Source organism: Bradyrhizobium sp. CCBAU 45389, assembly GCF_028128625.1.
Taxonomy (GTDB): Bacteria; Pseudomonadota; Alphaproteobacteria; order Rhizobiales; family Xanthobacteraceae; genus Bradyrhizobium; species Bradyrhizobium liaoningense_B.
The window spans coordinates 628621-686291 of record NZ_LBIY01000002.1 but is presented as its reverse complement, the minus strand read 5'-3'; the positions used below and the strand labels follow the sequence as shown (position 1 = coordinate 686291).

General features: G+C 65.3%; 47 protein-coding genes and 2 pseudogenes (1 of these 49 running past the window's edge). 37 read left to right on the top strand and 12 right to left on the bottom strand.

Annotated features, from left to right (window positions below; genetic code table 11):
- Both XH79_RS02955 and XH79_RS02950 read left to right on the top strand, forming a co-directional pair.
- Positions 1–511, top strand: partial view of an ABC transporter ATP-binding protein gene (locus XH79_RS02955; RefSeq protein WP_271580587.1) — the 3' portion only. Its footprint begins 479 nt before the window's first position; only the last 511 of its 990 coding nucleotides appear in the window; its start codon lies beyond the left edge, outside the window; it ends in the stop codon at positions 509–511.
- Positions 508–1491, top strand: a complete 984-nt coding sequence (locus XH79_RS02950) for an ABC transporter ATP-binding protein (RefSeq protein ID WP_211410786.1) — start codon at positions 508–510, stop codon at positions 1489–1491. Before XH79_RS02955 ends, XH79_RS02950 begins: the two co-directional genes overlap by 4 nt.
- 15 nt (positions 1492–1506) lie before the next feature.
- Here XH79_RS02950 and XH79_RS02945 read toward each other — a convergent pair whose 3' ends face one another.
- Together XH79_RS02945 and XH79_RS02940 are read right to left on the bottom strand one after the other, a co-directional pair.
- The gene (locus XH79_RS02945; RefSeq protein ID WP_271580586.1) at positions 1507–2850 is read right to left on the bottom strand and encodes an aspartate aminotransferase family protein; all 1344 of its coding nucleotides are present in this window, start codon (positions 2848–2850) and stop codon (positions 1507–1509) included.
- 17 nt (positions 2851–2867) lie between these two features.
- A complete protein-coding gene (locus XH79_RS02940; protein ID WP_271580585.1) occupies positions 2868–3815 on the bottom strand; it encodes a GntR family transcriptional regulator in 948 nt (315 codons plus the stop codon).
- A gap of 67 nt (positions 3816–3882) precedes the next feature.
- Here XH79_RS02940 and XH79_RS02935 point away from each other — a divergent pair, with 67 nt between their 5' ends.
- From XH79_RS02935 to XH79_RS02855, 17 genes are all read left to right on the top strand, one after another.
- Positions 3883–5043 (top strand): C45 family autoproteolytic acyltransferase/hydolase, encoded by a 1161-nt coding sequence (locus XH79_RS02935; RefSeq protein ID WP_271580584.1) that lies wholly within the window; start codon positions 3883–3885, stop codon positions 5041–5043.
- Positions 5043–6608, top strand: coding sequence for an ABC transporter substrate-binding protein (locus XH79_RS02930; protein ID WP_271580583.1), 1566 nt, complete (start codon positions 5043–5045; stop codon positions 6606–6608). Before XH79_RS02935 ends, XH79_RS02930 begins: the two co-directional genes overlap by 1 nt.
- A 9-nt stretch (positions 6609–6617) precedes the next feature.
- On the top strand, positions 6618–7562 hold the full coding sequence (locus tag XH79_RS02925; RefSeq protein ID WP_271580582.1) for an ABC transporter permease: 945 nt from the start codon (positions 6618–6620) through the stop codon (positions 7560–7562).
- On the top strand, positions 7559–8371 hold the full coding sequence (locus XH79_RS02920; protein ID WP_212344505.1) for an ABC transporter permease: 813 nt from the start codon (positions 7559–7561) through the stop codon (positions 8369–8371). The genes XH79_RS02925 and XH79_RS02920 overlap by 4 nt, the downstream gene beginning before the upstream one ends.
- Positions 8368–9975 (top strand): dipeptide ABC transporter ATP-binding protein, encoded by a 1608-nt coding sequence (locus tag XH79_RS02915; RefSeq protein ID WP_271580581.1) that lies wholly within the window; start codon positions 8368–8370, stop codon positions 9973–9975. The genes XH79_RS02920 and XH79_RS02915 overlap by 4 nt, the downstream gene beginning before the upstream one ends.
- 14 nt (positions 9976–9989) lie before the next feature.
- Positions 9990–11531 carry an ABC transporter substrate-binding protein gene (locus XH79_RS02910; RefSeq protein WP_271580580.1) on the top strand — a complete coding sequence of 514 codons (1542 nt, stop codon included), beginning with the start codon at positions 9990–9992 and terminating at the stop codon, positions 11529–11531.
- Positions 11528–12373: a polysaccharide deacetylase family protein gene (locus XH79_RS02905; RefSeq protein WP_271580579.1), complete on the top strand. Its 846-nt coding sequence runs from the start codon at positions 11528–11530 to the stop codon at positions 12371–12373. The genes XH79_RS02910 and XH79_RS02905 overlap by 4 nt, the downstream gene beginning before the upstream one ends.
- Positions 12370–13140, top strand: coding sequence for a polysaccharide deacetylase family protein (locus XH79_RS02900; RefSeq protein WP_271580578.1), 771 nt, complete (start codon positions 12370–12372; stop codon positions 13138–13140). Before XH79_RS02905 ends, XH79_RS02900 begins: the two co-directional genes overlap by 4 nt.
- Before the next feature lie 270 nt (positions 13141–13410).
- Positions 13411–14511, top strand: coding sequence for a TRAP transporter substrate-binding protein DctP (gene dctP, locus XH79_RS02895; protein WP_271580577.1), 1101 nt, complete (start codon positions 13411–13413; stop codon positions 14509–14511).
- Between the two features lie 5 nt (positions 14512–14516).
- A complete protein-coding gene (locus tag XH79_RS02890) occupies positions 14517–15080 on the top strand; it encodes a TRAP transporter small permease (protein WP_271580576.1) in 564 nt (187 codons plus the stop codon).
- Positions 15077–16375 carry a TRAP transporter large permease gene (locus XH79_RS02885; protein ID WP_271580575.1) on the top strand — a complete coding sequence of 433 codons (1299 nt, stop codon included), beginning with the start codon at positions 15077–15079 and terminating at the stop codon, positions 16373–16375. The genes XH79_RS02890 and XH79_RS02885 overlap by 4 nt, the downstream gene beginning before the upstream one ends.
- 213 nt (positions 16376–16588) lie before the next feature.
- On the top strand, positions 16589–17764 hold the full coding sequence (locus XH79_RS02880) for an alpha-hydroxy acid oxidase (RefSeq protein WP_212344537.1): 1176 nt from the start codon (positions 16589–16591) through the stop codon (positions 17762–17764).
- A 43-nt stretch (positions 17765–17807) separates the two neighbouring features.
- Positions 17808–19115 (top strand): NtaA/DmoA family FMN-dependent monooxygenase, encoded by a 1308-nt coding sequence (locus XH79_RS02875; protein ID WP_271580574.1) that lies wholly within the window; start codon positions 17808–17810, stop codon positions 19113–19115.
- Positions 19116–19127: 12 nt separating this feature from the next.
- Entirely contained in the window at positions 19128–20006 is an 879-nt protein-coding gene (locus XH79_RS02870; protein WP_271580573.1) for an amidohydrolase family protein, read from the top strand.
- Between the two features lie 173 nt (positions 20007–20179).
- Positions 20180–21136, top strand: coding sequence for a LysR family transcriptional regulator (locus XH79_RS02865; protein WP_212344547.1), 957 nt, complete (start codon positions 20180–20182; stop codon positions 21134–21136).
- Positions 21137–21164: 28 nt separating this feature from the next.
- A complete protein-coding gene (locus tag XH79_RS02860; protein ID WP_271580572.1) occupies positions 21165–22148 on the top strand; it encodes a flavin reductase family protein in 984 nt (327 codons plus the stop codon).
- Between the two features lie 50 nt (positions 22149–22198).
- Positions 22199–22909 carry an RraA family protein gene (locus XH79_RS02855; RefSeq protein WP_271580571.1) on the top strand — a complete coding sequence of 237 codons (711 nt, stop codon included), beginning with the start codon at positions 22199–22201 and terminating at the stop codon, positions 22907–22909.
- A gap of 2 nt (positions 22910–22911) precedes the next feature.
- On the opposite strand, the gene XH79_RS02850 is transcribed toward XH79_RS02855, so the two are convergent.
- The 3 genes from XH79_RS02850 to XH79_RS02840 all read right to left on the bottom strand — a co-directional run bounded on the left by XH79_RS02850 (position 22912) and on the right by XH79_RS02840 (position 26020).
- On the bottom strand, positions 22912–23850 hold the full coding sequence (locus tag XH79_RS02850; protein WP_271580570.1) for an acetamidase/formamidase family protein: 939 nt from the start codon (positions 23848–23850) through the stop codon (positions 22912–22914).
- Between the two features lie 4 nt (positions 23851–23854).
- The gene (locus XH79_RS02845) at positions 23855–25273 is read right to left on the bottom strand and encodes a cytosine permease (RefSeq protein WP_271580569.1); all 1419 of its coding nucleotides are present in this window, start codon (positions 25271–25273) and stop codon (positions 23855–23857) included.
- 252 nt (positions 25274–25525) lie between these two features.
- Positions 25526–26020: a MarR family winged helix-turn-helix transcriptional regulator gene (locus tag XH79_RS02840; protein ID WP_245003949.1), complete on the bottom strand. Its 495-nt coding sequence runs from the start codon at positions 26018–26020 to the stop codon at positions 25526–25528.
- Positions 26021–26203: 183 nt separating this feature from the next.
- Between XH79_RS02840 and XH79_RS02835 the strand changes: the two genes are divergently transcribed.
- From XH79_RS02835 to XH79_RS02790, 10 genes are all read left to right on the top strand, one after another.
- Positions 26204–27481, top strand: a complete 1278-nt coding sequence (locus XH79_RS02835; protein ID WP_271580568.1) for an amidohydrolase/deacetylase family metallohydrolase — start codon at positions 26204–26206, stop codon at positions 27479–27481.
- A gap of 9 nt (positions 27482–27490) precedes the next feature.
- A complete protein-coding gene (locus XH79_RS02830; RefSeq protein ID WP_271580567.1) occupies positions 27491–29884 on the top strand; it encodes a xanthine dehydrogenase family protein molybdopterin-binding subunit in 2394 nt (797 codons plus the stop codon).
- Positions 29881–30717, top strand: a complete 837-nt coding sequence (locus XH79_RS02825) for an FAD binding domain-containing protein (protein ID WP_212344565.1) — start codon at positions 29881–29883, stop codon at positions 30715–30717. The genes XH79_RS02830 and XH79_RS02825 overlap by 4 nt, the downstream gene beginning before the upstream one ends.
- Positions 30714–31901, top strand: coding sequence for a xanthine dehydrogenase family Fe-S subunit (locus XH79_RS02820; protein WP_271580566.1), 1188 nt, complete (start codon positions 30714–30716; stop codon positions 31899–31901). The genes XH79_RS02825 and XH79_RS02820 overlap by 4 nt, the downstream gene beginning before the upstream one ends.
- Positions 31902–31977: 76 nt before the next feature.
- On the top strand, positions 31978–33132 hold the full coding sequence (locus tag XH79_RS02815; protein WP_212344569.1) for an ABC transporter substrate-binding protein: 1155 nt from the start codon (positions 31978–31980) through the stop codon (positions 33130–33132).
- 287 nt (positions 33133–33419) lie between these two features.
- A complete protein-coding gene (locus XH79_RS02810) occupies positions 33420–34292 on the top strand; it encodes a branched-chain amino acid ABC transporter permease (protein WP_271580565.1) in 873 nt (290 codons plus the stop codon).
- Positions 34289–35335, top strand: a complete 1047-nt coding sequence (locus XH79_RS02805; protein ID WP_271580564.1) for a branched-chain amino acid ABC transporter permease — start codon at positions 34289–34291, stop codon at positions 35333–35335. The genes XH79_RS02810 and XH79_RS02805 overlap by 4 nt, the downstream gene beginning before the upstream one ends.
- On the top strand, positions 35335–36117 hold the full coding sequence (locus XH79_RS02800) for an ABC transporter ATP-binding protein (protein WP_271580563.1): 783 nt from the start codon (positions 35335–35337) through the stop codon (positions 36115–36117). The genes XH79_RS02805 and XH79_RS02800 overlap by 1 nt, the downstream gene beginning before the upstream one ends.
- On the top strand, positions 36110–36814 hold the full coding sequence (locus XH79_RS02795; RefSeq protein WP_271580562.1) for an ABC transporter ATP-binding protein: 705 nt from the start codon (positions 36110–36112) through the stop codon (positions 36812–36814). Before XH79_RS02800 ends, XH79_RS02795 begins: the two co-directional genes overlap by 8 nt.
- On the top strand, positions 36807–37139 hold the full coding sequence (locus XH79_RS02790) for a Rieske (2Fe-2S) protein (RefSeq protein ID WP_333938755.1): 333 nt from the start codon (positions 36807–36809) through the stop codon (positions 37137–37139). The genes XH79_RS02795 and XH79_RS02790 overlap by 8 nt, the downstream gene beginning before the upstream one ends.
- Positions 37140–37246: 107 nt before the next feature.
- On the opposite strand, the gene XH79_RS02785 is transcribed toward XH79_RS02790, so the two are convergent.
- From XH79_RS02785 to XH79_RS02775, 3 genes are all read right to left on the bottom strand, one after another.
- The gene (locus tag XH79_RS02785; RefSeq protein ID WP_271580560.1) at positions 37247–38107 is read right to left on the bottom strand and encodes an alpha/beta hydrolase; all 861 of its coding nucleotides are present in this window, start codon (positions 38105–38107) and stop codon (positions 37247–37249) included.
- Positions 38108–38230: 123 nt separating this feature from the next.
- On the bottom strand, positions 38231–39766 hold the full coding sequence (locus tag XH79_RS02780; RefSeq protein WP_271580559.1) for a glucosamine inositolphosphorylceramide transferase family protein: 1536 nt from the start codon (positions 39764–39766) through the stop codon (positions 38231–38233).
- Positions 39767–39795: 29 nt separating this feature from the next.
- The gene (locus XH79_RS02775) at positions 39796–40986 is read right to left on the bottom strand and encodes a glycosyltransferase family 4 protein (protein ID WP_271580558.1); all 1191 of its coding nucleotides are present in this window, start codon (positions 40984–40986) and stop codon (positions 39796–39798) included.
- Positions 40987–41265: 279 nt separating this feature from the next.
- Between XH79_RS02775 and XH79_RS02770 the strand changes: the two genes are divergently transcribed.
- Complete coding sequence (locus XH79_RS02770; protein WP_271580557.1) at positions 41266–43362, top strand: GumC family protein; 2097 nt, start codon at positions 41266–41268, stop codon at positions 43360–43362.
- A gap of 7 nt (positions 43363–43369) precedes the next feature.
- Here XH79_RS02770 and XH79_RS02765 read toward each other — a convergent pair whose 3' ends face one another.
- Positions 43370–44716 (bottom strand): lipopolysaccharide biosynthesis protein, encoded by a 1347-nt coding sequence (locus XH79_RS02765; RefSeq protein WP_271580556.1) that lies wholly within the window; start codon positions 44714–44716, stop codon positions 43370–43372.
- Between the two features lie 434 nt (positions 44717–45150).
- Between XH79_RS02765 and XH79_RS02760 the strand changes: the two genes are divergently transcribed.
- On the top strand, positions 45151–46362 hold the full coding sequence (locus XH79_RS02760; RefSeq protein ID WP_271580555.1) for an FAD-dependent oxidoreductase: 1212 nt from the start codon (positions 45151–45153) through the stop codon (positions 46360–46362).
- 22 nt (positions 46363–46384) lie between these two features.
- On the opposite strand, the gene XH79_RS02755 is transcribed toward XH79_RS02760, so the two are convergent.
- Entirely contained in the window at positions 46385–47521 is a 1137-nt protein-coding gene (locus XH79_RS02755) for a GNAT family N-acetyltransferase (RefSeq protein ID WP_271580554.1), read from the bottom strand.
- A 227-nt stretch (positions 47522–47748) separates the two neighbouring features.
- Here XH79_RS02755 and XH79_RS02750 point away from each other — a divergent pair, with 227 nt between their 5' ends.
- Both XH79_RS02750 and XH79_RS02745 read left to right on the top strand, forming a co-directional pair.
- Positions 47749–49035, top strand: coding sequence for an O-antigen ligase family protein (locus XH79_RS02750; RefSeq protein ID WP_271580553.1), 1287 nt, complete (start codon positions 47749–47751; stop codon positions 49033–49035).
- An 18-nt stretch (positions 49036–49053) separates the two neighbouring features.
- Positions 49054–50079: a glycoside hydrolase family 5 protein gene (locus XH79_RS02745; protein WP_271580552.1), complete on the top strand. Its 1026-nt coding sequence runs from the start codon at positions 49054–49056 to the stop codon at positions 50077–50079.
- A 93-nt stretch (positions 50080–50172) separates the two neighbouring features.
- Here the strand turns inward: XH79_RS02745 and XH79_RS02740 are convergent, their stop codons facing one another.
- Entirely contained in the window at positions 50173–50790 is a 618-nt protein-coding gene (locus XH79_RS02740; protein ID WP_271580551.1) for a hypothetical protein, read from the bottom strand.
- 387 nt (positions 50791–51177) lie between these two features.
- Between XH79_RS02740 and XH79_RS02735 the strand changes: the two genes are divergently transcribed.
- Positions 51178–51453, top strand: coding sequence for a DUF3303 domain-containing protein (locus XH79_RS02735; RefSeq protein ID WP_212344627.1), 276 nt, complete (start codon positions 51178–51180; stop codon positions 51451–51453).
- Positions 51454–51624: 171 nt separating this feature from the next.
- On the opposite strand, the gene XH79_RS02730 is transcribed toward XH79_RS02735, so the two are convergent.
- A complete protein-coding gene (locus XH79_RS02730; RefSeq protein WP_271580550.1) occupies positions 51625–52146 on the bottom strand; it encodes a ParB N-terminal domain-containing protein in 522 nt (173 codons plus the stop codon).
- Positions 52147–53221: 1075 nt separating this feature from the next.
- Between XH79_RS02730 and XH79_RS02725 the strand changes: the two are divergent.
- The 3 genes and pseudogenes from XH79_RS02725 to XH79_RS02720 all read left to right on the top strand — a co-directional run.
- A pseudogene (locus XH79_RS02725) lies at positions 53222–56545 on the top strand (beta strand repeat-containing protein); the annotation flags it as partial.
- A 280-nt stretch (positions 56546–56825) separates the two neighbouring features.
- Positions 56826–56900: pseudogene (locus tag XH79_RS43195) on the top strand (hypothetical protein); the annotation flags it as partial.
- 45 nt (positions 56901–56945) lie between these two features.
- Positions 56946–57671: VCBS domain-containing protein (locus tag XH79_RS02720; protein ID WP_271580548.1), on the top strand; the 726-nt coding region annotated here is incomplete at its 3' end.

The following is a 57671-nucleotide window of genomic DNA, read 5'->3' as shown; positions in this document are numbered from 1 at the left end:
GCGCGTGATGATCGCCATCGCGCTCGCCTGCAATCCGAAGCTCCTGATCGCGGACGAACCGACCACGGCGCTCGACGTGACCATCCAGGCGCAGATCCTCAAGCTGATGCTGGACCTCAAGCACCGGGTGGGCGCCGCCATCATCCTGATCACCCACGATCTCGGCGTCGTCGCCGAGATCGCCGAGCGCGTCATGGTCATGTACGCCGGCCGCAAGGTCGAGGAAGCGCCGGTTGCGGAACTGTTCCGCTCGCCGCGTCATCCCTATACGCAAGGTCTGCTCGGCGCGGTGCCGAAGCTCGGTTCCTCGCTTGCGGGCACGGCGACGCGGCTCTCCGAGATTCCCGGGCAGGTGCCCGATCTGCGCAAGCCGATCACCGGCTGCGTCTTTGCCGGGCGCTGCGCGCTCGCCACCGATCTCTGCCGCCAACATGCGCCGGGGCTGGAGGAGAAGGGCCCGCGCCACATCGCGGCCTGTCACTACGCTGCCAAGGGAGCGATCGCGGCATGAGTCCTCCGCTGCTCCAGGTCAACGACCTCAAGAAGCATTTTCCGATCAACAAGGGCCTGTTCGGGCGACAAACCGAATTCGTCTATGCAGTCGACGGCGTGTCGTTCGAGATCGCGCGCGGCGAGACCTTGTCGCTGGTCGGCGAATCCGGCTGCGGCAAATCGACGGTCGGCCGCGCCATCCTGCGGCTGTTCGAGATCACTTCGGGCCAGGTCATCCTCGACGGCCAGAGGATCGACGACGCGCATCCGAGCACGATGCGCCAGATGCGCCGCCGTGTGCAGGTCGTGTTCCAGGACCCGTTCTCCAGCCTCAACCCGCGCATGCGCGTGCGCGACATCCTGGCTGAGCCGATCCGCAATTTCGGCCTCGCCAAATCCAAGGAGGATCTCGAGGTTCGCGTCACGGAGCTGATGGACACCGTACGCTTGCCGCGCGAGGCACTGAACCGCCGGCCGCACGAATTCTCCGGCGGCCAGCGCCAGCGCATCGGCATCGCGCGCGCGCTCGCCGCCGAGCCCGAGCTGATCGTGTGCGACGAGGCGGTCTCGGCGCTCGACGTCTCGGTCAAGGCGCAGGTCGTCAATCTGCTGCAGGACCTTCAGCAGAAATTCGGCCTCGCGCTGCTGTTCATCAGCCATGACCTCGCCATCGTCGAGCACATGACCCACCGCGTCGCGGTGATGTATCTCGGCAAGATCGTCGAGGTGGCGCCGCGCCGCGAGATCTTTGCCGCGCCGAGGCATCCCTACACCAAGGCGCTGCTCTCGGCGGTGCCGCTGCCCGAGCCCGGCGCCCAGCGCAATCCGATCATCCTCGGCGGCGACGTGCCGAGCCCGATCAATCCGCCGAAGGGATGCCGCTTCCACACCCGCTGCCCGTTCGTGTTCGACCGCTGCCGGACCGAGGAGCCGACGCTCCGCGCGGCCGGAGACGAGCAGTGGGTGGCGTGCCACCTCGATGCATTGCCGGCGGGGTGAGGCCCCGCGCCGCCGCTAGCTGATCGCAGTCAAGGCACGGCGGATGGAAGCAAAAATGTCGCCGATCTGTTCCTCGGTGATGATCAGGGGCGGCGAGATCAGCAGCGTGTCGCCGCTGCCGCGGATCAGGATGCCGTCCTCGTAGCAGCGATTGGCGCATTCGCTGCCGCGCGCGCCCGGTGTGCCCTCGCGCGGTTTCAGGTCGATTGCGGCGAGCAGCCCGATGTTGCGGATGTCGATGACATAAGGGAGGTCGCGCAAGCCGTGCGCATGGCTCTCCCACACCGGCGCGAGGCGGCGCGCCCGCTCGAACAGGCCGAGATCCTGATACACGTCGAGCGCGGCAAGGCCGGCCGCGCAGGCCAGCGGATGCGCCGAATAGGTGTAGCCGTGGAACAGCTCGATGGTGTTGTCCGGCCCCTGCATCAGCGCGTCATAGACCTTGCCGCTGACGATGACGCCGCCCATCGGCACGGCGGCATTGGTCATGCCCTTGGCGCAGGTGATGAGGTCAGGTGTCACGCCGAAGGCGTTGGCGCCGAACGCCGCGCCGAGGCGACCGAAGCCGGTGATGACCTCGTCGAAGATCAGGAGAATGCCGTGCTGGTCGCAGATCTGGCGCAGCCGCTCGAGATAGCCGACCGGTGGCGGCAGCACGCCGCCGGAGCCGGTGACAGGCTCGACGATGACGGCGGCGATGGTCGAGGGATCGTGGATTTGTAGCAGCTTTGAGAGCTCATCGGCGAGATGCGCGCCCCATTGCGGCTGGCCGCGCGAGAACGCGGCATGCTCGGGATCATGGGTGTGCGGGAGGTGGTCGACCTCCGGCAGCAGCGGGCCGAAATCCCTGCGGTGGCGGACGATGCCGCTGACCGAGAGGCCGCCCCAGCCCATGCCGTGATAGGCTTTTGCGCGCGAGATGAAACGGATGCGGCTGGCTTCGCCGCGGGCGCGGTGATAGCCGCGCGCGATCTTCAGGGCGGTATCGACCGATTCCGAGCCGGAATTGGTGAAGAAGACGTGGTCGAGGCCGGCGGGCGCGATCTCGGTGATGCGGCGGGCGAGCTCGAAGGCGGCCGGATGGCTCATCTGGAACGAGGAGACGAAGTCGAGCTTCGCAGCCTGGGCCTGGATCGCCTCGACGATGCGTCTTTGCGCATGTCCCGCGTTCACGCACCACAGCCCCGCCATGCCGTCGAGAATCCGCCGGTTGTCGTCGGTGAGGTAGTGCATGCCTTCGGCGCCGACGAAGATGCGCGGCTTCGACTTGAATTGCCGGTTCGGCGTCATCGGCAGCCAGAACGGCTCCATGGCCTCGCGGGTGAGGGGGCTGTTGGAAGCGAAGGCATTCATGGTCATGGCAACTCTTGCAAACGTCAGGAGGCTTTGGATGGCGTGTTGGAATTGGCGGGGCTGCGCTTGAGCTTTGCTGCGCCTTCGAGATGCCGGCGCAGTAGCGCAGCTGCGGCCTCGTTCTGGCCGGCTTCGAGCTGGTCGAGGATGGCGAGGTGCTCGCGGCAGTTCACGATCACGCGCTCATGGCCGAAGGTCCAGTCGTAGTTGCCGAAGCGCCGCAGCCGGTTCTGCTGTTGAACCGCGACCAGCAGATAGCGGTTGCCCGATGCAGCGGCGAGGCCTTCGTGAAAGGCCGCGTTCATCTCGTAGAGCGCGATGCTGGCGGTATCGCTCCACGGCATCGCCAGCATCTCCTGATGACGGCGGCGCATCTCGGCCGCCCAGGCCGGATCGAGCTTGAATCCCGGTTCGAGCAGAGCGGCCGGCTCGATCAGCAGACGGTATCGGTAACTCTCGTCGCGCGCCTGCGTATCGGCGAGCGTCGGCTGGAAGCGCCAGCCATGGCCGGGCTTGCGCTGGACCGCGGCGACCTCGGCAAGCTTGCTGAGCACGCGCTGCACGATCGGCCGCGTCGCATCGTAGCGCTGCATCAGGTCGCGCTCGGACACTTCCTCCGGCAGCCGGCCGGCGCGGCGGTCGCGCGCGATGGCGAGGAACAGCCGATCGGTATCGTCGGGACTGGGCTTCGGCGGCGCCTTGTGCGCGGCGGGAGCGGCCTCGGCAACGAAATAGCCGCGGCTGGCACCGGCATGCACGAGCTTGCGCCGCGCCAGCAGCTTCAGCGCAGCGCGCACCGGCGTGCGCGAGACATGGAGGCGCTCGGCGAGCGCGACTTCGGCAAGGCGCGTGCCCGGCGCGAGCCCTTCGCTCCGGATCAGGTCCATGATCCCGGCCGACAGTTCCCGCTGCAGACGGCTTGGCGACGCTTTTTCCACGGCAGATTTCGCGGTCGAAGATTTTTGTTTCATGTCATCACAAAATACATTAGGCTTCCTAGGAAAGCAAAAGGAACTTCAAGAAGGAATTTGGCGTCCCATGGTCGAGCCCTTTCCCCTGATCGAAATCTCCGGTTCTCCGCGCGAGCGTGGCCGTCAGTACGGGCAGAAGGCGGCGGGCCGCATCAAGAAGGGGACGACGCACTACTTCGCGCAGTTGAAGGAGCTCTCGCTCGATGCGAAGGGCGTGTCCGAGCTGGTGCGGGACTATCTGCCCGTCATCGAGGGCTTCGAGCCGACCTATATCGAGGAGATGCGCGGTATCGCCGAGGGCGCCGACGTCCCGTTCGAGGATGTCGTCTTGCTCAACGCCCGCACGGAGATCCTCAAGCTTGCCAATCCAAAGATCCGCGCGCGCCTGAAGACGCCCGACGAGCCCGATGGCTGCACCGGCGTCGTCGTGATGCCGCAGGCGACCGGCAACGGTCGCCTGATCCATGCCCAGAACTGGGACTGGAAGCGCGAGTGCGCGGAGACCGCGGTGGTGCTGAAGGTGCGTCGCGATGACGGTCCTGATCTCATGACCTTCACCGAGGCCGGCGCCCTCGGTCGCTGTGGCTTCAACGCGGTCGGCATCGCGATCACCGCGAACTATCTCCAAAGTGACCGTGACTATCGCCAGGTCGGCGTGCCGCTGGCACTGATCCGCCGCAAGGTGCTGGAGCAGGAGCATGTCGCGCTTGCCATGCGTGCGGTCTATTGCACGCAGAAATCCGCGGCCAACAACATGATCGTCAGCCATCGCGAGGGCGTGGCGATCGATTTCGAATGTGCGCCGGATGAGACCTTTCAGGTGCATCCGCAGAACGGCCTGCTGGTGCACGCCAATCACTTCGTGAGCCCGGTTGCGCTCGGCAAGCTCAAGGATGCCGGCATCCAGGATACGCCTGACAGTCTCTACCGCGACATTCGCGTTCGCGATCTGCTTCAGCCGCACATCGGCAGCATCACCTTCGACAACGTCAAGAATGCGCTGTTCGACGAGTTTGCCTATCCCTGGTCGGTGTGCCGCCCGCCGCGCCGCAATCTCAGCAACAATCTCAGCGCCACCGTGGCGATGATCCTGATGGAGCCGGCGAGCGGTTTGATGCAGGCGGCGCCGCTGCCGGCGCTCAATCGCGAGTTCACCACTTACCGGCTCGAGATCGACGAGATCGGGCGGGCCGCGTACGAGCGGTCTGCCGCCGCGGGGGCTGCGTGATGCGGCGGCGTCGGCCATCGCCGGCATGGGCGGTCGGTCTGGCCGCGCTCGCCCTGTGGGCCATGCTGGGAAAGGCCGGCGCCGAGACATTGTTGCGGACGCGGCTCAATGCCGACATCCGCTCCACCGATCCCGGCACCAATCGCGACGCCAACACCGATGGCGTGATCGCGCATGTGGTGGAGGGGCTGGTCGCCTTCCGTGACGACACGTCGATCGGCCCGATGCTGGCCGAGAGCTGGACCGTCTCGAACGAAGGCAAGACCTACACGTTCCGCCTGCGCCAGGGCGTCAAGTTCCACAATGGCGCCACCATGACCGCGGATGACGTGGTCTGGTCGCTGAAACGCTGGCTCGATCCGGCGACGCAATGGCGTTGCCTCTCCGAATTCAGCGCCACCGGCATCGCGCGGATCGAGAAGATCGAGGCGCTGGATCCGCTCACCGTCGCCATTGCGCTTGATCAGCCGAGCGCCTTGTTCCTGCCGACGCTGGCGCGGCCCGATTGCGGCCAGACCGCGATCATTCACCGCGACTCCGTCGGCGCCGACGACAAGTGGATCGCCCCTGTTGGCACCGGCCCGTTCAAGCTCGGCGAGTGGAAGCGGGGACAATATGTCGATGTCATCCGCTTCGACGGCTATGCCTCGCGCAGCGAGCCCCGCACCGGCTACACCGGCGCCAAGGACGCCAAGGTCGATCGCGTCCGCTTCAACGTGATCCCCGATAGTTCCGCGGCGAAGGCGGGACTGCTCAGCGGCTCGCTCGACGTCATCATGAGCCTGTCGATCCCCGATCTCGAAGAACTCAAATCGCGTCCCGAGGTGCAGCTCAGCATCACGCCCGCGCTCGGCCTCACCGGCATCCTGTTCCAGACCAAGGACCCGCTGCTGAAGGACGTGCGCATCCGTCGCGCCATTGCGCTGTCGATCGACACCGCGCAGATCGTCGATGCCGTGATGATGGGCACCGCGCGCCCCAACAATTCTGCGCTGCCGCTCGGCGGCCCCTTCTACAGCGAGGCACAGTCGCACGGCTACACGCAGAACATTGCGGAAGCCAAGAAGCTGCTGCTGGAGGCCGGCTACCGCGGCCAGTCGATCAAGATGATCACCAACAAGCGCTACAGCTTCGTGTTCGATTCCTCCGTTCTGGTGCAGGCGATGGCGCAGACCGTTGGGATCAATATCGAGCTGGAGGTGATGGACTGGGCGGCGCAGCTCGACCGCTACAACCGTGGCGACTACCAGTCGATGGCCTTTACCTATTCGGCGCGGCTCGATCCCTCCCTAAGCTTCGAGATGCTGACCGGACCGAAGGCGACGCAGCCGCGCAAGGTCTGGGACAATCCGGAGGCGCAGGACATGCTGCGCCAGTCGATGATGATCGACGCCGCCGCCAAGCGGCAGGCGCTGTTCGACGAGATGCACAAGCGCTTCATCGCCGACGTGCCGATGATCGTGCTGTTCAATGGCGCCGAGCTGACGGCGCTGCGCAAGGGCATCAAGGGCTATGCCGGTTGGCTTTATCCGCAGCCGCGGTTCTGGGGCGTCACGGTCGAGTAGGGCGGCGCCATGTTGAGTTACCTCGCCAGACGATTGGCAATGACGATCCCGACGCTGCTGCTCGTCGCCGTCGGCGTCTTTGCGCTGGTCCGGCTCATTCCCGGCGATCCGGTTCAGGTGATGCTCGGCGATGCCGCCGATCCCGCGCAGGCGGCGCAGCTCCGCGCCCAGCTGGGGCTCGACCAGCCGATCCCGGTCCAGTTCATGCACTGGATCGCCAGGCTTGCCGCCGGCGATTTCGGCCACTCCATCACCAACAACCTGGCGGTGCTGCCGCTGATCCTGGACCGCTTCCAGGTCAGCGCCGTCATCGTGCTGGTGGCGGTCGCGGCGGCGGCCTCGATCGCCGTTCCGGCCGGCCTCGTCGCCGCCTGGAAGCAGAACAGCCTGCTCGACCTCTCCGTCGTCGGCGGCGCCACGCTGCTGCTGTCGATCCCGAGCTTCTGGCTCGGCCTGCTGCTGCTACTGCTGTTCGGCCTCAAGCTGAAATGGCTGCCGGTGATCGGCTATGTGCCGTTCGCAGAAAGCTTCTGGCAGGCGGCGACCTTCATCGTGCTGCCGATCGCGACGCTGACCATGGTCGAGATCGGCGTCCTCACCCGCATGGCACGCGCCGCCTCGATCGAGGTGCTCAGGCTCGAATATGTCACTCACGCCCGCGCCAAGGGCGTGCCGGAATGGCGCGTGCTCGCCCGCCACGTGCTGCCGAACGCCTTCGCGCCGACCTGGACGCTGATCGGCCTCGTGCTTGGCCATCTCCTCGGCGGCATTGCCGTGATCGAGACCGTGTTCACGCTGCCGGGGCTCGGCCGGCTGCTCGTGGATTCGATCTTCGCGCGCGACTATCCCGTGGTGCAGGGCTGCCTGCTGTTTACGGCGGTGATCTACGTGGTGGTCAATCTGATCGTCGATCTCTGCTATCCCTTGTTCGATCCGAGGGTGACGGTGGCATGAGGATGCGCGCCAACACCGCGATCGGCGGCACCTTGATCGCGCTGCTGCTCGGCGCGGCGCTCACAGGCGCGTTCTGGACGCCGTTCGACCCGCTGCGGATCAATCTGCGCGCGCGCCTGCAGGCGCCGTCGCCGCTGCATTGGTTCGGGACGGATGAATTCGGCCGCGACGTGCTCAGCCGCATCATGGTCGGGGCCGGTGCGAGCGTCGTGATTGCCCTGATCACGGTGCTGCTGGCTGTGACCGCCGGCATGGTGATCGGCTGCGCGGCCGGTTACATCCGCGGTTGGGCCGATCGCATCATCATGGCGGTCAATGATGCACTTCTGGCGTTTCCCGGCATCCTGCTGGCTTTGGCGGTGATGATCGTGGTGGGCGCCAACAAGGCCGGACTGATCCTGGCGCTTGGGCTTGCCTACATCCCCTCGGTGGTTCGCGTCGTGCGCGGCACCGTGCTGTCGATCCGCGAGAAGGAATATGTCGAGGCCTCGCGCGTCATCGGCAATTCGGAAGCCTATTCGATGTTCCGCCACGTGATGCCGAACGCGATTGCGCCCGTTGCGGTGCTCGCGACCAGCATGTTCGGCTGGGTGCTGCTTGCCGAGAGCGCGTTGAGTTTCCTCGGCCTCGGCGTGCCGCCGCCGGCTCCGACCTGGGGCAACATGCTGGCGGCGAGCCGTCCGTTCATGGAGACCGCGGCCTGGCTCTCGATCGCGCCGGGCCTCTGCATCGCGCTGACGCTGCTCGGCATCAATCTGCTCGGCGATTCCTTGCGCGATCGCCTCGATCCCAGGATGGCGCACGGATGACGCTGCTGTCGGTCGAAAATCTGCGCATCGAGGTCGCCACCAGCAAGGCGGCGATCGTCGAAGGTGTTTCCTTCGCCGTCGAGCGCGGCGAGTTCCTGGCCGTCGTCGGCGAATCCGGCAGCGGCAAGACCGCCGCGGCACGCGCGGTGCTCGGCCTGCTGCCGCCAGGGCTGCGCAAGGCCGGCGGCCGCATCGTGCTCGACGGCGTCGATCTCGCGAACGTCTCGGCGCGGCGGATGCGGACGCTGCGCGGGCCTGTCGTCGGCATGGTGTTCCAGGAGCCAATGGTTTCGCTCAATCCCGCCATCAGCGTCGGAGCTCAGATGGCGGAGGGGCTCGGCTTGCACGAGCGGCTTGGCAGGCGCGAGATCCGGCGCCGCTGTCTCGACATGCTCGCGCGCGTGCAGATCCGCGATCCCGAGCGGACGTTCGATGCCTATCCGCACGAATTCTCCGGCGGCATGCGCCAGCGCATCATGCTGGCCTCGGTGATGCTGCTGAAGCCGAAGCTGCTGATCGCGGACGAGCCGACCACGGCGCTCGATACCCTGACCCAGCGCGAGGTGCTCGACCTCATGGTCGGGCTGGCCCGCGACCACGGCACGTCGGTGATGCTGATCACCCACAATCTCGGCCTCGTCTCGCGCTATGCGCAGCGCGCGCTGGTGCTGCGTCAAGGCAGGATGGTCGAAACCGGCACGAGCCGGCAGATCCTGTTCTCGCCGCGCGAGGCCTATACCAAACGGCTCGTCGAGGCCCTGCCGCGCCGGGGCGCCACCTCGAAAGCGCGAGAGGGCGGTGAGCCTCTCGTCAGCGTGCGCGGCCTCAAAGTCGGGTTTGCCGGACGGCAGCGGCTGTTCCGCCGCGATACCGGCGTCTCCGCCGTCAATGGTGTCGATCTCGACATCGCTGCGGGAGAGACCGTTGCCGTGGTCGGCGGCAGCGGCTCCGGCAAGACCACGCTCGGCCGCGCCATGCTGCGGCTGATCCCGACCTCGGGCGGCGAGATCAGGTTCCGGGGCAGGGACGTGACGGCGACGATCGATCGCGACTTCCGTCTGGCTTCGCAGCTCGTGTTCCAGGATCCGTACTCTTCGCTCGATCCGCGCATGCGCGTCGGCGAGATCGTCGCCGAGCCCTTGCGTCATGTGCCGCAACTCACGACAGCCGAGCGCGACAGGCGCGTCGAGGCGATGCTCGACGAGGTCGGGCTTGCCGGTCTCGGCAAGCGCTGGCCGCATGAATTGTCTGGCGGCCAGCGGCAGCGCATCGCGATTGCGCGCGCCATCGTGCGCGAGCCGGCTTTCGTGGTTGCCGACGAGCCGGTCTCCGCGCTCGACATGACCATCCAGGCGCAGGTGCTGAAACTGTTCGAGCGGCTGCAGGCGCAATACGGTTTTGCCTGCCTGTTCATCAGCCATGATCTCGCCGCGGTCGAGCAGGTCGCCGATCGCGTCGTGGTGATGCAGGGCGGCAAGATCGTCGAGCAGGGCTCGCGTGACGACATCTTTGATCGCCCCCGGCATGACTACACCAAGGCGCTGCTCGCGGCCGCGCCCGTCCTGGACTTCGCCGGTGCGACGGCGGAGCGTGCCTCGGGTTAATCAGGATCTTGCGTATGAGACGGTTTGTCGTTGCGTTGTGCCTGATGCTTGCGCCGTTATCCGCGGCCCAGGCCGAGAGTGTCCTGCGCAGCATGGTCACCACCGACATCCGCGGCCTGATGCCGGGCAACAGCCCTGATGACAACACCGGCCTCGTGCTGCAGCAGATCTACGAAGGCCTCGTCGCCTGGCGCGGCGACGGCACCGTCGCCCCGATGCTGGCGAAGGGCATCGAGACTTCTGCGGATGGCCGCACCTACACCTTTACGCTGCGCGAGGGCGTGACGTTCCACAACGGCGCGCCGCTGACCTCGCGGGAGGTGGCGTGGACCTGGGAGCGCTTCCTCGATCCGAAATCCGGCTGGCCATGCCGGACCAATTTCGACGGCACGCGCAAGATCAAGATTGTCGAGATCACCGCGCCATCGCCGGAGCAGGTCGTCTTCCGGCTCGCAGAGCCGAGCGGCGCGTTCCTCAGCACGATGGCGCGGGCCGATTGCGACGGCACCGGCATCGCGCATCCGGACTCGGTCGGTGCGGACGGGACGTGGCAGAAGGCGATCGGCACCGGCCCGTTTAGGCTTGCCGAATGGCGCCGCGGCCAGTTCATCGAGCTCGCGCGCAACGAGGCCTATGCAGCGCGCAGCGAGCCGGCTGACGGTCTCACCGGCGCCAAGCCGCCCAAGGTCGATCGCATCAAACTGTCGATCGTGCCCGATCCGGCGGCGGCGAAGGCGGCGATCCAGTCCGGCAATCTCGACCTCTGGCCGTCAGCCGATCCGAAATTCGCGGGTGAGCTGAAGTCCGCTGGCCTCGTGATCGCATCGGCACCGGTCGCCTCGCTGAATGCCATCGTGATGCAGACCAACGATCCGCTCTTGAAAGACAAGCGCATCCGCGAGGCCATTGCGGCCTCGCTCGACTATCCCGGCATGAGCGACAGTCTCACCGACGGCTACGCCAAGCCGAGCACCTCGCTGGTGCCGCTGTCGAGCCGCTATTATGGCGCGGTGGAGCAGGCCGGGCAAAACCTCGACATTGCGCGCGCAAAGAAGCTGCTGATTGAGGCGGGCTACAAGGGCGAGCCGATCAAGATCACCACCAATTCGCGCTTTCCGGTCATGAACGACGTCGCCGTGATGGCGCAGGCGATGGCGCAGCAGGCGGGCCTTAACCTCACGGTCGAGGTCGTCGAGTTCGCGGCCCAGCTCAGCCGCTACAACAAGGGCGACTACCAGCTCATGGTCTGGAACTACACGCCCTATCTCGATCCCGCTTTCGGCCTCGACCGCTTCATCGGCGACAAGGCCGCGCAGCCGGATCGCGTCTGGGGCAATCGCGATGCGATCGAGCTGCTGGCTAAGCTGATGGAAACGCCCGCGCCGGAGGCGCGCCAGCCGCTGTTCGATGCGCTCCACAGACTGTTCGTCGACGATGCGCCGATGATCGTGTGGAGCTCCGGCGTCAATGTGTCGGCGGTCTCGCCCAAAGTGCGCGGTTATGCGCCGTGGGCCGGCCGCAAACCCCGTTTCTGGAACGTCGAGGTTGTCAGATGATCTCCCTTGCGCAGCGCAGGCAACATGCCTGGCCGGACGGCGCCCGCTGCGTCGTCGGCCTCACGCTCGATTTCGACGGCACCTCGCTCGAACGCGGCCGCGGCCAGCTGCCGCTCGGAGCGCGCTCGCACGGACGCTATTCCGCCAAATGCGGCATCCCGCGCTTCGTCGACATGTTTTCGCGGCACAACGTGCCCTGGACCTTCTATGTCTCCGGCTATGATGCCGAGAAGAGCCCGGACCTCGTCCGCAACATCTCGCGCTCGGGCATCGAGATCGGCTCGCACGGATATTTTCACGAGGGCGTCGATCCTGGAGATGCCGAGCCGGAGCTCCTGGAACGGACGCACCGGCTGCTCACCGAGATCACCGGCATCGCGCCGCGGGGATGGCGCTCGCCGTCCGGACACAAGACGGCGCGCACGCTGCGCAAGCTCCGCGAGCTCGGCTATGTCTACGATTCCAGCGACAAGGATTTCGACCTGCCATATCTCGCCCGCTACGACGGCGAGGAGCGCAGCGATTATGTCTGCCTGCCCAACAACACCTCGAGCCTCGACGATTTCCCGTTCTACCGCGTCAGCTATACGCCGCCGTCGGAAGTGCTGACGCATTGGGAGCAGGAGTTCGACGCGATCTACGCCGAGGGCGGTTACTACAACCTGACCTTCCACCCGCGCGTCGGCTATGGCTCCGGCTCGCCCGCGCGCGTCGCGGCGGTCGAAGGGCTCATCAAACATGCCAAGCGCCACGAGGGCGTGCGCTTCGTCAGCATGCTCGAGCTCGCCGAATGGTGCCTGAAGCGTCCGACCGATTGGCGGCGGGACTGGAGCGGACAATGACGAAGCCGATCATTCCCGTCGTCGTCACCGTCAATCTCCAGGGCAAGACGGTGGAGCTGGCGCAAGCTCACGAGGACGCGCTGTTCGGCCGCGCTTCCTACGGAAAATACGCCTATGCGGTTGGCTGCGAACGGCTGTTCGGACTGCTCGATCGCCACGGCATCAAATCTACCGTGTTCGTGCCGGGTGCTGAAGCAGAAGCCAATCCCGCCTATGTCGCCGCGCTCGCCGGCCGCGGTCATGAGATCGCCGCGCATGGCTGGGCGATGGAAGAGATGGACGCGGCTGGCGTCGACGAGCGGGCGCTGCTGGAGCGCACGCATGCCACGCTGTCGCGGATCGTCGGCCGTGCGCCGCGCGGTTTCCGGGCCCCACACGGCCGACTGACGGAACGTACCCTCGGCCATCTCGCCGATCTCGGCTATCGCTATGATTCGAGCTTCCAGGATGACGACCATCCGTACCGGCTTGATGCCGATGGCGGCCGCGGCATGGTCGAGGTGCCGCATGCGGAGATCCTGATCGACGCGACGCTCTACGCCCAACGCCAGACCCATGATCGCGTCATCAAGATGTGGCGCGAGGAGATCGATGCGATGCATCGCGAGCGCTGCCTGATCACGCTGACGCTGCATCCGCGCAGCGACTACGGCAGCGCGCGGGCGAGCCGCGTCGCCGCGCTCGACGGCCTGCTGAGCTGGCTGCGCGGTCTCGATGGTGTCGCGTTCCTGACCTGCGAAGACGTCGCCGTCCAGACGCTCGCCTGACCGCGGGCGCATCCCCGCGAAGAGCTCGCCGCCGGTAGGGGGCGCCCAGCCCGCCGGGCGCGCTTGTGCCGTTTATCGGAATAAGCGGCAAATCGCCGCGCGATGCATCATTCCGGCCGATGGATGCCATCAGGAAAATGCCCAATCGGGCCGGAAAGCCATGTGCTAACAGAACGCAATCGCGTTTCGGCAAGATAGTTCTGCCGGGGCGAGGCCAGGGGCGGCACGTCCCGGCTTTACAAAAGAAGAACATCAACCTCAGGGGTGGAAATGGAACGAGAGGTCCTGTTGTCGGGGGATGGCGCCAGACCGAATCTGGCCTTCGCCGCGATCGTCGATGCACGGAACGGCATGGCTCGGACGGCGCGCGGTCGGGTGCCGCGGCGGCTCGCGGCATTCGCAGCAGCCGGCCTGCTGGCGCTCTCGGCCCTCGCGACACAGGCAACCCCTGTTACGGCCGGCCAGACCTGGAATGCCTACACCTACAATTCCGTCGCCACGGTCACGGCCGCCAAGGGCCTCGCCGAGCTGTTCGACGAGATCGGCAAGCGCACCAATGGCGAGCTGAAGATCAAGCTGCACCTCGGCGGTACGCTGCAGATCAAGGCGACCGACATCACCCAGGCCGTCGCCGACAACATCGTCCAGATGGGAGATGACGCGTTCTTCCTCGGCAGCGTGCCGGTCGGCGCGGTCGTGCGCCTGCCGATGCTGGTGCACGATCCCGTCGAATACCAGAAGGTCTCGGCCATCCTCGCGCCGGCGCTGAGCGAGGCCTACGCCAAGCGCGGCATCGTCGTGGTCGGCCAGTACGTGTTTCCGGAGCAGGTGATCTGGTCGCGCAAGGAGCTCAAGTCGCTCAAGGACATCCAGGGCCAGAAGATCAGGGTGATCTCGCCGGATCAAGGCGAGTTCATCAAGAAGATGGGCGGCTCGCCGGTGACGCTGGGCACGGCGGAAGTCCCGGCGGCGATCGACCGCGGCGTCGTCGACGGCGCGATCACCGCTAGCTCAGGCTACGGCTATGTCTGGCGCGACCTGTTCAAGTACAATTACCGGCTGAACCTCGGCTATGTCTCCTCGCTGCTGCTGGTGAACAAGAAGGCGTGGGACCGGCTGTCGCCCTCCGTGCAGACCGTCGTGCAGGACACCATCCGCGAGGTCGCCGACAAGACGACCAGGGCGATGGCGGCCGAGGATCAGGATCTCACCCAGAAGCTTGCCGCGCAAATGACCGCGACCAGTCCGTCGCCCGCGGAAGTCGAGGAGGCCGGCCAGAAGATCAGGCCCTATTACGCCGAGTGGGCGAAAGCGCAGGGACCCGAGGCGGCCGAACTGCTGGATCAGGTCCGCAAGGCTCTGGGACGCTGAACCGCATGCTGTCATCTCCTCAAACGCAGCACCTCGACGCCGGGCACGCCGTCGAGGCCGGACCTTCGCAACCTGCCGAAGGATGGATCGAGCGCCTGTGCCGCTGGCTCTGCGAGCTCGCCATCATGTCCATGATGGTCATGGTCGCGGCCGAAGTCCTCCTGAGAAACCTCTTCGGCGTCTCGCTCCAGTCGGCCGACGAGCTCGGCGGCTATCTGCTCGTCGCCGTCTCGTTCCTGAGCCTGTCGACCTGCTTCGTCAGCGGTGCCTTCCACAAGGTGGAGTTCATCGACGGCCGGCTCGGCGAACGCGGGCATGCCCTGCGCAAGCTGATCTTCGACGCGATCGCGCTCGCCTTCTGCCTGCTGCTGCTCTGGCAGCTGGTCCGTCTGGTGCTGCGCAGCTTTGACGGCGGCGATTTCGCCGCGACCATTCTCGGCACGCCCTTGTGGATTCCGCAACTGACCATGCCGCTCGGCACCGCCGCTCTTTGCTATTCGCTGATCAGGGCGCTTCGAGCCGACATTCGCTGGTTCGCTGCCGCAAACCGCAGGAAGGCTGGCCAATGAGCGCGGGTCTTCAACTCATCATCGCCTTCGCCGTCTTCCTGTCGCTGCTCGGCCTCGGCATGCAGGTGCCTTTCGCCATTGCGGTGCCGGCCGTGGTCTATTTGTTCATGCAGAACGGCTTCGATGCCTTCAACGGGCTCGGCCTCGTCAGCTGGGGCAGCATGGACAGCTTTACGCTGACCGCCATCCCGCTCTTCATCCTGCTCGCCGAAATTCTGCAAAAGAGCGGCTTAAGCTTTCGGATCTATCGCGGGCTGTCGGTCCTGGTCGCGCGCATTCCCGGCGGCCTGTTGCAGACCAATATCGCGGGATGCGCGGTGTTCGCCGCCATCAGCGGCTCCAGCATCGCGACCGCCGCCTCGATCGGCAGCGTCGCGCTGCCGCAGCTTGGCCAGCGCAAATATGATCGCCGGCTCTCGGCCGGTTCGCTCGCGGCCGGCGGCACGCTCGGAATCCTGTTCCCGCCGAGCATCGCCATGATCGTCTACGGCACCTTCAGCGAGACCTCGGTCGCAAAACTGTTCATGGCCGGCGTGATCCCGGGATTGATCCTGACCGCGATGTTCATGGCCTACATCGCCGTCTACACCACCATGAGGCCGAGCGCGGCGCCCACGGAAATACTGACGCGCAGCGTTGCCGGGATCATGGGCGCGCTGGTCGACGTGCTGCCATTCGCGATCCTGATCGCGTTCATTCTCGGCAGCATCTATTCGGGGCTCGCCACGCCGACCGAGGCGGCGGCGATCGGATGCCTGTTCGGCATCACGATATCCGTCATCTGGGGCGATCTGACCTGGCCGAATTTCGTCGCCGCCATGCACCGCACGGTCGAGGTCGTCGGCAACATCCTGTTCATCGTCTACGCCGCCTTCCTGTTCTCCTACGCCATCAGCTATGCCGGCGTCGGCGACGACGTCACCGCCTTCGTGGTCGGTCTGCACCTCAGCAAGGTCGAGTTCTTCATCGCCGTCTTCGTGCTCTACACGGTTCTCGGCTGTCTGGTCGAGAGCCTCGGCATGATCGTGATCACGGTGCCGCTGCTCTATCCGGTCCTCGTCCAGTACGGCGTCGATCCGATCTGGTTCGGCGTCATGCTGGTGATGTTCATCGAGCTTGGCCAGATATCGCCGCCGATCGGCATCAATCTCTTCGTCATCCAGAGCATCTGGGACGGCAAGCTCAGCGAAGTCGTGATGGGAACCGTTCCGTTCCACCTGATCATGCTGGTCCTGCTGTTCATGCTCGCGATCTGGCCGGAGATCGCCTTGTTCCTGCCGACGCGCATGGGCTGAAAAGAACCTCTCGTCGGTGAAGCTTGCGCGCGCGGCGCCTCGCCGCGTGATGCTTTGCTTCGCCTATGAAATCGACCGCGACATCATCACGCCGGCTGATGGTCAGTATCAAAATTTGGCCAATTCTCCGACGCGTGGCGATCGACGAATAATGACGCTGACGGATCGGACTCATTCGATCCCACGCGCATCAAAGTGAGCCGACAAGAACTCATGCAGCTTCAACAGGCGATCAATTTCGACGACATCAGAACACTCGCGCGCAAGCGCCTGCCGCGGATCGCTTTCGACTTCATCGACGGCGGGGTCGACGGCGAGGCGGGGCTCGCGCGCAACCGCGTTGCGTTCGATCGCTACAAGCTGCTGCCGCGCTATCTGGTCGACGTCGAGAAACGCCGCCAGACGGTGAACCTGTTCGGCCACGATTATGCCAGTCCGTTCGGTATCTCGCCGATGGGCATCGCCGGCTTTTTCCGCCCCGGCGCGGATCTGATGCTCGCGCGCGCGGCGGCGCGTTTCGAGATTCCCTACATCATGTCGAGTGCGAGCTGCGATTCCATCGAGGCGGCGATGGCGCTGGCACCGAAGACGACCTGGTTCCAGATCTACGGCACGCGCGATCCGCACATCACGCTCGACCTGGTGCGCCGCGCCAAGGCGCTGGGCGTGCGGGTGCTGCTGATGACGATCGATACGCCCGTGATGGGCAAGCGCGAGCGTAATTTGCGCAACGGCTTCCGCCGGCCGATGAAGATGACGCCGTCGGTGATCCTGCAGGGACTGAGCCGGCCGGGCTGGACCTGGCGCTATCTCACCGAGGGCGGGATTCCCATGATGGAGAACTGGCGGCCCTATGCGGCGGAGGGCGCCAGCGCCAATGCGGTCGCCGATCTCTACGGCGAGCAGACGCCGGCGCCGGCGCAGACATGGTCGATCCTCGAACAGGTGCGCAAGGCCTGGGATGGTCCGCTGGTGGTCAAGGGCGTGATGCATCCGGCCGACGCGCTGAAGTGCCTCGAGCTCGGCGCAAGCGGCGTGATGGTCTCGAACCATGGCGGGCGGCAGCTCGACAGCGCACCGGGCTCGATCGACATGCTGCCCGCGATCGCCGATGCGGTCGGCGGCCGCATGGAGATCCTGATCGACAGCGGCTTCCGCCGCGGCAGCGACGTTGCGAAAGCGCTGTGCCTCGGTGCCAGGGCCGCATTCTTCGGCCGTCCCGCGATGTTCGGCGTTGCCGCGGCCGGCGAGACCGGAGCCTGCAAGGTCATCGATATCATGCGCCAGGAGATCAGCCTGCTGATGGGACAGCTCGGCTGGATCGATGTCGGCAAGGCGGGGCCGGACAGCCTGATCGATCTGCTGGATCCCCGCATGGGACGAAACTAGCGGCGGTGAATGCCGAGGCGGCTTCAAGGACGAGAGGAACGACGTGACCAAACGCATGCACCTGATCGGCTTCTACATGCACAGCCCGATCAACCATACGGCGCTGAGCTGGGCCGACCCCGAGGACGATCGCGTGGAGGGCATGCGGCTGTTCGAGCACTGGAAGCGCCTTGCCCGGACGCTCGAGCGCGGCCGGTTCGATGCCGCGTTCTTCGCCGATACGCCCGGCGGCATGGAGCGCTACAAGGACAGCTTTGAGGACTATGTCCGCTACGGCGTCACCTGGCCCTGCCACGATCCGATGGCCTTGCTGGGCGTGATGCTGGCGGAGACGAAGCATCTCGGCCTTGCGGTCACGCTCTCGACGGCGGGGACGCATCCCTATCACACCGTGCGCCGGCTCTCGACGCTGGATTATATCAGCGGCGGCCGCGTCGGCTGGAACATCGTGTCAGGCCATCTGCGCGGGGAGCATCGCGCGCTCGGCCTCGACCAGATCGAGCACGACAAGCGCTACGACCAGGCCGACGAGTACATGGAGATCTGTCACGCGCTGTGGAACGGCGTGCAGCCCGGCGCGGTTCTTGCGAACAGGCAAACCGGCGAGTTCGCCGATCCGGCCAAGGTCGCCGTGGTCGACTTCACCGGTGCGCACTATCGCTGCCACACCGTTCCGCCGACCTTGCCGTCGGCGCAGGGCCGGCCCGTGCTGTTTCAGGCGGGCTCATCGGGCCGCGGCCAGGAATTCGCGCTGAAGCACAGCGACGTCGTCTTCTCGATCCAGGCGCGGGTGGAGGCGATGAAGGCTTTCGTCGACAAGCTGGCAGACTCCTCGACATCGCAGGGGCGGGCCGAGCCGCCGAAAGTGGTGTTCGGCATTCAATGCGTGCTCGGCGGCACCGAAGCCGAGGCAAAACGCCGCCAGGCCGAGCTCTTCGAGCGCATCCCGCTCGATGCCGCGCTCAGCCGGATGTCCGGCACGCTCGGCATCGACTTCAGCAGGATCGATCTCGACACGCCGCTGGCTGCCAATACCACCGACGCCTCGCGCGGCATGCTGATGGCGCTGGCGAACATGACCGGCGACGGCAACGCGACCGCGCGCGACGCGGCGCGCGTGTTCGGGGCGACCGCCGGCATGCCGCAACTGGTCGGCACGCCGGAGCAGGTCGCCGATCAGCTCGAGCACCTCTGGCGCACGAGCGGCTGTCACGGCTTCAACGTCACGCCGACCACCAACATCAGGAGCATCGAGAACTTCGTCGACGAAGTCGTTCCGCTGCTGCAGGCCAAGGGGATCTTCCGGACCGACTATGACGGCGAGACCCTGCGCGACAATTTCATGAACTGAGGAGGCGGTCGCGTGCTCTCCGCCGCGACCGGTGCTTTCGAGATGCCGAACCAGTCTACACCACGCATTCCCACGCTTCGCGCGCCCGCCGGCGCCTGCGACACCCACATGCACATCTACAGCAAGGCGTATCCAGCCTCGTCGAAAGCTTGGCTGTTCCCGCCCGACTTCAGCGTCGAGGATTATCGCAAGGTGCAGGCCCGGCTTGGGCTGGAGCGCACGATCATCGTCCAGCCCGTGACATACGGTTTCGACAATCGCTGCACGCTGGACTCGGTTGCCGCGTTCGGCCCCGGCGCGCGGGCGGTCGTGACTGTCCCGACTGGCGTCACCGACAGCGAACTCGACCGGCTCTGGCAAGCCGGCGCGCGGGGCCTGCGCTACCATCAGATGCGGGGCAGCGTCACCGAATGGTCCGATGTGCCCGTCATGGCGGAGCGCATCCGCGGCACCGGCTGGCATCTGCAGATTCAATTCGACGGACTGGAATTCCCCGAGCACGAGGCGCTGATCGCGCGTTTGCCGTGCACCTTGGTGATCGACCATATGGGCCGCTACGCCCGCCCGCTCGCGGTGGAGCATCCCGCGGTGCAGTCGCTGCTGCGTCTGGCTGCGCGCGACAACGTCTACCTCAAGCTGTCGGGCGCCTATCACATCGCCCACGGCAGCGGCCCCGGCTACAGCGAGGTCGCGCCGATCGCGCAGGCCCTCGTCCGGCAGGGGACGGACCGCCTGCTGTGGGGATCGGACTGGCCGCATCCGACAGAGACGGCGGAGACCATGCCCGATGACGCCGACCTCCTGGATCTGCTGCTGGCCTGGGCGCCCGAGGCTGCGGCCCGCCAGGCCATCCTCTCCGATAATCCCGCCCGTCTCTATGGATTCGTCTAGCCGATATGCCCCGTGCCACCCCGCCATCCGCTCGACCGGCGCCTGATCGACGCGATCAGGGCGGATGCAATGCGCTATCATCAGATATAATGATGATGCGCCGGGCGGACCGTTTCATTGACCTGATGGGAGGGCCTGCTCGGCCCGATTCAACTCATTGGGCTAGGTGGAACATGCTCTCCAGGGTGACGCTGGACCAACTCCAGATGCTGATCGCCGTCGCGGACTGCGGCAACTTCTCGGCGGCTGCGCGCAAGGTCAATCGTGTCCAGTCGGCGGTCAGCCAATCGATCCAATCGCTCGAGGATGCACTCGAGCTGAAACTATTCGACCGCTCGAGCAAGCTGCCCCGGCTGACGGAGGCCGGCGAGGCGATCGTCCATGACGCCCGCCGGATCGTCAGCAGCACCGATGCGCTGCGTGCGCGCGCCAAGAACATGGCGACCGTGGCCGAGCCCGAGATCAGTCTCTCGATCGAGCAGGTCTTTCCGAGCACCGTGCTGATCGAAAGCCTGCGCGCATTCCGGGAGCGTTTCCCGCTGGTCTCGGTGAATTTGCTCGCCGAAGGCCTTGGCGCGCCCGAGCAGTCGCTGTTCGAAGGCAATGCCCGGCTGGCGATCTACTCGACTGCGCTCGACGGCATGCCGGGCTTTCAGATGGAATTTCTCGGCGACGTGCCGATCTCGCTGGTGGCCTCGTCCCGGCACCCGCTGGCGGCGATCGAGGGATTGATCCCGCAGGCCGCGCTGGAAGAGCACATCCAGCTCACCATGGTGGACCGCACCAAGCGCTACCGCGGGGTGGTGATGGGAACCCATACCTGGAGCTTCATCGACCAGTTCAGCCGCCTCGATTTCGTTCGCAACGGCTTCGGCTGGTGCGCGATGCCGACCCACCTCGCGCAAGGCTATCTCGATTCCGGCGAGCTCGTGGAATTGAAGCTCGCCGCGCATAACGGCGAGCCGCTGCGGTTTCCGCTCTATGCCGTGCACAAGATCGAGCAGCCGCCCGGGCCGGCCGCGCAATGGCTGCTGACCGAGATCAAGCGTCGCTTTTCCGAATGGATCGCCGCAACCGTCGATCGCCAATCGCTGCGGCGGGGAATCCAGATCCGCGTGACCACGGTGTGATGGCCAATCAGGCTGAACGGAGTCGTCGATGAAATCACCGATCGAGAGTGGAGACCCCCGTGTCGAGCTGGAGGGCTTTCGGCGCAGTCTTGCCGAATTCGCAACTGGCGTCACGGTCATCTCGACATCGGCGGGCGGCGAGCGCTTCGGTCTCACATCGAACTCGTTCACCTCGGTCTCGCTCAATCCTCCGCTGGTGCTGTGGTCGATCCGCCGCGAGAGCAAGAGCTTTGCTGCCTTCGCGGCGTGCTCCCACTTCGCCGTGAACGTTCTTGCCGAAGACCAGATCGAGCTGTCGCAGCGGTTTGCACGGTCGGGGCCGGACAAGTTCAGGGACCTCGATTGTGACGCGGGCGAGGGCGCTGCGCCGCTGCTTGCGGGCGTCGCGGCCTCGTTCGAATGCGTCTGCCGCCAGACCCTCGACGGCGGCGACCATCTCATCCTGATCGGCGAGGTCGTGCGCTACCATCGCCACGACCGGCGGCCGCTGCTGTTCGTCAAGGGCGGCTATGCGGTCTCAGCCGAGCATCCCGACATGCGCGCCTTCACCGGTGGCGGAAGCGCCAACCGGTCCGACGGCGGCGAGGAGCGGGTGCTGTCCAATCTGATGATCCGCGCCTACAGCAGCATCGCCTCGCGACTGGAGCAGGGACGGCAGACGGAAGGGCTCGGCCTTACGCTGATGCAGGCCCGGCTGCTGCGCGCTGCGGCGACGTCACCCGATCGCACGCTCGATGCGTTGATGCCGGAGCTGTTCCTCGATTTCGGCGCGAGCCGCAGTCTTCTTGAATCGGTCGTGTCGCTGGGGCTTGTGGCGGTCGATGATCACGGCCGCATTCGTTTGACTGCGCAAGGCGAGGGGCGTCTCCGCGCGATCGTGGCCCATGCGCGTGCCAACGAAGCGATCCTGTTCCAGGGCATCCCGGACAGCGATCTTGCGACGGTGAGGCGCGTCCTCAACACGATGGTTGCGACGCAGCTCAGCGCCGTGGAGCCGACGCCCGTCCTATGATCCGCGCGCGGATCGTGCGCTAGCGCTTCTCACCTGGAAAGGACATCACAGTGCAATCGGTCGTCTACACACGAATTCCCCGCCTCGATCCGGCCCTGATCGAACGCGCCAGCCGCATCAACGTCGCCGATCTGCATGAGGGACTGGGCGCAGTGGTCGGGCGGCAATGCCTCATGCAGCCGCAGATGCGCGCGCTGTTTCCGGCGGCCCGGATCTGCGGCCAGGCCATCACCTCGTTCAATTTCCCCGGTGACAATCTCATGCTGCATGCGGCTTTCCGGGTCGCAGCGCCCGGCGACATTCTCGTGCTGACCAATGGCGGCTCGCCGCAGGGCGCGTTGTGGGGCGAGATCGCGAGCTACTACAGCCGGATCAGGAAGCTCGGCGGCGCCGTGATCGACGGCGCGATGCGGGACTCGGCCCAGATCACCGAGATGGCCTTTCCGGTGTTCGCCTCCTGTATCTCGGTGTCCTATCCCGGCAAGCGTGGCCCGGGCGCGGTCAATGTTCCCGTGGTCGTCTCGGGCGTGACCGTCAATCCCGGCGACCTGATCGTCGGTGACGCCGATGGCGTCATGGCGATCCCGCCGGCGCATGTCGAGGCCGCCGTAGGCAATGCCGAGGCGCGGATGGCCAAGGAAGCGGAGATCAAGCGGCGGCTCGACGAAGGCCAGACGCTTTACGACGTCGCGGGGATGAAGAGCTTGTTCGAGACTGCCGGCATCGTCGAGATCGACGCTATCTGGAGCGATCCGCGCTGACGTCACGGCATGCGGGATTTGGCCAGCACGCAGTGAATGCCCTTGTTGCCGTCGACCAGTTGCGTGACGCGGAGGTCGGCGGCGATCGAGCAGAGCGTGTAGGCATCCTGCGCGCTGAGGCCGCTTTTCTCCCGGATCAGCGCGATCATGTCGCGCAGCGCCGCCTTGGCGGCATCGTCGAGATCCTCGTCGAATCCCATGGTGATCCAGTCGGACGCCGTCTCCGCGCGGGGCGCGGTGAGACGGAGATCGCGGCGGACATGGAATTCGAAGGTGCCTGTCAGCGCCGCCTCGATCGCGGTCAGGCAGACCTCGCCATCGCCCTGTAGCGCGTGGCCGTCGCCGGCGGAGAACAGCGCGCTCGGCACGAAGACGGGAAAATACAGCGTGCTGCCGGCACCCAGCTCCTTGTTGTCCATGTTGCCGCCGAACGCGCGCGGCTCCTTCGAGGACAGCCGGCCCCAGGCTGGCGGCGGCGCGACGCCGAAATTGCCGAAGAAGGGGGCTAGCGGCAGCTCCTGACCCCAGGGAAGCTTTGCGACGTTGCGCGCGCGGTCCAGCGGAATGTGGATGCGGCGGAACTCTGGGAAATCCTCGGGCAGGGTGCCGAGCGTCGGCACCTGAAGATTCCAGCCCCAATCGCAGCGCAGCTCGATATTCAGGACACGCACTTCGAGCACGTCGCCGGGCTCAGCGCCCTCAATGTGGATCGGCCCGGTGAGAAGGTGCGGGCCCGGGCCGCGGAAGGCGCTTGCCAGCACCTCCGCATGTCCGGGTACGGTATCAAAGCCGAGTGAGGGATCGGGCAGATCGTCCGGCTCGCCCGACAGCGTCTCGATGGTGACCCGGTCTCCGGATGCGATCCGGAGCACCGGCTTCAGTCGTCCATCCCAGAGTCCCCACTGGACGTTTCCGGGTGTGGAGCGCAGGACGTGGTCCATGCCGCTACCTGCCTGCGCTGCTCGCAACGATCGAGGAGGGCGAGGTCGCGAACTTGCTGAGCCCAAGATAGACGAGGCCCGCCACGCCAATTCCGAACAGCCAGCTCAGATCGGCGCCGCCCAGGAAGTTGATCGAGATCGGCCCCTGCAGCGCGCCGACGAGGCCGTCCTCCACCAGCCATCCAGCGACGAGGCCGGCGAAGAAGGCGATCATGCCGGCCCAGTTGATGTCGCCATAGGCGCTGGTCTCCGGCGAGCGATAGAGCTCGGCGACGTCGATCTGGCCCTTGCGCTTGATGAAGAAGTCGGCGAGCACCACGCCGGCCCACGGGCTCATCCACAACAGCAGGCTGATCATCCAGTTGTCGAACGCCTTCGCAAAGGACGGCGCGAAGATGAAGTAGAGCGTGACCAGGTAGCCGGCGACGCCGACGATGACGGTGAGCCAGAAGCGCGAGAATTTCAGCCCCGCGCTCAGCGCCGCCAGCGTCGCCGAATAGACGTTGAGGATGTTGGTGGCGATCGGGCCGTGCAGCACCATCAGCAGAACGAGGATGCTGACCGGCCCGCCAAACACCGCGCTGACCATTTTTGCAGGATCGGTGTCCAGCGTCGTCGAGGCGATGGTCGCGCCGAGGATGCCGAGCCAGACCGTCGGCACGAACATGCCGATATAGCTGTACCAGAACACGGATTTCGACGGCACACTTCTCGGCACGAAGCGCGAATAGTCGGAGGCCCAGGTGACCCAGGAGATGCCCCAGCCGACGCCGATCGCGGTCATCAGCAAGGTCAGCATCGCCATATGCGCGCCCGGCGGCAGCGAGGTGGTGAGGCTCCAGTTGACGACGCCGGGGCGCGTCCAGGCCAGCACGCTCATCAGCACCATGATGGCGATGGTCGGCGGCACCGTGTACTTCTCGAAGGTGCGGATCGCGTAGAAGCCGTAGATGCCGATCAGCACCTGCGCCGCCATCACCAGCGTGATGACGACGATCTCGATCAGCCAGGTGTCGGGCACGCCGAACTGGCCGAGGATGCCCATCGAGACCTTCACCGGGAAATAGGTGTTCACCCCGATCCAGCCCAGCGTCATCAGGAACATCAGGATGCTGGGCAAATAGGCGCCGCGGACGCCGAAGGCGGACCGGCTCAGCACCATCTGGTTCACGCCGGTCTTGTGTCCCATCACCGTGAAGGTCGCGAAAATCGCGCAGCCCACGATGTTGCCGAGCACGATGACCGCGATCGTCTCCATCAGGCCGAGCTTGAGGATGATGCCGAGCGCGCCGAGCGCCCAGTTGACCGGCGCGATGTTGGCGCCGGCCCAGATCCACATCTGCTGCGGTCCGGTGGAGTCCCGGTCCGCATCGGGAATTGGCTCGATGCTGTGAATATCAGCGCGAAGTTCGGAATCCGTCATGACATCCCCCAATACGAAGCACGCTTCGCATCATCGCAGCATAAATCGTGCCATTGGTTGCGAAGCGGCCGGGCAGGGCGTGCGCCGATGCCGGTGCAGCGTGGCTCGCGCCGGATTGCTGTTGCGTTTTCAAGCGCAGCCGGCTCGCCGCGGCAGCTCCCACGTGTCGGCGAGACGCGGTGGACGTTGCACGGCCAGGCAGCGGTACGATGATAAATTGAGCAGCCCAACTCAAAAGCGCAGCAACTGCGGCTAATCGAATAGGGCAGCGGAACTGTCGCGACTTGGGTTGCCGGCCACGATGCGCTGCATCATCTCGATGAAGAGCGCCTGTTCCCGCTCGCTGAGATCGCCGAGCGTCGCACGATGCGCCCGCCGTGCCGCGCCCTCGATCTTGACCAGCAGCGCGGCGCCGGTCGGCGTCAGGCGGCACAACCGCGCGCGGCGATCGTCCTTGTTGACCGCGCGCTCGACCAGGTTCCGTGCGGCGAGCCGCTTCAAGGCACCGGTCGTCGTTGTGCGATCCAGGGCGATATCGGCCGCCAAAGTGGTCTGATCGGCGGTTTCGCGCACCGCCAGCGCCGAGAGCAGGCTGTATTGCAGCGGCGTGACCTCGAATTCGCCGCAGGCGTCCTGAAACAGCGCGACGTGAATCTGGTGCAGCCGCCGGATCAGATAGCCGGGGCGTTGCGACAATGGCCAGGGGCGGTGCTTGCCCCCGCTGCGACTTTTCCTGGCTTGCCGCAATGCACGCTCTCCCAACCCAAAACCCTGCCGCGCTTAGCTCGATTCGAGCGCGGCTGCCACCGCCTGATCATGGCATGATGCTTGCTTTTGTCAAAATACGAAGCATACTTCGTATTCAAATGCGAAGCATGCTTCTTAATTCGAGGGCGGTGCAACCGCCTGCGCGAGATCAAGGAGAGCGCCATGTCCGTTACTGCCAGCTTCGACCTTCTGCTGCGCGGCGGTCGCGTGATCTGCCCCGCATCGGGCGTGGACGGCATCAAGGACGTCGCTATCCGCGGCGGCAAGATCGCGGCGGTTGCGGCGGACATCCTGCCGACCAGCGCGAAGGAGGTCGTCGACGTCGGCGGCAAGCTAGTGCTGCCCGGGCTGATCGACACCCACGCCCATGTCTATCAATATGTCTCGGGCCGGTTCGGCATGAACCCCGACATGGTCGGCGTGCAGTCGGGCGTGACGACGCTGGTCGACCAGGGCGGCCCGTCCTGCATGACGCTGCCGGGCTTTCGTCATTTCATTGCCGAGCCCTCAGCCTCGCGCGTCTACGCTTTCCTCTCCGCCTATCTCGTCGGCGGCCTCGAGGGACATTTCTATCCGCAGCTCTACAGCCCCGACGGCGTCGACGTCGACGCCACCGTGAAGTCGGCGACGGCCAATCTCGACATCGTGCGCGGCATCAAGGCTCATGCCGAGATCGGCGGCTTTGCGCGCTGGGGCATCCGCGTCATCGAGATGGCGGCGGAGATCGGCAAGCGCGCCGACCTGCCGGTCTATGTGCATTTCGGCCAGCTCTGGGGCCTGCCCGAGAGCGGCGCCAATGGCGAGGATGCCGACACCATTCTCACCCGCGTGATCCCGCTCTTGCGCGAGGGCGACATTCTCGCCCATCCCTTCACGCGCCACCCCGGCGGTTTCGTCAATCGTGAGGGCGAGGTGCACCCGGTAATCCAGGCCGCGCTCGACCGCGGCCTGAAGGTCGATGTCGGCCACGGCAGCCATTTCTCCTACCGGCTCGCCAAGAAGGCGATCGCCGCCGGCATCATTCCGACCACGCTGGGCGCCGACATCCACGGCTACAACACCCACGTGCCCGCGCCGGCGGGAACGCCCGACCAGCACGAGGACGAGGAGAACCATCCGTTTGCAGGGCAGGCCAAGTTCAGCTTGGTGCAGGCGATGAGCTCGATGATGGCGCTCGGCCTGTCGCTGGAGCAGGTGGTGCCGATGGTCACCTCCAATCCGGCAAAAATGCTCGGCCGCAGCGGGGAGATCGGCGCGCTCAAGGTCGGCATGGATGCCGACGTCTCTGTGCTCGCCGAGAAGAACGGCCGCTTCGTCCTGAAGGACAATGAGAAGAACGAAGTGATCGCCGAGCGTCTGCTGCAGCCGGCCTTCTGCCTGCGCGCCGGCACGCGCTTCGACGCGGTCGCGCCGATCCTGCCGCAAGCCGTCGCGGCGTAAGGCCCGGCGGTGAAGGAGGGCGCGGAGTTGCGCAACGAGCGGGAATTTCCTTCGGGCCAATCCGGGCAGGGGGTGGGCGCACGGCTGCCGCGGAAGGAGGACGACCGCCTGATGCGCGGCCGCGGCCGTTATGTCGGCGACGTCAGGCTCGCCGGCCTTCAGGACGTTGCCTTCGTGCGCAGCCCGGTGGCGCATGCACGCATCCGCGGCATCCACGTGCCTGAACGTCATCGCGGTCGTGTGTTCACGGCGGCGGATCTCGTCGGCATCAAGCCGATCCGCGCGGTGTCTGGACTACCGGGCTTCAAGATCTCGGAGCAGCCGGTGCTGGCGACCGGCAAGGTGCGGCAGGTCGGCGAGCTCGTCGCGATGTGCCTCGCGCCGACGCGGGCCGAGGCGGAGGACGTTGCGGCCTCCGTGACGCTCGATCTGGAGGAGCTGCCGGCGATCACCGACATGCTGAAGGCGCGCGAGCCTGATACGGCGCTGGTGCACGAGCACTGGGGCGACAACGTCTTCCTCGAAACCAACTATGAGGTCGACATTTCCGCCGCGCTCGATGCGCCGATCAAGGTGACGCGCGAGATCTCGACCGCGCGGCAATGCATGTCGCCGCTGGAAGGCCGCGGCGTGGTCGCGACCTTCGATTCCCGGCTCGACCAGCTGACGCTGCATTCGGCGGCGCAGATGCCGCACATCACCCGCAGCGGCCTTGCCGAGTGCCTCGGCATGGAGGAGGGCCAGATCCGCGTCATCTCGCCCGATGTCGGCGGCGGGTTCGGCCACAAGGGCATTCTGCTGCCCGAAGAGGTCTGCCTGTCCTGGCTGACGATGCGCTGCGGCCATCCCGTGCGCTGGCTCGAGGACCGCCGCGAGCATCTCGTCGCCAGCTCCAATTGCCGCGAGCACCACTACAAGATCACGGTCTATGCCGACCGCGACGGCAGCTTGCGCGGCATCGACTGCGAAGCGACCGTGGATTCCGGCGCCTACTCGTCCTATCCGTTCTCGGCCTGCTTGGAGGCCGCGCAGGTCGCGAGCATTTTGCCGGGCCCCTACAAGATGCCGGCCTATCGCTGCCGCACCTTCTCGGTCGCCACCAATAAATGCCCGATCCTGCCTTATCGCGGCGTCGCGCGCACCGGTGTCTGCTTCGCGCTGGAATTGATGCTCGACCTCGTGGCGGCCGAAGCCGGCCTCGAACCCGGCGAGGTGCGGCTGCGCAATCTGGTGCGCCCCGAACAGATGCCGTTCGACAACATCACGAAGAAGCACTTCGACAGCGGCGATTATCCGGAAGCGATGCGCCGCGCGCTTGCTGCGATCGACATCGACGCGATCCGCGCCAAGCAAGAGCAAGGCGGGACCGACGGCCGCCGCATCGGCGTCGGCGTCTCCATCTATTGCGAGCAGGCCGCGCATGGCACCTCGGTCTATTCCGGCTGGGGCATTCCGATGGTACCGGGCCACGAGCAGGCCTCGGCGCGGCTGACGCCGGACGGCGGCCTCGAGCTGCGTGTCGGCGTGCATTCGCACGGGCAGGGCATGGAGACCACGCTCGCCCAGGTCGCGCACGAAATTCTCGGCGTCGATGTCGCAAAGATCCGCATCATCCTCGGCGACACCGCGATGACGCCCTATTCGACCGGCACGTGGGGCTCGCGCTCGATGGTGATGGCCGGCGGTGCGGTCGCGACCGCCTGCCGCGAGCTCGGCGAACGCGCCCGGCGCATCGGCGCCAAGCTGTTGCAGCACGATCCGGCTTCGGTGGTGTTGCAGAACGGCGAGGTGCGCGGTATCAACGGCAGCGTCAGCCTGAAGGCGATCGCCCACACCTGGTATCGCCGTCCGCAGGACCTGCCGGCTGACGTCGATCCCGGCGGGCTGGAGGTCACGCAGGGCTACAAGCCCGTGCGCGACAGCGGCACCTTCAGCTATGCCGCCCATGCCGCCGTGATCGCCGTCGATCCTGATCTCGGCGAGGTGGAAATCCTCGACTACGTGATCGTCGAGGACGGCGGCGTTCTCGTAAATCCGCTGGTCGTCGACGGCCAGATCTATGGTGGCCTCGCGCAGGGCATCGGCACCGCGCTCTACGAGGAAATGCCGTTCGACACCTCCGGCCAGCCGCTGGCGACGACGCTCGCCGACTATCTGCTGCCGGGCCCGACCGAGGTTCCGGCCGCCCGCCTCGATCACATGGAGACGCCGTCGCCCTATACGCAGTTCGGCGTGAAGGGTATCGGCGAGGGCGGTGCGATCGCCCCGCCCGCCGCGATAGCCAACGCCGTCAACGATGCCTTGCGCCCGCTCGGCGTCGAGCTGATGCAGTCGCCGATCACGCCGCACCGGATCGTCGCGGCGGTGCTGGCCGCGCGCGCGACGAAAAGGAGCGCGGCATGAAACCGGCGCCCTTCGCTTACGAACGCCCGCGCGATCTCGATGCCGCGCTGTCGATGCTGGCCGCAAGCCACGGATCGGCAAAGATTATCGCCGGCGGCCAGTCGCTCGGTCCGATGCTCAATCTGCGGCTGGTGCAGCCGGAGCTGATCGTCGACATCTCCGGCCTTGCCGAGCTCAAGCGCGCCGAGATTTCCGGCGGCGAGCTCGTGCTCGGCGCCTTGGTCACCCATGCCGACATCGAGGACGGCCGCACGGCCGACGTGACCCGCGGCGCGATGCGTTCTGTTGCGGCGAACATTGCCTATCGCGCGGTGCGCAACCGCGGCACCATCGGCGGCTCGCTCAGCCACGCTGATCCCGCTGCGGACTGGATCTCGGCCTTGGCAGCGCTAGGCGCGCGGGTGACGCTGCGCAGCCTGGCCGGCGCGCGATCCATGGTTGTCGAAGCGTTTGTCGTGGGTGCGCTGGAATCCGCGCTCCATGCCGGCGAGATCGTCGAAGCGGTCCATGTGCCGACGCGCGCGACGTCGGCGCATTGGGGCTACGCCAAGAGCTGCCGCAAGACCGGTGAGTTCGCCCATGCCATCGGTGCGGCGCTGGTCGATCCCACGGCTGCGACTGCTCGCGTCGTGATCGGTGCAATCGATACCGCGCCGATCGTCCTGACCGATGCGGCCGAGCTGTTCGGCGGCCGGATCGCGGCCGACTACAAGCAGCGTTTTGACGTCCGTGTCGCCGACGCTCTTCTGACGAAAGCCGGCATCGACGACGCCGCGCAGCGCCACATCCATGTCAGCGTGTTGAAGCGCGCCGTCCAGGAGGCCGCGGCATGACCACGATCGCGCTTCAGGTCAATCGCCGCGCCGTGGAGCTGTCTGCCGAGCCGCGCACAAGCCTGGCCGACTTCGTCCGCGACAAGCTCGATCTCACCGGCACACATCTCGGCTGCGAGCACGGTGTCTGCGGCGCCTGCACCGTGCTGCTCGACGGCGTGCCGGCGCGCTCCTGCATCACCTATGCGGTGGCCTGCGCGGGCGCCGATGTCACCACGATCGAAGGCCTCGACGAGGACGAGATCACGACCGAGCTGCGCGCCGCCTTCACCCGCGAGCATGCGCTGCAGTGTGGCTATTGCACGCCCGGCATGCTGGTCTCGGCGCGCGACCTCGTGCTGCGCCTGCCCGACGCCGACGAGCGCCGCATCCGCGTCGGCCTCAGCGGCAATCTCTGCCGCTGCACCGGCTATGTCGGCATCGTGCGTGCCGTGCAGTCCGTGATCGCGGCAAGGCGCGGGCGCAACGTCGCGCCGCTGGCCGATGGCGGCCGGACCAGTCTCGGCCCTGCGGGATCGGGGCGCGCTGCACCCGGCGGAAGCGAGTTGCGGCCTGCGCAGCAGGCGCCGGCCCCGGCCTCGGAGAGTGCCGCACCGGGCAGCATCCCCGACTTCATTCCGGCAACCGTACTCGACCAGCGCTTCACGCTGCTGCACGCGCCGGCAAAGGTGTTCGCGATGTTCGACGACATCGCAGGCATCGCGGCCTGCCTTCCCGGCGTATCGCTGAAATCACCGCCGAGGGCGGAGCGGGTGGAAGGGGTGATCCGCGTCAGGCTCGGGCCGATCGCCGCGGCGTTTGAGGGCGCCGCCCGCGTCGAGCGCGATCCCGCAACACTCTCGGGGCGCATCGTCGGCATCGGCACCGACCCGCGCAGTCATTCGGCGACGCAAGGCGAGATCCGTTACCGTCTGCTGCCGCTCGAAGACGGCGCGGCGACCGCCGTCGAACTGTCGATCGGCTACACGCTCACGGGAATGCTCGCCCAGGTCGGTCGTCCTGGCCTGGTGCGCGATCTCGCCAGGCGTCTGGTCACGGACTTCGCCGCCAATCTCGACCGCCACATGTCCGGAGCGCCGTCGCGGCCGGGGACGCCGGCGGAGCTCAGCTTCTGGTCGATTGCATCGGGCGTTCTGCGCGCACGGATCGCCCGCATGCTCGGCCGCCGGAGCGGGGCGGGGTGATCGGTGCTTGCGCATCGGGAAGTGACGAAGCCTGGACTGCCATAACAATCAACAGCGTGGGATTTGGAGAGACAACATGACACGAACACTCGGACTAGTCAGGACAATCGCGCTGACGACGGCCTTGTTCGGCGGCGCCGCAGGGGCGCAGACCATCAAGATCGGCGTCAACGAGCCGCTCACCGGCGCGTTCGCTGCGTCAGGCACTTACGTCGTCAACGGCGCCAAGATCGCCGCCGACGAGATCAACGCCAAGGGCGGCATCCTCGGCAAGAAGATCGAGCTCGTCATCGAGGACAACAAGAGCAACCCGACGGAAGCGGCCGCCGTCGCCGAAAAGCTCATAACCAGCGACAAGGTGCCGGTGCTGATGGGCGCCTGGGGCTCGAGCCTGACGCTCGCGGTGATGCCGAAGCTGATGGAATACGAGACACCGATGGTGGTGGAGACCTCGTCTTCCGGCAAGATCACGACGACGGGTAACCCCTTCATCTTCCGTATCTCGCCGCCCTCGGCGGTCGAGGCGGCCGCGTTCAAGGGCATTGTCGACAAGCTCGCGCTGAAGAAGGTGGACTTCCTCGTCATCAACAACGACTGGGGCCGCGGCACCGCCGAGGATTTCAGCAAGATGATGAAGGACAAGGGTATCACCATCGGCCTGGTCGAGACCATGGACCAGGGCGCGCAGGACATGAGCGCGCAGCTCTCCAAGATCAAGAGCTCGGATTCCGAGACGGTGATCGTCACGACCGCGGTCGACCAGCTCACGCTGATCTTCAAGCAGGCCGCCGCGCTGGGCTTGAAGAAGCGGATCATCACCACCGGCGGCTCGCAGAACCCGGACCAGATCATCGCCCAGGCGGGCGCCGCGGCCAACGGCACCATGCATCTGACGACGTTCCTGCCCTGGTTCCCGGACAAGACGCCGAACCCGGAAGCGACCAACTATTTCATCACGGAATGGAAGAAGCGCGGCTTCGAGTTCGCCGGCTGCACCGAGAGTTTTCGCGGTTATGACGGCATCCGCACGGCGGCTGCGGCGATCGAGAAAGCGGGCAAGGCCGAACCCGCGGCGATCAAGGCGGCGCTCTGGAACATCAACATCAAGGGGCTGAACGGCGACATCGTGTTCCGCAAGTCCGGCCCCGAGGGCAAGGAGAGCGGGCAGAGCCAGCCGAACGTCTATCTCATCGAGATCAACGACGGCAAGGTCGAGATGAAGACGCTCTAAACCATTGGAGGGGCGAGGGCGGCATATCGCCGCTCTCGCCGCACTACGTAGGCCTATCGCAGATGAAGAAGAACGTGGCGGGCATCTTGCCTGCGGCCCATCCTTCGAGACGCCCGCCTACGGCGGGCCCTCAGGATGAGGTCGCGTTCTGCGGCGAGATATCAGACCCTCATGGTGAGGAGCCCGCCAAAGCGGGCGTCTCGAACCATGCAGGCCGAGGTCATCCGTCACCCTCCTACAGTCATATGCGATAGCCCAAACTTACTACGAGTCATTCGGAAACAACCTTGAGCGAATTCCTCCAGCATCTGGTCAACATGCTCGTGCTCGGCGGCACCTATGCGCTGCTGGGCATCGGGCTGACCTTGATCTTCGGCATCATGAACGTCGTGAATTTTACGCACGGCGTGCTCTACACGTTCGGTGCCTACATCATGTTCATCGTGGTGCAGCAGCTCGGGCTGAACTTCTTCCTTGCGCTGCCCGTGGCGGTGCTGGCGGGATGGCTGCTGGGTGCGGCGATCGAGCTGACATTGCTGCGACCGCTGCGCGGCTCCGACATCGATACGACCATGCTGGTCATGATCGGCGCCTGGATCGCGATGCAGTCGGGCACGCTATGGATCTGGGGCGGCGTCGCCAAATCGGTGGCAACGCCGTTTCCGGAGGCGCCGCTGGTGCTCGGGCCGGTGTCGGTGTCCTGGCTGCGCCTGTTCGTGCTCGCTGCGGCGGCAATGTTGATCCTGGTGACGTATCTTCTGATCAACAGGACCAGCCTCGGCCGCGCGATGCGCGCGACCTTCCAGGACCACGACACGGCCTCGCTGATGGGCGTCAATGTCGACATGATCTACACCTCGACCTTCGCGATCGGCTCCAGCCTGGCCGCCGCCGCCGGCGCGCTGCTCGGGCCGGTCTATGTGATCTTCCCGCAGATGGGCGATCTCGCCGCGGTGAAGGCCTTCGCCATCGTCATCCTCGGCGGTCTCGGCAACATCACGGGCGCGGTGATCGGCGGCTTCATCCTGGCGCTCGCCGAAGAGCTCGGCGCCGGCTACGTCTCGTCGGGCTACCGCGACGCCATGGGCTTTCTGATCATCATCGCGGTTCTCATCTTCAAGCCGACCGGCCTGTTCGCGCGCGCGGAGCGCGTCGGATGAGGGCGATCATCACCATTCTCGCCGTCGCCGCGCTCGCCTCGGTGCCGCTTTGGCTGCGCGATCCTTACCTCCTCAACGCGCTGATCACGACCGGCATCTTCGTCATCGGCGCAATGAGCCTCAATCTGCTGCTCGGCTTCACCGGCCAGCTCAGCCTCGGCCACATCGCCTTCTTCGGCATCGGCGCCTATGTCAGCGCGCTGACATCGCTCGGCTTCGACATCGGCCTGCCCGGAGGTTTCCGTCTGGTCCACGCGCCGTGGCCGCCCATCGTCGGCTTCGTGCTCGCGATCCTGGTCGCCGGATTGTGCGGCTATTTCGTCGGACTGCTCTCGTTCCGTGTCCGCGGCGCCTATTTCGTCATTGTCACGATCTCCTTTGCCGAGGTCGTGCGGCTGGTCGCGCTGAACTGGGTCGAGCTGACGCAGGGACCGCTGGCGCTGACCAATATTCCCTCCATCGCACTGCCATTGCCGGGCATTGGTGAGCTGACGCTGCGGACCAAGATGCAGAACTACTACCTCGTTCTGGTCGTCGCGCTCATCGCCTATCTCCTGATCGCGCGGCTCGTTCATTCCCATTTCGGCCGTTCCATGCGCGGATTGATGGAAAATGAAACGCTCGCCGTCTCCGTCGGCATCGATGTGACCAGGACGCTGACGATCGCAGCGGTGATCTCGGCCGCCATCGCGGGGGCGGCCGGCAGCCTCTATGCGCATTACATCCGGATCATCGATCCCGAAGTGTTCGCCTTCATCAACACCGTCACCATGGTGATCATGGTCATCAGCGGCGGCAAGGGCTCGCTCGCGGGGCCCGTCGTCGGCGGCCTGATCTTCGGGCTGCTGCCGGTGGCGCTGCGTCCGGTGATGGCACCGGAAGCGCAATGGATCGCGTATGGCGGCGTGTTGATGGCCATCCTGTTCGTGCTGCCGCGCGGCATCGTGCCCTCGCTGGCGCAGCGATTGACAAGGCGCAGGAGTGACACGACGGCGCTGGCGCCGGTCGCTCTCACTGAGACCGGTGCCAAGGAGCCGGCGTGATGACCGCACGCAGCATTGCCATGACCATCGATCAGGTTGCCGTCCGCTTCGGCGGGCTGGTCGCGATCTCCGACATGAGCTTTACGGTCGGGGAGGGCGAGATCGTCAGCCTGATCGGCCCGAACGGCGCCGGCAAGACCACCGCCTTCAACGTCATGACCGGCTTCCTGACGCCGAGCGCGGGCCGCGTCACCTATCAGGGCACGACGCTCACCGGATTGAAGCCGCACGAGATCGCCGATCTCGGCCTGATCCGCACCTTCCAGCGCACCAGCGTGTTTCCCAATGATACCGTCTACGACAACCTCCTGATCGGCCTGCATCGTCAGGGCCGGGTCCGGCTGCTCGACGCCATCCTCGGTCTGCCGGGTGCGCGTGCCTCGGAGCGCCGCTTACGGCAGCGCGCGAGCGAGCTGCTCGAATGGGTCGGCCTCGAACGCCGCGCGCACGATGCGGCCGGCTCGCTCTCCTATGGCGAGCAGCGCCTCGTCGGCGTCGCGCTGGCGCTCGCGGCGGAGCCGTCAATGCTGCTGCTGGACGAGCCCGTCTCCGGCATGAACGCCTCGGAAACGCACCGCTTCGTCGAGCTGATCCGCAGCATTCGCGACCGCGGCATCACGATTTTGCTGGTCGAGCACGACATGCCCATGGTGATGACGGTCTCGGACCGCATCGTGGTGCTCAACTATGGCCGTATCATCGCGGAAGGCACGCCTGATGTGATCCGCAACGATCCGGCCGTGATCGAAGCCTATCTCGGACATGGAGCGGGACGTGCTTGAGATCCGCGACATGGTCTGCGGCTATGGCGGCGTCACCGCGCTGCGCGGCATCTCGCTCGACGTGAAGGCCGGGCAGCTGGTCGCCCTGATCGGCGCCAATGGCGCCGGCAAGAGCACGACGCTACGCGCGATTTCCGGCCTGGTGCCGCCGCGCTCCGGGCAGATGAAGTTCGAGGGCATCGACATCACCGGGGCGCGGCCGCCGCGCGTGCTGGCCAGCGGCATTGCGCATTGTCCGGAAGGGCGGCGCGTGTTCCCGCATATGAGCGTCGAGGAGAATCTCGACATGGGGGCATACCTTCGTCGTGGTTCGGGCGAGATCGCGGCTGATCGCGATCGCATCTACACGGAATTCCCGCGGCTCGCCGAGCGGCGGCGGCAGGCCGCGGGCACGCTGTCCGGCGGCGAGCAGCAGATGCTGGCGATCGGCCGCGCGCTGATGTCGCGGCCGCGGCTGATCATGTTCGACGAGCCCTCGCTCGGCCTTGCGCCCAACATCGTCGAGCGCACCTTTGCGATCATCCGCGGCATCCGCGATGCCGGCACCACGGTGCTGCTGGTGGAGCAGAACGCGTTTGCCGCGCTCGAGATGTGCGACCACGCCTATCTGCTCGAGAACGGCCGCATCGTACTGTCCGGTGCCGGCGCCGAGCTGATCGAGAACGAGCATGTGCGGAAAGCCTATCTCGGTGGATGATGCGGCCGGGTGGATTGCCGTCTGCGATCTCGACCGGCTGAAGCGCGAGGCGATCGTCCGCGTTCCCGGGTGCGACCTGCTCGTGATCTGGAACGAGGGCGATGTTGTCGTTTGCGAACGTGCGTGCCCGCACGAACAGGCGGATCTTGCCTTGGGGCGGGTGACGGCGGGGCGGCTGCATTGCCCGCGTCATGCGGCATCGTTCGATTTGCGCGACGGAGCGATCACCGCGGGATGGCCAAGCCCGCCGTTACGGCTCCATCCGGTGCGGATCACGAGCGGGCAAATCTGGATTGAGGCGGAGCAGCGGCAACCGGGGCGATGATGGCATCATGCTCCTGTTTTGCCCGACGGGTCAAAGCCACGCGTGGCGTGAATTCACCTTTGGAAACAAGGGCGTTCTACTGTGCATGGGGTTGTTTTCGAACTTTTTTAATCCAGCAGCCGCCGCGCGGCCTCCACCAGCACGCCGTCCGGCCGCCGCAGCGCCTCGAGAATGGTGAAGTGATCGGCGCCCTCGACCGCAATGAGCTTGCCCGGCGCTCCCGCCGCCGCGCGCTTCTCGTGGAAGTCGATTGAATCGCACACCAGCGCCGGCAGCTCGCCGCTGCCGTAGGCAATGTCGAGGCGCTTTGGCGTCACCGGCAGGCGCAAGGGCGAAAGCGTCGCGATCTCCTCGTCCGTCAGCTTCAGCGCGGTGTTGAGCCCGGTATCGCGGATCGGTGCGAGATCGTAGACGCCCGAGAGCGCGAGCCCGGCATGGACGCGCGGATGGTTCAGCGCCATCGCGACGAGATGGGCACCAGCCGACCAGCCCGACAGGATGACCGGCCCGGTGACGCCATAGGATGCGCCGTGCGCCGCGAGCCAGTCGAGCGCACGGGGGATCTCGGCGACGATGTCGGTCAGGGACACCTCAGGCGCCAGCGAATAGCCGGGAATGGCAACCGACCAGCCATGTGCGGCGGCGCCTTCGACCAGCATGGCGAACAGCTCGCGCGAATTGCGCTGCCAATAGCCGCCATGTACGAACACCAGGCAAGGCGCATCGGGCTTTGCGGCCGGGTAGAGATCGATCTTGTTGTTCGCCCGCTCGCCGTAAGGCAAATCGAGATGGGATTTTAGCGTGCCCCGCAGCTTGGCCGAAGCTTCATTGCGTTCGGCAATCAGCGCCGGGCTGTTCTTGACGGCCGCGTTGTTGTCATAGGCGGCGCTGCGTTCCGCCTGGGACAACTCGGCCCATTTGCTGCGGGGATCGAGTGGCCGATGCGTCGAGCTTGTGGTGTTGACCATGGAATCTCCGGGCGGCCTATCGTGGCTGTGATCGGCGTCGCGCTCTCCTGTCTGCCACGAATCCCGCGCGAATAGAACGTCGCTCGCGCTCAGGCGAGGAATGCGCCGCTCGCGGGACTCCGCTCAGCAGGCGGTCGATGGGCTTGTTCGCGGCGACAGGATAGCCGACGGAAACTGACGCGAGAAGGCACGCGTCTTCGGCTGAACCCGCGATCCGTCGATCACCTCGAGCCGGCCGCAGCGATTCAGCGTGTGCAGTTTCCGGCCGGGCCATAGCGGTCCGGGCTTCAGCGAATGGCGGACGATCTGTTTGAACGTCGTCGGCGATAGCTCGATAATTTCCGCCAGCGCCAGCCCTGCGCCGTAGCCTTCGGCGCAGTCCTGCACCGGGCGCCACAGTTTGCCATCGATGGTGACAAAATTCCCGGCGGGTCGCGCGCTGGCGCGATCGATCATAACAGGGTTGCTGGCGTGCGGCAGCCAGGGACCGAGCAGGTGCTCGGCGTAATAGATCGCGAGCGAATCCGAATAGCCGCCGCTGCCGTCGCGCCAGGCGCCGAACAGATAATAGAGGCCGTTGTGCTGCGTGATCGTCGCATCGGCGAGCTCGAGGCCTGCCAGCAGCGTCGCGTGCCGCTCCCACTTGTCCGGAAACCGGACGCATTTGTAGAGCGCGACGTCGCCGGCAAGCGAGCTCTCCGGAATCATCCACAACTCGCCATCGTCCTCGATCAGGAACGGGTAGGACAGATGCCAGGGCTCTTCCAGCACCGGCACGACCTCGCCGATCGGGCCGGTGTCGCCGAACTCGATCGCCGAGATAATTCCCTTGCCGACGCGGTGATCGAGATCCTCGAAGAAGACGAATGTCCGTCCGCGCCAGGTGACGGGGAAGGGGTCGGCGTAAAAGTGGTTTCCGGGATCGCCGAGCACAGTCCAGCCCGGCCCTGAGAGATCCCCCGTCTGCCAGACGCCAGCATTGTCGTTGAAGCGCCACCCGATGTGCCAGTGTGGGGCGTAGCAGCAGAGGCGATAGATCTCCTTGGCGATCGACACGGCAAGCCCGCGCGCGACATAGCCAGCGGGTCCGCGCTGGCTCGTCGTCGCGGCGGGATACGCAAGCTGCGGCACGATCCGCGGCCGTCCCGATGCGATCGCCGCCACCATGGTCAGGGTTCGCGCCATGACCGTTTCGAGCGCGCCGCTGAGGCCGGCCGCAATCTCTCCGGACGGGTGGCCGCGATCGACGACCGTGCCGTCGACCTCGTTGACGATCTCGATCACCGGCAGGTCGCCGGCGAGGATGGCGGCGAGCGCGGCGTTCTCGCCTGCGGCTCCATTGAACCGCGGGCGGAGATACAGCCGGGCAGGGCAGTTTGGGTCCCGCGCAGCGCTGGTGAAATCGACGATCACGTCGGCGGTGCCGGTGCGCGTCTGCGTTCGTTCCGGAATGATCTTCAGCTTGTCGGCGCCGCCCGCTTTGCCTTTGTGCAGCACAAGACGTTCGAGTTCGAACAGCATGTCGAGACCTGCCGGTCGCGGCTCTGCCGTTGCGGCCCATGCGATTTGAACCGGCACGTCGCGCCCGTCGATCGACAGCGTTTGGCGGTCCATCCACCGCCGCGCATGTTCAATTTCACAGCGAAACTCGATGATCATGTCGAGCCCATCTATTCCAACCTGTCAGGTCAAATGACTTGGCCGAGAATTCGAACGTATTCCTCCACCATGGCGTCTACCGAATAGCGCGACCTCAGGCCTTTGGCGTTTTGTCGCAGCTCATCGCGCAAGGGGTGGTCGGTCAGGAGTTTCGAGACCGCTGCCGACAGCTTCGCATGATCGGATGCATCGACGAACAGCGCCGTCGGTTTTCCCTCGAACGACAGCACCTCGCGCAGCACGGGAAGATCGGTGACGACGGAGGGAACGCCGGCGTTCGCTGCCTCGACCGCGGCGAGGCCGAAGGTCTCGGCCTGGGTCGGGAACACGAAGATGTCGAGGCAGGCGAGAAAGTCCGCCATCAGGCGCGGGGTGATTTCGCCGAGCAGATGCAGCCTGTCCGACACCTTCAATTCATCCGCAAGCTGCCTCAGTCGAGTTTCGTCCGCGCCCTGGCCGGCCAGTGCAAGGTGCCAGGACGGCTGGTCCGGCAACAGACGAATCGCCGCATCGAGCCGCTTGTGCGGGTGCAGCCGCGCGGCGCAACCGAGCAGGGTGCAGTCGTGCGGCAGATCGAATTTCGCTCGTGCGGCTTCCTTCGACAGCGTGAGAGCCTTGTCGTCGAAACCGTGCGGGACATGCACCATGCGCGCGCGATAGGCCGCGGGGTAGCGCGAATATTCGCGCTGCATGTCCTGCGAGTTGAGGGTGATGCGATCGAAGAAGCCGAGACTGCCCATGACGATGTCGGCGGTACGGACCGGCCAGCTCATCGACAGCGCGGACGAGACCTGATTGGCGACGACAGGCGCGCGGCAGACGAGGCGAGATACGCCCGCGCCGATGACGTTGCCGAAATGCTGGAACGTCAGGACAGCGTCGGGCCTGGTGGTCCTGATATGACGACCGAGCGTCCACAGCATCCGCAGCAGCGCCAGCGGATTTCCCGGCCGGCTCGCCGCGCAATAGAGCGTATCCGGCGGCTCGTCGAACGATTCCGACTTGCGGAAGAAGAACAGGTGGGTGACGCGGTAGCCGCGCGCGGAGAGGCCGGCACCGAGCAGCCTGGAGATCTCCTGCGCACCCGCGTTCTCGGCCTGGGTCTGGACGAGGAGCACGTGCGGCATGGTTGCGCCGCTGTCTGGTCTTGCGAGGACTGCTGCTGTGGACGGCAGCTTCGGTGCATCGCCCAGTTCTGCGCCTGGTTGGTAGTGGAGCACTGATCCCGACCCGCTAATGAAACGTTCACCTTCTTAACCCCGTACCTATCATGCGGGCATCGCGCGGACATCGACTAGCAACAAACGGAGTTAATGCGCGCACCGTCGGAACAGCGCTGATCACACGGGAATTCCGCGGGTTTCGGCACAGCGTGAGGCGAGCACGTTAACCAATTGGTGACGGTCGCGCGAGCGGCGGGTAACCGCCGATTAACCATAGATATTTACGGTGGAGCAGGCGACCGAACAGTGTTCGCCAGTTGAATCCGAGTAAAGTCCATGACGTTCGGTCGCCGCGCAGACCCGACAAGTTCCGGATCGACCGCTGTCGCCGCGTCGTGGCAGACCCGGACTGCGTCGACCGATAAGCCTCGCGGAACGGCCGCGCGCCTTGGCGGCGTGCTCACCGCCTCGGGTGCGTTCACCTTCCTTCGCGACAATGCTCGCCGTATCCTGACGCTGGCGCTTGCGATCTTCGCCCTCGGCGTCGTCGTTCTCCTGGTGATCCCGGTTCGATTTGCCGCAACCGCGCTGGTCGTCGTCGATCCCCGCGAGCAGCGTGTGACCACGGACCAGGACGTTCTGCCCGGCATCGGGCAGGACAGCGCCGCGCTGCAGAGCCTCGTCGAAGTGGCGAAGTCCGACGGCTTTCTCAAGCCGCTGATCGAGCAGCTCAAGATTCGCGACGACGAGGACATTTCCGGAGGGCACACCGACCCTGCGCGCCTGCTCGAGCGATTCCGCAACCGTCTCGATATTTCCCGGCGCGGGCTCACCTATGTCATCGCGATCCGCTTCACCTCGAACCGATCGGAGCGGGCGGCCTATTATGCCAATGCGATCGCCGAGGCGTTCGTGGCCAGCCAGACCCGCATCCGCACCGAGGCGACCGATGAGGCCGCCGACTGGCTGAGCGGCCGGCTCAAGACACTGAACGACCGGTTGAAGGCATCGGAAGACGCCGTCGCTGCGTTCAAGCTCGAGCACAGGATCGTCAACGCCGGCAAGGATTCCACGACGCAGCAATTGCGCGTGACCGAGCTGTCGCAGCAGGTCGCGGCGGCGCGCGCCCGGACCGAAGAAGCAAAAGCCCGTTACGAGCAGGCGCAGCGCGACGTGAAGGCCAATGTCGAGGCCCCCGCCAGGCAGGATCTCCTGAGCGCGCTACGCGCGCAGCGATCGGCCCTCAACGACCAGATTGCGCAGAAGCGCGCGGTGCTCGGCGATCGCCATCCTGACCTGGTGATGTCGTACGGCCAGTTGAACGATCTCAACAGGCAGATCGAGGTCGAGCGGTCCAAGGGCATCGACACCGCAAAATCGGAATACGAGTCCCAGCGCGACCAGCAGAAGGCGCTTGAGAGCCAGATGAAGGCGGCTGAATCGCAGCTGCTGGTCGACGGTCAGGCCCTGGTGAAGCTCCAGGAGCTGCAGCGCGACGCCGAGGCCAACAGGAACATCTACGAGCAATTCCTCTCGCGCTCCAAGACGACGAACGAGCAGCGTCTTCTGCAGAGCTCCCAGACCAAAGTGGCCTCGCCAGCCATTCCGCCGCTGCGCTCGACCCTTCCGCCGCTGCCTCTATTGCTCGCCGCTCTCGCGATCGGCTCGCTGCTGACGTCGACGGCGGTCGTTGCCGCGACCGGGCGCGGATCCGACAAGGCGGCTGAGGAGAATCCTGCGCCAGATCCGGCGCCGCGCCAGCCCGCGGCATGGCCGCGCCCGCCGGTATGGGCCCGCATTCCCGACCTGTTGCCTGGCGATACGCCGAGGAACATCTGGCAAGGTCCGGTATCCACGACGGGCGAGCCCGATCTCGGTCCGCATCTGCGTCCGGTGCTCGACAAGCTGGAGAAGACGCCGGGAGCCCGGGGCAAGGTCGCCCTCGTGTTGTCGGTCGGCAAGCGTGCCGGCGGCAACACCGTTGCGCGATCGCTGAACCGGTGGGCGGTGAACAGGGGGAAGCTGGGCGTCCTGATCCGCGTCGAACCGGATCTTGGCGGTGCAGAGGCTGGGCTTGCCAAGGGGCAGGCAGAGGGCGTGACAATCGCGAACTTCCGCAGCGTCAGTGCACTTCTGGGCGCGAGCAATCGGCCGGAGTCGTTACCCGCGGACGATATTCGTTCCGAGTTCGATCTGATCGTCGTCCATGCGACCTCGCTGGCCTTGCAGCCGGAGGCGGCGGCGCTGGCCGCGCATGCCGATCTCGTCATTCTGGTCGCGCGCGAAGATGCGGTCGATGCAGCCGCCATGCGCCGGGCAACTGCCGCGCTCTCCCGCTTTGGTGGCGTGCCGACCGGGATCGTCGTCAATCACGTGCCGGCCGATTCCGCGTCGGTGCAGCGTCGCGGCGAAGTGCTGGGCCTCGCCGGTTGACCGGCGCCTACTCGCCGGGCTCGGTAGCGCGGACCGCATAGGCGCGGCGCTTCCATGCCGAGAAGCGCAAGAGCGCGAGGATCGAAGGATCCACGCCGGTTCGCCGCCGGCAGAGGATGTTGAGGGCGATGGTCGCGAGCGCCAGCGATACGGTCGCCGAGATCGCGGCGCCAAGCACGCCGAGCCAGGGGATCAGGACGAGGAATCCGACCAGCCGCAGCGCGACGTTCGCGGCGACGACCGGGACATAGATGCGTTCGTGGCCGGTCAGCTGCAGGATCGCAGCAGATGGACCGCCCGCGGCCTGGAAAGCCGTTCCAATCGCGAGCACGATCAGGACCCAGTGCTGCGCAGCGAAGTGAGGCCCGAACAGGTTGAGAAGGTGTGGGCCGCCGACCCAGATCAGGAGCAGTCCGCCGACCACGCAAAGCGCGGTCACCTCTGCCATGAGCTGCAACGTTCGCTCGAACTCCCGGTGGTTCTTGCTGAAGTACAGCGAAGGAAGCCGGCGCGCGCCGAAACTGTACAAGGCAGCCGACAGCATCGCGAAGATGTTGGCGAGCCGCGAGGCGGCGAAATAGATTCCGGCGGTCGCCGGATCGAGCATCCAGTAGACCAGGATGACGTCGAAATACTGATTTGCCGCCTCCAGGATCGACGCGATCCAGAAATGAAGTGCGCTCGATCTCCAGCGCGACGTCTCGGAACGCGCAGCCGTGCCGCGGAAATCCGGCAGCGCTTGTGCAACCGCAACGATCTGCGTCACCAGACCAATCGACATCGCGATCGTTATCACGGCGATCAGTTCGGCAGGATCGAGCTGTCGATGGCTGAACAAGACGGCGAGCAGAAACAGGACGACGCCGACCCGCCAGAAGAATTCCCGGTTTCCTTCCCCCATGAGAATGCTGACCAGCGAGCGTGCGACCTGGCTGCCGAGCATCAATCCCGCGCTCACGGCGGTGTAGGCGGACACAGCGAGGATCAGCAGCCATCCATCGCCTCTCATACTCGCCACGATAGCGATGGCGCCGATCGCGATCAGCATCGCGACGGACGAGATCTTCAGGCTCGATAGCAACACGCCCTTGGTCAGATCGGACCGGTCTTGCACCCGGTACTCGTTCAGGAAGCGCACCAGGAGCGACTCCTGCCCGACGAGTCCCGCGACCGCCGCGATCTGGGCGACCGAAAGCCAGGTCGCAAAGATGCCGAACCCATCCGGCGACATCGTTCGTGCCGCGAGCGAGAACAACGCAAACGCAAGCGCGCCGCTACCAACCTTGAGGAGGATGGTCCCGACGACACCGCGCGTTACGTCACGCCGCAGAAACTGGACAATGGATGCGATCATCGAAGATACGGGGCGTCCCCCCAATATGCCCGTTGCGAAAGTGATGACAGCCTAGCATGCCGGAAAATCGCGAGTGTTAATGCACGGCTTGCGGATTCCTCGCATCCGCCGCCGGTGTGGGCCGCTGCATCACCGTGAAACATCTGCGTCCCTCTTGTCCCAGATAGAGCAGAGACCCGCTGCAATCGAAAAGCGACGTGGTGCCGCGTCACCGCTCGACGACTGCTGATTTGACGGAAAACGGTCATGTGTTGAACCGTGACAGGACTGAAGGCCGGGTTTTGTTGATCTCCCGAGCAAAGGGCGTGCCGGGACGGATCATCCCCGTGGTCCGTTAACCTCGATCTCTGGAAATGATCGCGTTCGGCCCTGCGATGCGACATCAGGCGGGATAATTGCACGTGGAACCACCGTTAACCGTGGGAGCCTTGACCATGACGGCCGATAGCACCGTGACCGAGCAGAATGCTGCGACGATCGCTGCGGATATCGCCATCGTCGGCGGCGGCCTTGCGGGATCGCTCGCGGCGTCCGTCCTCGCGCGGGCAGGGCATCGCGTCGCTCTGGTCGACAAGCGCGCGGTCCCTCAGGACGAGTTTCGGGTCGAGAAGATCGGTGGCCATCAGCTGGAGATGTTCCGCAGGCTCGGCTTCATCGATGGTCTGGCGAGCGCCGGTTGCCCCTATGACCGCGTGCTCAATGTCAGGGAAGGCAAGGTGGTCGATGTCACCGTCGGCCGGGCTTACGGGCTTCCCTATGCCGATCTCGTCGCCATGGCGCGCAGCCAGCTACCTGATCCCTCAAGTCTGATCGTCGACGAGGTCGCCGCGATCACCTCCAGCAACGACACCCAGCATCTCGAGCTCGCTTCCGGACGGCGCATCGATGCGCGGCTTGTCGTTCTGGCCACGGGCATGGCCGGAGCGCTCGGTTACAAGCTCGGCATCAAGCGGCGCGTGCTGGCGGAGCGCCATTCGGTCTCGTTCGGCTTCACGATTGCCCGCCGCGATGGCGCGCCGTTCGATTTCGAAGCGCTGACCTGCTACGGCGAGCGCACAGCGGATGGCGTCGATTATCTCAGCCTGTTTCCGGTGCGGGCCGGCCTGCGGGCAAATCTCTTCATGTTCCGCGATCCGACCGATCCTGTCATGCGTGACCTGCGTCGGGACACGGAAGCCACCCTGTTGCGGTTGCTGCCGGGATTGCAGTCCTTCCTCGGCGACTTCCGCGTCACGGATCGGGTGCAGAATTGGGTGATGGATCTGTCCGTCGTCGAAGGACATCTTCAGCCGGGAATCGTGGTCATCGGCGATGCCTACCAGACCAACTGTCCGGCGGCCGGCACGGGCGTCGCCCGCCTGCTGGTCGACGTCGAGCGTCTTTGCACCGAATATGCACCGCGCTGGCTCGCAACCGCGGGCATGGGCACGGAGAAGATATCGCAGTTCTATTCCGATCCCGACAAGATCGCGGCGGACCAGCAGTCGCTGAAGATGGCGCGCTTCCGACAGGCACTGACGTCCCGTAGCGACATCAGCTGGGACGTGCGGCGGCGGCTGCACTTCCTGCGGCGCAGTATCACCCATCGGGTCGATCAGATGCAGCCAGGCTGGCTCGCGCAAGTTCGAAGTGCGTTGCGCGCCTGAGTGCGCGCCCGCCTCGCACCGGTCAGCGCGTGGTGGTCGTGCTGCGGGTCGGCATGAGCCTGAACTCCGACATTCGCTTGGCGGCCAGCTTGAGCCAGGGGGCCTGCTTCAGTGCGAACAGCGATATGGCGCCCACAGTGCTCCCGGTCTGGGTGACGGTCCACATCGGCGAAGGCTGCCCGCCGAACAGCTTCTTGTACGGCTCATCGCCGATGGTGAAGTCGAGCATCTGATCTCCGCGCTCGATGCAATCCCGCGCCACCTGCTCGAACATCAGTGCGCCCAGCGACTGGCTCTTGTAGCCGGCAATGTCGAAGGCGCTCATGATGACGAGATAGCTGTCGCCGTGGTGCAATCCGAGCACGGCGGCGATCACCTCGCCGTCCATCTTCATGGCATAGAGCCGCACAAAGGAGCCGAGGCCGCGAACCGCGACGTCGGAATAGAAGTCATAATACTCGGGTCGCTGAAGCAGGTCTCCGTCGCCTTGCGACTGGAAGCGCGGGCCGCGGAATTTCCTCATCACGTCCAGCGCGTCGAGGATCGAGGCGCTGTCATCGCAGCATGAGAAGCTCAGCGCGCCTTTCTTCTGGAGCTGACGATATTTCTTGGCGAGCTCCTTCTGGTAGGAGCGATCCATCGCGCTGGCCCGCCATTGCTCGAATGGGGCGACGAGAACCGTCGCATAGGCATTGCTGTCCATCGCAACCCGGCGGGGCGTGCCCAGGAGGTTCTCGATCGGAAGCCGCCCGTCCGGCAGCTTGGTCATCCGGAGCAGGTCGAAGGGGCGGACGAGATGCCGGATCTCCGCGCATGCGTCCGCATCTCCGAGCAGTTCGGCAAACACCTGCGGGCTGCAAACCGGCGCCAGATAGTCGGAGACGCGCAGGTCGGCGAATTCGACGGTTCGTATCGGACCGCGGCGGACCCGTAGTAGAGGCAGCACCATCGCGAGGGCGCCGCTCGCGCGATGGCGAGCGACGACGACCAGCGGGGTCGCCCCGGCATGGGATGCGAGCCTGGTATAGAGGCAATGCAACCAGAGCGGATGCTGGAACGCAGTCGCGGCCGAGCCGTCGAACAGCTCTGCATATTCCGGAGAGAGAAAGTCGAATGCCGGCTCGATGGCAATATCGAACGTATTGCTAGACGTCGTCATGCGTAACCAGGAAAATCATGTCACTCGGGAATGGTCGATCGAGCCTGAACCGAGGTTTTATAGCAGGGGAGCGACGATCGAGATACCGACGCAGTATGATTTGCATTAATGCATCGGGCCTGGCTCGTATGGTTACCGAATTCTTAACGTTTCGCGGTCGCCGGGTTCGGGCCTGCAGGTCAACCTGCGCTAGCAAATAATTAACCGCGTTTAAGGAAGGTCGGCTCATGGCCAGCCTACAGACCGATGCGGACTCCGGGGTACCCGAGAGCGCGATCTGGAAGACGCGCAGCGTTGGCATCGAGAAGATTGCCAGGGCCGCAATCCGCTGGTCGATCACCGTCAATGTCGTTGCCTCGATGGGCACTCTCAACACCGGGCTGTTGCCGGCGGAGTTGACTTATCTGCAGCAGGCCATCGCGATCCTGATGTGGGGCGTCTTGATCTATGCGAGCGCATTCGTGCGGCCGCGCCTGCGTTTGCAGTTCAACCCCGATTTGATCGTGCTGCTCGCATTTTACAGCTTCGCCGTCATCTCCGTGTTCTGGTCCAGCCTGAACGTCGCCGCGCTGATGAAGAGTGCGGCGCTTGCGATGACGACCTTTGGCGCCTTCTGCCTCGTCACGCGCATCGACATCGACGAGATCATAGGAGCTACGGCCCTTGGACTTTTCGTCCTGGTCGCCGCGTCGGCCTTCTTTGCGGTCGCTGTTCCCGACATCGGGATCGACCACAGCTGGATGCACAATGGCCAATGGCAGGGCATCTATGAATCGAAGCAGACGCTTGGTTTCGTCGGCGCCTATCTGATGTTCTTTTCCTGCTACCTGAAGATGAGGGGGCAGGGCTGGCCGGTGTTCCTCGCGACATTCCTTCTGGCGTCGACATGCGTGCTTGCCTCGGAATCGCGAGGCGCCGGCGCTGTCGCCCTGGCCGCCTGCGCACTGCTCGTGACCTCGATGTGGTCGGTGACCTGCATGAGGCTCTATGCGGTCCTGCCGATCGTCATGTGCATATTGGCCGGCTTCCTGTTCCTCTACTTTTACACGACGGGATATGACGCCATCCATATCGGCGATGCGAGCATCGACTTCACCGAGCGGACCTTCATCTGGCACTACGCGATAAGCCATTTTGACGATGCCCCGCTGCTCGGCTTCGGGATCAACGGCTTCTGGACGATCCCGTCGATCTACGATTATTTCGAGCAGAACCACAGCTGGGTGCTGGACAACTATCACAGCGGCTACATCGCCATCCTGATCGAGACGGGATTCCTGGGGTATGTGCTGTTCGCAGGAAGCGTCCTTTTGTTCTCGAACAAGATGCTTCATCTCATTTCCGCCCGGTCGATCGATCGGTCGCACTGCGCCCTCATCATCGGATTTGTCGTCCTGAGCTTCCAGACCAATTTCACGGAGACGACGTTCCTTCGCTCGACGATGTTCACGTCGGTGCTGCTGGTCGGGCTTTTCCTTGCGACGTGCAGGCCGGTACGACCGACAGATTTCTAGTCTTTGGAATGGAAGCAGATGACCGTCAGCCGTGCTCGTTGGCCGAAGAGTCTCAACCTTGCGGCGGGTTTCTTCTTCCTCGCGGCGCTCTGCTCGCCATCCCTCGCCGCCGCGCAGGCGGCTTCCCAAGGCCTGCCGAAATTGGGGCGCGGCATCAACATTCTCGGCTATGACGGGATCTGGGAAGGCGGTCAGAATGCGCCGTTCCGCCTGGACAATCTGACGACCATCAAGAAGGCCGGGTTCTCACACGTCAGGATCAATTTCTTCGGCTTCAAGTTCATGGGGCAGGGGAATGTTCTGGACGAGATCGTCCTGAGGCGGCTCGATGCCGTCATCGAGGAGGTGCTCGCGCGCAACCTCATTCCCGTTCTCGACGAGCACGATACCCATGTCTGCCAGAGCGACGTGGCTGGATGCGCGGAGAAGCTGAAGGCATTCTGGCGGCAGATCGCCGAGCGCTATACCGGAAAGTATCCGAAGCTTGTCTTCGAGGTCTTGAACGAGCCGGGCGGACAGATGACGTCGGCCGAGTGGAATTCGCTGCTCGACGAATGCCTCGGCATCATCCGTCGCACCAACCCCGCGCGGCCGGTCGTTGCCGCCGTTCTCAACACCGATGACAATCCCGTCGACGATCTGGCCTTGCCGGCCGACGACCGGAATCTCATCGTCACGTTTCACTATTACGCGCCCTTGCGGTTCACGCATCAGGGTGCGCCGTGGTCTTCGACGTTTTCGCGGATCGGTCCGCTGGATTGGGGCTCACAGGACGACGAAGCGCGGGCTGCGGCCGACTTCAAGAAGATGAGCCTCTGGGCGGAGAAAGAGAAGCGTCCGATTTACCTCGGCGAGTTCGGCGTGTACGAGCGCGCGCCCTCCGACGGTCGCACGAGATACCTGTCGTATGTCGCGAGAAGCGCCGACAGGCTGGGCTGGTCATGGGCCTATTGGCAGTTCGACCATGATTTCGCAGCCTTCGACAGCGCACGCCAGGCCTGGAAGCCGGACATCCTGCGGGCGCTGATCCCGCCCTCGCGCTAACTAAAGAGACATGCTGGCCCGCGGCTCGTCGCGGCGCGGATCGACGGCGGCTCGCGCCGGGAGGGATCGCGGTGAGACTCCCGGGCTGGGCGGTCAAACCTCGAAAGTCCCAAGTCGGAAGATCGCCGCGTTCGCGTAGGGCGAGGGTTGTATGACCGTGAAGACCGCGTCCGGAAACGCCTTCCAGACGGCGAGATCACTTCGTGTAATTGCGACAAGACCGTAGTGCGACCGGTGTTCGCCGGGTTCGCTTGGTTCGCCGACATCGGAAAACCGCAACCGCAAAATGCCGTCTTCCGGCAAGGAGAGTGATGGCCGACTTGTCGCGAGAGGCAAGAGTTCTTGGTTGATTGCGGCTCTCTCTGGTGCAAGGGGTCCTGACGGCGGGCCGGCGTCATCCGGCGTGGCACGAGCTTCGGGCGCAGGATCGGCTGCGCCTGCCGCTGTGCCGGCTGGTTCATCCGGTAATGATGTTGGTTCAATAACCGGCTGAAAATCCGGCCCGACGCCTCGCAGCATAGTTTGCGCGGAGGTTCGGCCATCGCCAAATGCGCCGTTGCGTCCCGAAGAGTCATCGGCCGTGCCGGTCGCGGCAGCAGGTACCGACTTCGTCCGCAACGCCGCCAGCGCGCCCCAGTCGAAGTGCTCGGGATAATCGGCTTGCGCGTCGTTTATGAAGGCAGGCCAGGGGGTGTGCGGGCTGTCGTTCATTGCATCCGTCGTGATCGCACTTTACGCTCGCTCGATTATTCTGGATGTAACTTGCCGCCATCGTTCAGCTAATGCGGCCGCAGAAGGTATGGCCAATCCTTTCAATTTGCTAGTCCCCGGTAACGTCGAAGGACAGGCTGGAAAGTGCGCGGCTCAAGCCGCCAAAGCCGTCCGACGGGGCCGGCGATCGCGTTTTGTCACGGCACGTAAATAACGTAAAGAATGGACCGGGCATTTTAATTCGTTTCGGAAGTTTGATCACCTTTACGCTCGGCTCCCTGCGTCAACCCCGAGAAGGCGCAGGCCTTTGCAGCGTCGTTGCTTCGTGTTTGACTAGGCATCGCCGTATAGGCATGGAAGCGCATTTTTAAATGGGAGATCACATTGATGAAGTACATCTCGCATTGGAAAATTTCGCCAAGCTCGATCGATGCAGCGATCAAGAAATTCCTGGAAACCGGCGGAGCTCCGCCCGAAGGCGTCAAGATGCTTGGGCGTTGGCATGGAATGAACGGCGAAGGTTTCGCCATTTCGGAAAGCAACGATCCCAAGGCCATGTACCAGTGGTACGCACAGTGGGCGAACGTGATGGAGCTCACGGTCACTCCCTGCGTCGAGGACGCGGAAGCGGGCCCAATTCTGGCAGGGATGGCGCAACGCTGATCGCTGGCTCGGGCGAGCAATCGTAAGCTGCGTGCGGAGGGGCGCCGATGGCCCCGAGATCGGCGCCTCATTTCTGCGGCTGCGATCGTCCGGGACGTTTCTCATGTTGCAGCAACAGGCAACAGACGCTTGTGGGCTGGCTAAATCGCGTCGAGACGGCGCGGCGTAGGGTCAATAGCGGCCACCGTCGCTTTTCTGTTGAGCGATCCATTGCGACAACGTTTTCGGTCTGGGTGCCAATGCTGCTGCCGTCCGGTTGGTTCGCAAAGATGATGCGGTCGGTTTGGCCCCGGTGCTTCGTTCCGGTTGCCGGTTTGAGCCGGGTTTCGCCGGCGTAGCCGCGACTGCTGCGGCGGCCTCCCTCTCGAGTCGCAGTTGCTTCAAGCGGGCCATCTTGCTGCGCTCGGCTTCCAGTTCGGTGCTGTCGGACAGCAGTTTCCTGTGCTGAGGACTCTCTGGTGCGACCGCGACGGCAATGACGGACATTTCACCAAGGGCCTTGCAGGCCTCGAGCCGGTGCAGTCCGTCGACCAGTACGAACTGATCATCTTCGGGGCGAACGGAAATGGGAACTTGCTGTCCGATCTCCAGGATGCTTTCCGCGATCTTTCGAACCAGTTCGGGGTCGAGCGTCTTTCTGCTCTTGGACGGAACGCGAATTTTGTCGATCGACAAGCTTTCCGCCTTGGACATAGCTTCTGCTCCGGCACTTTCGACCGCTCGCCGTGCAGCGAGGGAGTGCAGCTATCCTAGGAGCGTGCGGGCGCGTGAGGCAACCGGTTTCCACGCGCCTCGTGCATGGCGCACAGAGAGAGGGATCGCGCCTCGAGGCAGGCGTGCCGACCGTGGCCGAAGATTCTTGTCGACGTGCGTTACGCTTCAGCAATCCGGGACCGGAGGCGCCAGCGGCCGTCTGAACGGTAAGCCGTAAAAAACCGTCTGGTCCGGTTTAATCCCGTTGGCGGGCGCGATTAACTGGAACTCCCGTCGAAGCCAGGACTGGCGGCATTTTGAGCCGGCGCTTTTCGTGGAAAATGCCGTCCAGGGCAAGTTAATAGTTAAACGAAAGTAGCTGCCTGGCGTATGGACGGGCGCACAAATTTGCGGCAGATTGCTCGTAAATAGTTAAGGGATCGTTAACTGCACGCGTCGGCATCACCTATTACCATGATCGGCGCGGGCGGAAGGCAATCCCCCACCAAGAAGTCTTAATCGTCGGAATCTTTTCACAACAGGTCATTTTGCGACGTGTCGCGGTGTGCGGGGGCAGGCACGAAGCGGGCAGGGGTAGGAGACAGAGTTTTCGGAGTTATTTCGCGTTAATTGAATGCCATTGAGCGGATTTTGAGAGGCGGCAACTGCTCCTGGCTGCAAGCGTCAGATCGAATTGCATCGGACGCGCGATGATTTTCGTGGAGTGATTTCGAATCTGCGCTTTTGCGCCCCTCCTGCGTCGGCAATGACGCAAGGGAGTAGAGCGTTGGGTCGCATAAATTTTGATCGGCACGAATTATCCGCAAGCAGTCCGGCAACGCCAGCGCGAGACTGGTCTGATCTCGAAACGAGACTCCGCGATCTCGCCCGGCTTTCTCCGCAATTTGCCGCATCCGCCGAGCTGCAGGTCATGCTCGCGCACGACCCGCACGAGGATTTCGCGCCGATCCGGACAGGCAAAAGCCCGGGATCAATATCCATTCATCAGCGAGCCTAGTCGAACTCCAGTCGAGTCGATCTGGCATGCAGAGTTTTTGAGTTCGAGGAAAGCAACATGGCTACTCAGACCACAGGCGGCGGCACTACAATTTCCTTTGGAAATACCCCGCAGGCAGTCGATGATACGTTCACCTTTTCGGCGACCAATGTCGGCATTCTAAGCATAAGCGTTCTCGCGAACGATCTCGGAGGAAATGCAAAGGTCCTCTGGTCAGTTGATAATGCCACAAGTGCCAACGCCAACACGTCGCCAACCGCAAACTACGCGCCGGCGGACCTGCTCACGCAGGATACAGCTTACGCAAGTGCTGCTCTGGGAGACGCGCAGAGCACCGATACCAGCAAGCTCGGCGCAAGGATCTGGATCAATGCGAATGGCACGGTCGGTTACGATTCAACGAGTCTCTCTGCTCAGCTTCAGGCTCTTGGCGCGAGCGATGCGCTTACCGACTCCTTCACGTATGCCATTCGCCTCGGTAATGGAACGCTGAGCTGGGCAACCGCGAAAATTATCTTCACTGGTGTGAACGATGCGGCCACGATCACGGGTACATCCGCTGGCACTGTGATTGAAGCGGGCGGGGTCAACAACGGCAATGCAGGTTCGCCAAATGCGTCCGGCACGCTGACGGTCAACGATGTCGACAGCGGCCAGGCCGTATTCCAGCCGGTCGCGCCTGCCGGTCTCGCCGGCACGTACGGCAATTTTACCTTCAACAGCAATACGGGCGCGTGGACTTATGTGCTCGACAATACAAGGAGCACGACCCAAGAGCTGATCGCCAATCAGGTCGTGCACGACACGCTGACGGTCAAATCCGCCGATGGCACCGCGACCCAGATGATCGACGTCACGGTGACCGGTTCGAATGACAACGCCACGATCACCGGCACAGCAACAGGCGCTGTGACGGAAGCGGGCGGAGTCAACAACGGCAATGCAGGTTCGCCAAATGCGTCCGGCACGCTGACGGTCAACGATGTCGACAGCGGCCAGGCCGTATTCCAGCCGGTCGCGCCAGCCGGTCTCGCCGGCACGTACGGCAATTTTACCTTCAACAGCAATACGGGTGCGTGGACTTATGTGCTCGACAATACAAGGAGCACGACCCAAGAGCTGATCGCCAATCAGGTCGTGCACGACACGCTGACGGTCAAATCCGCCGATGGCACCGCGACCCAGATGATCGACGTCACGGTGACCGGTTCGAATGACAACGCCATGATCACCGGCACAGCAACAGGCGCTGTGACGGAAGCGGGCGGAGCCAACAACGGCAATGCAGGTTCGCCAAATGCGTCCGGCACGCTGACGGTCAACGATGTCGACAGCGGCCAGGCCGTATTCCAGCCGGTCGCGCCTGCCGCTCTCGCCGGCACGTACGGCAATTTTACCTTCAACAGCAATACGGGCGCGTGGACCTATGTGCTCGACAATACAAGGAGCACGACCCAAGAGCTGATCGCCAATCAGGTCGTGCACGACACGCTGACGGTCAAATCCGCCGATGGCACTGCCACCCAGGTGATTGACGTCACGGTGACGGGCAGCAACGATTCGCCGGTTGTGGTGGTTGGCGGCAACAGCGGTTCGGTCACGGAGGCCGGCAACCAGGACGACGGGACGATCGTGGCCGGGACCGCGTCTGCGACCGGGACGCTGACGTCGATGGATGTCGACGCCGGCGCGACGGCGACGTGGAGCGGATCTGCGGCCGGAAGCTATGGCTCGTTTGCGATCGGGGCGGACGGGAGCTGGACCTACACGCTGGACAACACGCCCGGCAGCGCGGCGGACCAGCTCGCCGAGGGCGACGTAAAGACGGAGACGTTTACGGCGACGGTGACGGACGACCAGGGCGCGACCGCGACGGCAACCGTGACGATCACGGTGACGGGCAGCAACGATGCGCCAGCCGTCACGAGTTCGGCGCAGAGCGGCTCGGTCAAGGAAGACACGACGCTGATGGCGACGGGGCAGGTGACGTCGAGCGACGTCGACCATGGAGCGACGGCGGCCTACAGTGGCGACGCGACGGGTGTGTATGGCAGCTTTGCGGTCAACGCGGCGACAGGTGTGTGGACCTACACGCTGGACAACGCCAACCACCAGGATCTGGCGGCTGGCGAGAGCCACACTGAAACCTTCACGGTCACCGTGACGGACGACAAGGGCGCGACAGCGACCCAGGACGTCGTGATCACGATCACCGGCACCAACGACAACCCGACGGTGAGCGCGGGTGCACAGAGCGTGCAGCTGGCGGAGGCCGGCGTCGGCACGGCGGGCACGGCGTCGGCGACCATTACGCTGACCAAGGCCGATCCGGACACCGGCGATGCGGCGGCCTATGACAACACCGCAATGATCGGCAATGGCTGGGCGACCGGCGATGGCGGCGCGACCTACACCAAGACCGGGACCTATGGCACGGCGACACTGACCACCGCGACCGGCGTGGTGAGCTATGCCCTCGACAACAACGATACCGACAGCAATGCCCTGGCGCAGGGTGCGAGCGTGTCGGACAACTTCACCGTCTTCGTCAAGGACGGCAGCACCGGCACCGCCTCGACCGCGGTGAACTTTGCCATCACCGGCACCAACGACAACCCGACGGTGAGCGCGGGTGCACAGAGCGTGCCGCTGGTGGAGGCCGGCGTCGGCACGACAGGCACGGCGAATGCGTCGATCGCGCTGACCAAGGGGGACTTCGATACGGGCGATGCGGCGAGCTATGACGGCGCGGCGCTGACCTCCGACGGCTGGGCGACCGGCGATGGCGGGGCGACCTACACCAAGACCGGAACCTACGGCACGGCGACACTGACCACGGCCAGCGGCGTGGTGAGCTACGCGCTCGACAACAGCGACACCGACACCAATGCCCTGGCGGGCGGCGCCAGCGTGTCGGACGACTTCACCGTCTTCGTCAAGGACGGCAGCACCGGCACCGCCTCGACCGCGGTGAGCTTCGCCATCACCGGCAGCAACGACAATCCGACGGTGAGCGCGGGCGCGCAGAGCGTGCCGCTGGTGGAAGCGGGCGTCGGCACGGCGGGCACGGCGTCGGCGACCATTACGCTGACCAAGGCCGATCCGGACACCGGCGATGCGGCGGCCTATGACAACACCGCAATGACTGGCAATGGCTGGTCGACCAGCAATGGCGGGGTGACCTACACCAAGACCGGGACCTACGGCACGGCGACGCTGACCACCGCGACCGGCGTGGTGAGCTATGCGCTCGACAACAACGACACCGACACCAATGCCCTGGCGCAGGGTGCGAGCGTGTCGGACAACTTCACCGTCTTCGTCAAGGACGGCAGCACCGGCACCGCCTCGACGGCGGTGAGCTTCGCCATCACCGGCAGCAACGACAGCCCCCCCCCCCCCCCCCCCCCCCCCCCCCCCCCCCCCCCCCCCCCCCCCCCCCCCCCCCCCCCCCCCCCCCCCCCCCCCCCCCCCCCCCCCCCCCCCCCCCCCCCCCCCCCCCCCCCCCCCCCCCCCCCCCCCCCCCCCCCCCCCCCCCCCCCCCCCCCCCCCCCCCCCCCCCCCCCCCCCCCCCCCCCCCCCCCCCCCCCCCCCCCCCCCCCCCCCCCCCCCCCCCCCCCCCCCCCCCCCCCCCACCAATGCCCTGGCGCAGGGTGCGAGCGTGTCGGACAACTTCACCGCCTTCGTCAAGGACGGCAGCACCGGCACGGCATCGACGGCGGTGAACTTCGCCATCACCGGCACCAACGACAACCCGACGGTGACGGCAGGCGCACAGAGCGTGCAGCTGGTGGAGGCCGGCGTCGGCACGGCGGGCACGGCGAATGCGTCGATCGCGCTGACCAAGGGGGACTTCGATACCGGCGATGCGGCGAGCTATGACGGCGCGGCGCTGACCTCCGACGGCTGGGCGACCGGCGATGGCGGGGCGACCTACACCAAGACCGGGACCTACGGCACGGCAACACTGACCACGGCCAGCGGCGTGGTGAGCTACGCGCTCGACAACAACGATACCGACGGCAATGCCCTGGCGCAGGGTGCGAGCGTGTCGGACAACTTCACTGTCTTCGTCAAGGACGGCAGCACCGGCACCGCCTCGACCGCGGTGAACTTCGCCATCACCGGCAGCAACGACAATCCGACGGTGAGCGCGGGTGCACAGAGCGTGCCGCTGGTGGAAGCGGGCGTCGGCACGACGGGGACGGCGAATGCGTCGATCGCGCTGACCAAGGCGGATGCGGACACCGGCGATGCGGCGAGCTATGATGGCGCGGCGCTGACCTCCGACGGCTGGGCGACCGGCGATGGCGGGGCGACCTACACCAAGACCGGGACCTACGGCACGGCAACACTGACCACGGCCAGCGGCGTGGTGAGCTACGCCCTCGACAACAACGATACCGACACCAATGCCCTGGCGGGCGGTGCGAGCGTGTCGGACGACTTCACTGTCTTCGTCAAGGACGGCAGCACCGGCACGGCCTCGACGGCGGTGAGCTTCGCC

Bases quoted from the DNA above. Each gene is read 5' to 3' on its own strand.
- XH79_RS02950 (WP_211410786.1), top strand. From the start codon at position 508: ATGAGTCCTCCGCTGCTCCAGGTCAACGACCTCAAGAAGCATTTTCCG.
- XH79_RS02945 (WP_271580586.1), bottom strand. From the start codon at position 2,850: ATGACCATGAATGCCTTCGCTTCCAACAGCCCCCTCACCCGCGAGGCC.
- XH79_RS02940 (WP_271580585.1), bottom strand. From the start codon at position 3,815: ATGAAACAAAAATCTTCGACCGCGAAATCTGCCGTGGAAAAAGCGTCG.
- XH79_RS02935 (WP_271580584.1), top strand. From the start codon at position 3,883: ATGGTCGAGCCCTTTCCCCTGATCGAAATCTCCGGTTCTCCGCGCGAG.
- XH79_RS02930 (WP_271580583.1), top strand. From the start codon at position 5,043: ATGCGGCGGCGTCGGCCATCGCCGGCATGGGCGGTCGGTCTGGCCGCG.
- XH79_RS02925 (WP_271580582.1), top strand. From the start codon at position 6,618: ATGTTGAGTTACCTCGCCAGACGATTGGCAATGACGATCCCGACGCTG.
- XH79_RS02920 (WP_212344505.1), top strand. From the start codon at position 7,559: ATGAGGATGCGCGCCAACACCGCGATCGGCGGCACCTTGATCGCGCTG.
- XH79_RS02915 (WP_271580581.1), top strand. From the start codon at position 8,368: ATGACGCTGCTGTCGGTCGAAAATCTGCGCATCGAGGTCGCCACCAGC.
- XH79_RS02910 (WP_271580580.1), top strand. From the start codon at position 9,990: ATGAGACGGTTTGTCGTTGCGTTGTGCCTGATGCTTGCGCCGTTATCC.
- XH79_RS02905 (WP_271580579.1), top strand. From the start codon at position 11,528: ATGATCTCCCTTGCGCAGCGCAGGCAACATGCCTGGCCGGACGGCGCC.
- XH79_RS02900 (WP_271580578.1), top strand. From the start codon at position 12,370: ATGACGAAGCCGATCATTCCCGTCGTCGTCACCGTCAATCTCCAGGGC.
- dctP (WP_271580577.1), top strand. From the start codon at position 13,411: ATGGAACGAGAGGTCCTGTTGTCGGGGGATGGCGCCAGACCGAATCTG.
- XH79_RS02890 (WP_271580576.1), top strand. From the start codon at position 14,517: ATGCTGTCATCTCCTCAAACGCAGCACCTCGACGCCGGGCACGCCGTC.
- XH79_RS02885 (WP_271580575.1), top strand. From the start codon at position 15,077: ATGAGCGCGGGTCTTCAACTCATCATCGCCTTCGCCGTCTTCCTGTCG.
- XH79_RS02880 (WP_212344537.1), top strand. From the start codon at position 16,589: ATGCAGCTTCAACAGGCGATCAATTTCGACGACATCAGAACACTCGCG.
- XH79_RS02865 (WP_212344547.1), top strand. From the start codon at position 20,180: ATGCTCTCCAGGGTGACGCTGGACCAACTCCAGATGCTGATCGCCGTC.
- XH79_RS02860 (WP_271580572.1), top strand. From the start codon at position 21,165: ATGAAATCACCGATCGAGAGTGGAGACCCCCGTGTCGAGCTGGAGGGC.
- XH79_RS02850 (WP_271580570.1), bottom strand. From the start codon at position 23,850: ATGGACCACGTCCTGCGCTCCACACCCGGAAACGTCCAGTGGGGACTC.
- XH79_RS02845 (WP_271580569.1), bottom strand. From the start codon at position 25,273: ATGACGGATTCCGAACTTCGCGCTGATATTCACAGCATCGAGCCAATT.
- XH79_RS02835 (WP_271580568.1), top strand. From the start codon at position 26,204: ATGTCCGTTACTGCCAGCTTCGACCTTCTGCTGCGCGGCGGTCGCGTG.
- XH79_RS02825 (WP_212344565.1), top strand. From the start codon at position 29,881: ATGAAACCGGCGCCCTTCGCTTACGAACGCCCGCGCGATCTCGATGCC.
- XH79_RS02820 (WP_271580566.1), top strand. From the start codon at position 30,714: ATGACCACGATCGCGCTTCAGGTCAATCGCCGCGCCGTGGAGCTGTCT.
- XH79_RS02815 (WP_212344569.1), top strand. From the start codon at position 31,978: ATGACACGAACACTCGGACTAGTCAGGACAATCGCGCTGACGACGGCC.
- XH79_RS02805 (WP_271580564.1), top strand. From the start codon at position 34,289: ATGAGGGCGATCATCACCATTCTCGCCGTCGCCGCGCTCGCCTCGGTG.
- XH79_RS02800 (WP_271580563.1), top strand. From the start codon at position 35,335: ATGACCGCACGCAGCATTGCCATGACCATCGATCAGGTTGCCGTCCGC.
- XH79_RS02785 (WP_271580560.1), bottom strand. From the start codon at position 38,107: ATGGTCAACACCACAAGCTCGACGCATCGGCCACTCGATCCCCGCAGC.
- XH79_RS02780 (WP_271580559.1), bottom strand. From the start codon at position 39,766: ATGATCATCGAGTTTCGCTGTGAAATTGAACATGCGCGGCGGTGGATG.
- XH79_RS02770 (WP_271580557.1), top strand. From the start codon at position 41,266: ATGACGTTCGGTCGCCGCGCAGACCCGACAAGTTCCGGATCGACCGCT.
- XH79_RS02765 (WP_271580556.1), bottom strand. From the start codon at position 44,716: ATGATCGCATCCATTGTCCAGTTTCTGCGGCGTGACGTAACGCGCGGT.
- XH79_RS02760 (WP_271580555.1), top strand. From the start codon at position 45,151: ATGACGGCCGATAGCACCGTGACCGAGCAGAATGCTGCGACGATCGCT.
- XH79_RS02755 (WP_271580554.1), bottom strand. From the start codon at position 47,521: ATGACGACGTCTAGCAATACGTTCGATATTGCCATCGAGCCGGCATTC.
- XH79_RS02750 (WP_271580553.1), top strand. From the start codon at position 47,749: ATGGCCAGCCTACAGACCGATGCGGACTCCGGGGTACCCGAGAGCGCG.
- XH79_RS02745 (WP_271580552.1), top strand. From the start codon at position 49,054: ATGACCGTCAGCCGTGCTCGTTGGCCGAAGAGTCTCAACCTTGCGGCG.
- XH79_RS02740 (WP_271580551.1), bottom strand. From the start codon at position 50,790: ATGAACGACAGCCCGCACACCCCCTGGCCTGCCTTCATAAACGACGCG.
- XH79_RS02735 (WP_212344627.1), top strand. From the start codon at position 51,178: ATGAAGTACATCTCGCATTGGAAAATTTCGCCAAGCTCGATCGATGCA.
- XH79_RS02730 (WP_271580550.1), bottom strand. From the start codon at position 52,146: ATGTCCAAGGCGGAAAGCTTGTCGATCGACAAAATTCGCGTTCCGTCC.